Raw genomic sequence first — 57,671 nt, 5'->3', positions numbered from 1 at the left:
CTTTGCGCTTGCTCATTGGTATATGGAATCACCCATTCACTCAATACAAAGGACAATACAATCAGCAATAATGCTGAACGCATCACCCAACCGACAATCCGCCACAGACTGATGCCAACTGAACGCATGACAATCAGCTCACTATTTGAAGCCAATGCGCCCAATCCGAGTACTGAACCAATCAAAGCAGCGACAGGTAAAATTTCATATAAATAACGCGGTGCACCCCACATCACAAAAAGAAACGCTTGCCACGCATTATAGTTTGGCTTGAGTGAACCCAACTCACCCAAATAGGTGAATAGAACTTGCAGGAAAGATAACACCAGCGTTGTTCCGAGCATGGCCAGAACCGTGGTTTTTGTCACATGTTTGGCGACTATTCGACGTGCTAACATCACAACCCCACTCGCTGAATACTTTTCTTAATTTTTGGTGCCAATTTTTGTTTACGTGCAAAAATTGCAGCAGCAATGGCATAGACCAACAACACGGCGGGATAAGCCCAAAGATCCAATTCGTCTTTACTGATTCGGGTTTTAATGGCAATCATTAATACAATTAAGCTGGCAAAGATAAAAATCGCAGGAATCAGGCGGTAATAACGCCCCTGACGGGGACTCACCTCTGACAGCGCGACTGCAAGCATCAAACCGACAATAATAATAAAGGGACCAAAGATCCGCCATCCCAACTCACTACGAACCACGGAATCATCGCGTTTCTGCCATAGTTTGGACATCGACAAGGCCGCCACATCATCACTTTCAAATTTCACATCTTTATCATTTTCCAAGCGCAATCGATAAGATTGAAATTCCGCTTGGGTATAGCGCGGCTGATTCGGATAAATCTCGTAACGGCGTCCGAGTACCAAGTCCACCACATTGGCCGTATCATTGGCAACTTCAACGCGGGTGGCTTCTTTGGCCAGAATCATGACATCAGGTTTATCATCCTCAGTCGCTTTTTGATAGAAGAAAATATCTTTTAAATTCTTTCGGTCTTCGGACAGTGAACCCGCATAAATGGTATACGGCCCCGAAGAAATAAACTCCTTCGGACGAACCAAATCAAAGCCAGTACGAACTGCCTGCGTGCTGGTCAGTTTTTCAAATTCACGTAAACCCCACGGCCCCATCCACACCATTAAACCAGTTTGAACCACCAAATAGATCACCGTCATCGGTAACAACAGACGTGCCAATTGGTTACGACTTACACCACTGCCATTTAACACCGCCATTTCATGGTCAACATAGAGACGGCCAAACACCAGCATCAAGGCAATAAAAAAACCCAATGGAAGAATCAGGGTTAGAAACTCAGGCAAACGATAACCGATAATGCTAAACAAAATCCCGGCATCTAAACGACCTTGAGCTGCAACGCCAAAATACTTGATTAGACGACCACCCATCATAATCAAGGTCAATAAACCAATGACCACGAGAGATGTCGAAACCACTTGTTTGACGAGATAACGCCGAATAATCAAAGTAATACTTCCAAAAAGACCAATTGAAGGTAACGCTAGTTTACCCGAATGTTAAAAATATAAAACCTATCGCTTGTTGCTGATTGCAACCTCATATCCGAAAGTGTTTAATGGACTTATCTTTCTTTTTCGCTCACTAGGTTCTATACAAACAATGAAATTTACACTTCAAAACGCATTCCCCGCTCAGGCGTCTAGCGAATCTTTGTGGATTTTGGTTGATTCAGAACAATTACAACAGAACTTAAATACTTATCAAATCAATCATCTAGAAGAAACACTCAATGCGACCCAATTCAAAGCTGGGTTTAATGAAAACTTAGCCCTGATTGCAAATATTGCCGTTCAAGCCAATGCACAACTACTCGGACTTGGAAAAAGTGCCGAGTTGAAAGCGACAAAATTAGCAAAACTCGCACAAAGCATTATCAAATCATCACAAAATAAATTTAAACAAATTAGTATCGATCTTTCAGCACTCCCGACCGATTTACATGCCTTATTTGTACTCAGCCTGACCCAAGCGGCTTATGGCTATGACGAATTTAAATCGAAAAAGAATGAATTTTCGCTGGACACGATTCACTTAATTGCCAATCAAACAAACTTGGATGATGCACAGTTAAACCTGCTTCAAGCCGTACAATCAGGTCAAAACTATGCCCGTGATTTGGGTAACCGTCCTGGCAATATTTGTTTCCCTGAATATTTGGCTGATCAAGCACTTGCACTCGCGGCACAATATCCAGATTTGTTAAAAGTGACCGTGCTTGATGAACAGCAAATGGCCGACTTGGGCATGTATGCTTTCCTTGCCGTCAGCAAAGGCTCAGAGCGTCCAGGTCGCATTGTCACACTGGAATACAATGCCCAAATTGAGCAGGCTCCTGTGGTCCTTGTCGGTAAAGGCGTGACCTTTGATACCGGCGGTATTTCATTAAAACCGGGCTTAGGCATGGATGAAATGAAATTTGATATGTGTGGTGCTGCCTCAGTGCTCGGTACCATGCAAGCATTGTGTGAAGCTCGACTTCCAATTCATGTGGTGGGTGCAATTGCAGCTGCTGAAAATATGCCTTCAGGACATGCCACTCGCCCGGGTGATATTGTCACCAGCATGAGCGGTCAAACCATTGAGATTTTGAATACCGATGCCGAAGGTCGTTTAGTGCTGTGTGACACCTTGACCTACATTAAACGCTTTAACCCTGCACTGGTAATTGACATTGCAACCTTAACTGGGGCTTGTGTGGTTGCCTTAGGCAAAGTGGTCAGCGGTTTATTCACACCCGACGATGAGCTGGCGCAAGAATTGCAACAAGCAGGCGAACAGTCGCTTGATCGCGTATGGCGTATGCCTGTAATGGAAGAGTATCAAGAATTACTCGACTCACCTTTTGCCGATATTGCCAATATTGGCGGTCCGTATGGTGGGGCGATTACAGCTGCCTGTTTCCTAGAGCGCTTTACCCGCGATTATCGTTGGGCCCACCTTGATGTTGCAGGAACAGCATGGTTATCGGGTACAGCCAAAGGTGCAACAGGTCGTCCAGTACCATTATTGATGCAATTTTTAGCCAATCGTGTTGCAACGAAAAACTAAAACATGGCGCAAATCAGCTTTTATCTCTTTGAAAATAGTACCGAACGGCAAGTCGAAAGTGCTTGCCGTTTATGTCGAAAAATTCTGAATCAGCATCCTCATATCTGGTGGTATTGTGCAGATTCAGATTTACAAACTGAACTGGACGAGCTGCTTTGGAAATTTGATCCCGCCAGTTTTATCCCACATGGGATCGACCAAGCGACAAGTCCGGTGTGTATTTCGGCAGAACTTCCCCCATCCCATGATTGGATCGTGTTTAATTTTAACAATCATGCACTTGAACAAACTCAAGATTTTCGCCACATTATCGAGATTATTGAAAATAATGAAGCCGCGAAACAAATCGGGCGGGAAAAATTTAAAATGTATCGTCGTTTAGGCATTGAACCTCGAACCTTTAAATTATAAATCGGCAATCAAGAACATCATTTGAGGAGTGTGTTGTGGCGTTAAATGTAGGTCAGGACTTTAAAAAACGTTGGTTAAATGCACCTGAGGCTGTCCGTCAGACCTATCAGGATGATTTAGCACGTATCTGCGATCTGCTGTTACCACAAACCGCAATTCAAACGTGGACCCAGCACGAAGAAAATGCTCAGCAGCTTTCTCAGCAGCGCATTGATCAAGCCTATGCCGACTTAAAAGCGGAATTGATTGAACAAGCACGTATTCGTAAACAACTGGCTTTAGAAAAAGCATTGGAAGAGAAACGTGCTGCCGAAGCCGCCTATGCCGCACAACTACAAGCCGATGAAGCCCGTCAGTTCCAGCAACAAACCGAGAATCTACTGGCACTCCGCGGTCATATTGATCAGGAAATTGCCCAACAGACTGAGCGTTATCAAACCAATCCAGAACAGCCAAGTGTGGATTATTCACGAGGCCAAAGTATGGTGATTGATGATCAACAGATTCTGTCTGAGCTGGAAAGTGTGCGTGTCCGACTAGAACTTGAAGCTGAAGGCTTAATTGAGCAAGCAGTAACGGTGTTTAGAGCCAAACTGCATGCCCTCGCGCAAGATGAGATTGATTACATCTTGAAAAACAGTGAATTTTCAGATGAAAAATAATAAAAAAGCCCAGTTTCAACTGGGCTTTTTTATGCTTGCTGTTTTATTTTAAAAAACCGTTTTCAGCTAAAAAAGCCATACTGATATTTGATTCGGATTTTTGCTCTGCCGCCTTGTCACCTAACAATAAACGCTCGATATAACGCGCCAGTACATCCACTTCCAAATTGACTTTACTGCCGACTTGCCACGTGCCGATATTGGTACGTTCCGCAGTATGTGGAATTAAATTCAAGCTTAAAATATTGCCACGCAAATGGTTAATGGTCAGACTAATCCCATCGACTGTGACTGAGCCTTTTTCTGCCAAATATTTGGCTAACTCAGCAGGTGCAGTCACTTCAAAATAGAGTGAACGGGCATCATGGCGTACTACAGTGATTTCACCTAAACCATCGACATGACCACTGACAATATGTCCACCAAAACGTGTAGTTGGCAACATCGCTTTTTCGACATTGACCGCTTGGCCGACTTTCCACTGACCCAACGTCGTTCGGTTTAAACTCTCCCGCGAAACATCAGCTGCGTACCAATTCTCACCCCATTCAATCACGGTCAGACAGATCCCGTTGGTGGCAATCGAATCACCCAAATGTACATCAGACATATCCAAATCAGTTTGAATACGCAAACGAACGTCACCACCTACACTTTGTAGGCTCTCAACCTTACCTAAACTTTCAATAATGCCTGTAAACATGGGAGTTTCAACCTATCTTTATGCCGTATATCGCACGGTAAAGAAGATACCTTAAAGCAAAGAACTAGAGATAACAAGGCATCTACAGTGCAAACATAGCCAAATAAAAAGGGCCATCTACTGATCGCCCTTCTTAATATTGATCTGGTCTTTATTGCATTTCAGACACTTGTTTTTCAGCAGTCGCTTTGACTTCGACTTTTTGATTCAACAAGAAATGGCTAAAGAATAGTTTATAGCCGAGTACACCTAAGCAAGCGCCCACGATCGGTGCAATAATCGGGACAATAAAATATGGAATATCACGACCGCCTGTAAATGCAACAGGCCCCCAGCCAGAGAAATAAGCCACAATTTTAGGGCCAAAATCACGTGCAGGATTCATGGCAAAGCCCGTCAATGGACCAAAAGAAGCACCAATCACGGCCACCAACAAACCCACCAAGATCGGTGCCAAAGCACCGCGTGGCAAGCCATTGCTATCATCCCCAATCGCCATAATCAACCAGAGCAACAACATGGTGATAAACATTTCCACCATAAAAGCCTGCCCAATCGAGAGTAAATGATGTGGATAGGTCGAGAAAATCCCTGCTAGTTCCAGACTTTCGACACTGCCACGTACCATGTGATGAGTCTGTTCATAATCCACAAATAAATTGCTATATAACCCGTATACCAGCAATGCACCTGTTGCTGCGCCAGCCACTTGAGCAATGATATAGAACGGGACTTTACGCTTATCAAAGCCAGCAAAAAGTGCCAATGCGATAGTCACCGCAGGATTAAGATGTGCCCCTGAAATACCTGCTGATAAATAGACCGCCAATGCAACAGCCAAACCCCAGACAATGCTGATTTCCCACAAGCCTAAACTCGCCCCTGCAAGTTTAAGTGCAGCCACCACACCAATACCAAATGATAAAAAAATTGCGGTAGCAAAAAATTCAGCTACGCATTGCCCCAATAAGGTGGGTTCCGAGCGACTCATAACAACCTCTCTTGGTCATCGCTGCAAATAGGCAAGACCCTAAATTAAGCTCGGCAAACTATAGTTATTTTTAAAACCGGTCAATATTTTTTGGTAATTTTTTGAACGATTGATAAAAATAATATCAGCTTAAAATAAGAGGATTAAGACAGTAAAAAACCTTAACAAAAACAATATAAGATATTGTTAAAAATAATGATTTAAAAATTATCACACAAAAATTTATCAAGCAAATGAGATGCTACAGCATAGCTAAAAGTGTCAAAATTTGCTGTATTTTTATTATAAAAACAAATAGTTATCCTAAAAACCGATTCCCACCATCTATTTATCCGATACAAGGCGAAAACTGGATACAAAAACGCCACCTTGTTCTGCAAAGTAGCGTTTGATTTAGCTTACCAGAGTGCCAGTTGAGTACTATTCCCTGTGGTATCGACCCCACCCAATTCGGCAAAGTGATACAGTTGCCCAAGCAGCTGCCGCAATGGTGGGCCTGATTTGGCATGGGTATCAGTAATCACAATAAATTCAAGTACACGCGCACGATCTGATTGACGCTGTTTACTCACCCGATAACGCGGAACATCTTGAGTCAATAAAGTTACTTTGCCCCGCTTTAAATTGGCAGTCAGCAAGTCTTTCGGCTCAATATTTCCATCGGTTGAATAACTGGTCAAAATATAGCGCGCATTAATAGTTCCCAATAACTTTTCATAGGCTTCTTTAGCATATTTTGACGAGTTATATGGACTCGGACGTTCTTTGCGCCATGCCCGATCAATCCCGCTCTTAAAGCCTTTGGTATCAGGTGAAGGTAAATCCACCTGATCCCATAGGGTCAGTGCATTGAGTACATGATAATTACTGCTATACGCATGTTGGTTATACGGCGGGTCTAGGTAGGCCACATCGACCTCAAAACCGCTCATTTGATTGGCGAGATGCTGTGCATCCACACACCACATTTCAGCAGCAGGACGTTTAGGATCACCAATCTCACAGAAGCGACTCGGTGTCAGCCACAATAACGACTCAATCCGCTCTAAAGCCGTTTGGGTACGCCCACCCCATCCTTGATGAAAGCTTTTAAATACGCCACTGGTATTGCTGACAAAGCTTGCGGAATACAGCAGTGGCGCCAATAACGCACTCATTTCCACATCATTGATGGCGCCTTGTGCTTGCCATGTTGCTATCTGCTGACGGATTGCATCAATACGCATGCCGTTGCGGCGTTTGAAGAATAAACGGTCACGGGCAGGATCATAAACATCATCATTACGCGGACATAGGTTGTGCGTAACCCAGCCTTTCACTTCAGGCAAACGGTTCAGGTAATCAATGGCCTTTTGATAGCCACCCAATTCTTTAAAAGCAGGTGCATCGACACAAGCCAAAATGGCGTGGTTGAGTGCATGGCTATACGGTTCCCAGTCATTGGCAATCACACGATAACCATTCTGACGTGCCAAACGCGAGACGACACCACTCCCAGCAAAGAAATCCGCGAAAATCGGTGGATTCTTTTTTTTGCTGTTCAGTGTGCCTGTAATCTCAAGTGCTTCTAAAATCAGATGAAGCAGTCGACGCTTATTGCCCAGATAAGGCACTAACTGATGAAAAAGATATTCATCAGTCGTACGTGCGGCATGACGACGTTTGTGATAAACCGATGGTTCTGGATTCATATCATCTCTTGGATAGGGAGCAATCTTAGGCGAATGTCTTGCCCAAGTTGGGTTACATCGACCAACTCGAAACGCAGTTGCTCTGCCATTTGGCTAAATTCAGCATTGAACATCGCACGGGCAGATTGGCCGAGTAAAGTAGGTGCAACATAACTAATCATTTCATCAACCAGACCTTGTTGTAAAAAGGCGGTCGATAAGGTTGCACCAGCCTCAACCAATACATCATAAATTTGGTACTGTTGAGTTAGGGTCTGCAATAATTGATTTAAAGCTTGCGGTGGCAATTGTATCACGCCTATATCTGCAAGTTCTTGACGAAATGGTGTCATCACCATGACAGTTTCGGGATTTTGTAAAATCTTGGCGCTCAACGGCAGTCGTCCTTGGCGGTCCAGCACAATACGCTTAGGTTGAACCACCGTGCTCAGTTCAATTCCATCTAATGCACGTACGTTCAATTCACAATCATCGGCTAAAACCGTTTGAATTCCCGTAATGACTGCGCCTGAGATGGCACGCCAGTGCTGCACATCTTGGCGTGCTGCTGTGCCGGTAATCCATTTTGACTCACCTGATGCCATCGCGGTACGACCATCCAAGCTAGAGGCAATTTTTAAACGCACATAAGGCAGACCCGTTGACATGGCTTTTAAAAAGCCCATGTTGAGCGTTTTTGCTGTTTCAGCACAAACACTCGTTTCAACCTCTATACCTGCAGCTTGTAAAATCTGGACGCCTTTACCTGCCACCAAAGGATTTGGATCTGAACAAGCCACCACCACTTTCTTCACTTGAGCTTTGACCAACGCCTCGGCACAAGGGGGTGTTCGACCATAATGCGCACATGGTTCCAAGGTTACATACGCAGTTGCACCCTGAGCATTGTCTCCCGCTTGACGTAAAGCAAAGACTTCGGCATGCGGTTGGCCTGCTTTAGGGTGGTAGCCCTCGCCAATCAATTGTCCATCTTTGACGAGGACACAACCGACATTCGGATTCGGCTTGGTCGAATACTGCCCTCGTCGAGCCAAGGCTATCGCCTGTTGCATCCAGTACTGTTGTTCAGATAAGTGATCTTGGGTAAGTTCAGACATGGTTTCTCTAATTTAAGCTTCGTTTTCACGTTGTTGCATTTGTTCAATCTGGTGACGAAATGCTTCTACGTCTTGGAAATCTTGATAGACCGAGGCAAACCGAACATAGGCAACATGATCCAAGGCAAATAAAGCCTGCATCACGATTTCACCAATGGTTCTGGACTTGACATCACGTTCGCCCAATCGGCGAATCTGCGATTGAATATCACTGAGTACAGTTTCAATTTGTTCTTGCGTAACTGGGCGTTTTTGCAAGGCATGCATCAGAGAACGGCGCAATTTTGCCTCATCAAACGGCTCATTTTTACCGTCAGATTTAATCACTCGTGGCATCACCACATCATAACTTTCAAAGGTGGTAAAACGCTCTCCACAAATGACACACTCACGACGACGACGAATCTGACAGCCTTCGGCAGCCAAACGCGAGTCTATGACTTTACTATCAGCGGCGTTACAAAATGGACAATGCATAGTGGCGTGATTATTTACTCTCTTTGCTTAAGTGTAGCAAAGTTTCTGCAATTGCAGAACCAGTCGTCTAAAGCCATAAAAAAACAGCCCGATGGGGCTGTTTTCTAAATCGCATGTTGTGCCAATTATTCGATACGTTCGCCATGTTGACTTAAGTCAAGACCCATACGCTCATCATCAGCGCTAACACGGATACCAATCACCAAATCAATCACTTTCAGGATAATGAAGGTCACAATTGCGCTATACACGATTGTTGCTAGTACACCTTCAATTTGTACCCACAATTGTCCAGCAAAAGTCGGATCTAACGTAACATTCGCTGCTTTGATGATTTCATCGCTATAGAAGATCCCTGTTAGAATCGCACCAACAATACCACCGACTGCGTGTAAACCAAATGCATCCAAGGCATCATCCGCTTTAAGCAGGCGTTTCAGTGCAGTAATCCCCCAGAAACAGACCACACCACCGATCAGGCCCATGATTAAGGCACCGCCGACACCAACGAAACCAGCTGCTGGTGTGATTACAACCAAACCAGCGACTGCACCTGAAGCACCACCAAGTACCGATGCCTTACCACGAATTAGACGTTCTACAATCAACCAAGAGAATGCAGCAGCGGCAGCAGCAACTTGAGTCACTAAGATGGCCATACTTGCACGTGCACCCGCACCTAAAGCACTACCACCGTTAAAGCCGAACCAACCCACCCAAATCAAGCTCGCACCGATCACAGTTAAAGTCAGGTTATGCGGTGCCATCGATTCACGACCAAGACCAGTACGTTTGCCTAACATATAAGCGGCAACCAAACCTGCAACACCTGCGTTGATATGCACAACGGTACCACCAGCAAAGTCTAATGCGCCCTTTTTGAATAACCAACCATCAGCCGCCCAAACCCAGTGAGTAATTGGTGCATACACCAAGATCACCCAAACTGCGATAAATGCCATGAACGCTGAATATTTCATACGATCAGCAATCGAACCACTAATGATCGCAACAGTAATGATGGCAAAGGTCATTTGGAAAACAACAAATAAACTTTCAGGAATTGTGCCGCTCAAGGCATCAAATGCAACCCCATTCAGCAGCGCTTTGCTCAAGTCGCCGACATAAGCGCCTGTACCAGAGAAAGCCAATGAGTAACCGACAATCACCCAAATTAAACTAACCAAGATGGCCGCAGAAAGGCTGAACATCATGGTGCTGAGGACGTTTTTCTTACGAACCATACCCCCATAGAACAGTGCTAAACCAGGAATAGTCATCAACAGAACCAGTGCTGTTGAAACAAGAACCCAAGCTGTATCGCCGGTATCGACTGTCGCAGTAGCGGCTGGAGCAGCCTCTTCAGCAGCAGGTGCTTCAACGGCAACAACTTCCGTTGTCGCAGCACCTGTATCTGCAACTACAGCTACAGTTTGTTCAGTTGCCGGGGTTGATGCAGCATCTTCTGCCCAAACCACCGCTGAACCACCTAAGAGTGCGCCAGATAGACTGAGCGCCATAAGCATTTTTTTCATTCGTGTCCCCCAACCTTATTTTGTGAGCTATATCTCTTATTTCTAACTCAGCAAAGTTTGTGCCAATTTAGACAGCATCTGGCCCAGTTTCACCCGTACGAATACGGATCACTTGCTCTAAATTCGTGACAAAGATTTTTCCATCACCAATTTTGCCTGTGCTTGCGACACGAGTAATCGATTCAATGACGGCATCAACCATTTCATCACTAATTGCAATCTCAATCTTCACTTTCGGTAAGAAATCAACCACATACTCTGCACCACGATACAGTTCTGTATGCCCTTTTTGACGTCCGAAACCTTTGACTTCGGTTACGGTAATCCCTTGAACACCAATTTCAGAGAGTGCTTCACGCACATCATCCAATTTGAATGGTTTTACAATTGCAGTTACAAGCTTCATGTTTGTTTTCCTTCGGCTTATTTTCACCAGTAAGGTTTTATGTTCAATTTTCATGCCAATATTTAAAGGTTGGGGGTTTTTAAATATTGAGCACAAGCTTTCTTTATAACCTATTTAGCCTGCAAGATGTAGATAGTGCATCGAAAATATGTTTCATTTCGCGATATTGAATGAAATCAGAGAGTCACTCATCCTTCTGTCCCGAACTGTGCTAGAGGATTGCCTGCAGCAGTGATACACTGGGCAGCAAATATACATAACCTATTGAGCACTTTATGATTGAGACTCTTTTACAGGCAATTTTGCAGCAAGTTGATCAACCTAAAAAAGATTTAGAAAAAAACTTACGTGCCTTATTGAATGAAAGTATCGAAAAACTAGACCTTGTCTCTAAACAAGAACTCGACCGTCAAAGAACTGCACTCAACACAGCCAATCAGCGCCTCTCTGAACTGCAACAGCAAATGAAAATTTTAGAAGAAATCGTTCAGAACAAAAAATAAGCACCAATTCGGTGCAATCAGCACCGAAAAATGATTAAAAATAAAGCACCACAATGGAACAATAATAAGATGTCTTTTGCCAAGATTTATACACGAGGCTTATTGGGGCTACATGCCCCGCAAATCGAAGTTGAAGTCCACATCAGTTCAGGTTTGCCTTCACTCACAATTGTCGGTTTACCCGAAGCGGCAGTCCGCGAAAGTAAAGATCGTGTCCGTTCAGCCATCATTAATAGCGGTTTTCAGTTTCCAACCAAGCGCTTAACCATTAATTTAGCGCCTGCGGATTTACCTAAAGATGGTTCCAGACTCGACTTACCGATTGCACTCGGTATTCTGATTGCATCAGGTCAATTAGCCGAAAATAGCACCGAAGGTTTTGAATTTATTGGTGAACTGGCACTGGATGGACACTTGCGTCCCATTTCAGGAGCCTTAACCATTGCGATGGCCTGCCAACAGGCACAACATCACTTATTACTGCCAACTGCAAATTTGGATGAAGCCAATCAACTGCCAGAATTTGAAGTCTATGCTGCCGATCATCTACAAGCAGTTTGTGCACATTTTTCGGGCAATTCCCAGATTCAAGCTGCACCACAAAGAACAACTGCAGCCGCCTCCTCTTATCAATTTGATCTTGCCGATGTAAAAGGACAGCTCCGCCCGCGGCGTGCTTTGGAAATTGCTGCCGCAGGCGGACACTCTTTATTATTTAAAGGGCCACCGGGGACTGGAAAGACCCTGTTAGCTTCACGACTGCCCTCTATTTTGCCTCCGCTCAATGCACGTGAGAATCTTGAAGTCGCCAGTATCTACTCAGTTGCCAACGCACCGCATACTTTTGGACAGCGACCTTTCCGCGCCCCGCACCATACTGCCTCCGCAATCGCTTTGGTGGGTGGTGGTTCTCAACCCAAACCTGGCGAAATCACCTTAGCGCATTTAGGGGTGCTATTTTTGGATGAATTACCCGAATTTGATCGCAAGGTGCTTGAGGTACTGCGCCAACCACTGGAATCCAAAGAAATCGTGATTTCACGTGCGGCACGACAGATGACTTTTCCTGCAAATTTTCAATTTATTGCAGCGATGAATCCCTGCCCATGTGGTTATGCCTTTAATCAGGATAGCCGTTGCCAATGTTCGCCAGACAGCATTCAACGTTATCAAAACCGAATTTCCGGACCTTTATTAGACCGTATTGATTTGCACATTGATGTACCACCCTTACAGGCACAAGAATTACAGGATCGAAGCCCAACCGAAAACTCCGACACGGTTCGACAACGTGTCATCCATGCATATGAAAAACAGATCCAAAGACAAGATTGTTTAAATCAGGCGCTCTCTCCCAAATTATTGGAACAGCATGCCTTATTAGATGACAGCTCGACCAAAATTATTGAAATGGCACAACAGCGGCTCAACCTTTCTGCTCGTGCCTATCATCGGGTATTAAGAGTGGCTCGAACCATTGCAGATTTAGCTGAAAGTGAACTCATCAGTAGCAGTCATATCACTGAAGCCTTGTCCTATCGCAGTCAGCAAAGCTAAAAAGCGACCTTGAGGTCGCTTTTTTATGGCTCAAGCCCAGTTAGAAAGCATAACCTAAAGCTAACACCACTTTATTCTTTTGTTTGGTTTCATCACGAGTATAGCCGCCAAAAATATAATCCAGACTCCACGTTGCGCCAGTATTGCCCAATGGGTGCGATAAACCTAGCGTTGCATGACGGAAGGCAAAATCGGTTTTGGTCACATCGCCAGCTTTGGCTTGGTAAGCCAGATATTCATCGTCGTCGCCATAATAATAGGCTGCAACTTGCGCTTTAGCAGTAAAGCCCCCTGCCAGTTTTGGCGCATAGGTCGCCAAGAAATAGGTATCGCCCTTATTTCCGAAGGTGACGTTATTTAATAAAGTCTGTGCGGTAATACTAAAATCTTTATAGCTCAAACCCAAGATAGTTTCATAACCTGTCGATTCCCAACCTGGATAATAGTAATAAATCGTTCCCCCAATTTGATAGCCAAGATCTTCGGTAATTTTGCCTTTATAGCCCGCATAAAAATCGTTTTCGAAGGATTTTTTCTCTTCCTTCACATCAGTGGGCGAAGTATTAAAATCAGCATAGGCGGCGGTTAAAGTTGAAAACCAATAACCCAAATAAAATCCACTGTCATGACTATAATCCAGTCCACCTTGAACTGCGGGTGTATCACTTTCTGGTGAGTTGGTCATCCCACGTAAATTGTAGCTTGATACCACATTGACATTCCCCGTCACAGTGCCTGGAAAAGGGAGTTTGCTCTCCTCAGCCAAACTTAATGTTGATGCTGTGGTCAGCATTCCCAGTACCGCAGCCTTACATGCAAATTTCATCATATTGGTCTCCCCCTATATTTTAGATACTCAATTGATTTCTAAGCTTTAAATTGCATCACCAGCTATTTAGCAAATGCTGTGCCAAGCTCGAATAATAAATAAATAGCAATAAAATCAATAAATAAGAAAACACAAAGTGAAACTTTGAGTTTATAACGACATTTGAACTGTAAATCTTGCAACCAAAATGGGCTATTGATGCTCGACATAGCGCACAAAAAGCACTGTTTTAGCCGAGCAAAGAACTTTCATGCATTCAAACCTTTATTATCAATCTGCATAAAAAAACAACAAAACTAAGCAAGCGATGTTTTAATCATTCAGTTAGATTCTGATTTAAAACACTGAATAAAGTACATACAACAACATCATTTTTTCCTCAGATTGGCTGATTTTTATGATTGATCAAACCGCCCTATTTATTTTAGGACTCTTTGCCTTCTGTGGGGGTCTGATCGATGCCGCAGTAGGTGGTGGCGGTTTAGTCCAAATTCCGGCGCTGTTACATGCCTTGCCTCAACACAATATCGCAACCGTTTTTGGCACCAATAAATTAGCAGTTTGGGCTGGAACCACCGCCTCATTTTTTAGATATGTACATAAAATTAATTTTGTCTGGAAGCTGCTGATTCCCACCATGCTTGCGGCATTTATATGTGCATTTGCGGGTGCAATGACAACGGCCCATGTTCCAAAGCAGCTCATGAGCTATGTGGTTTTCTGTTTACTCATTCTGATGGCCATTTATACTTTTTTAAAGAAAGACTTAGGAGCGCGCAGTAGCTATGTGAAATGCGGGCATAAAGAAATCTCTCTGGGCATCTTTTTTGGCGGGTTGATTGGATTCTATGATGGTGTTTTTGGGCCAGGTAGCGGCAGCTTCCTGCTTTTTCTGTTTGTAAAGGTTTTCGGTTTTGATTTTCTCAATGCCTCTGCGTCGGCCAAAATCGTGAATATTGGCACCTTTAGTTCAGCACTTTTATTTTTTATTCCCACAGGTCATGTACTCTGGCAAATCGGTTTAATCGTTGCCTTGTGCAATGTGCTGGGTTCCTTCGCGGGTGTTTTTCTGGCATTGCGTTATGGTAGCCAATTTATCCGATGGTTTTTTCTGATCCTGCTCGTTTTTCTCATTTTAAGAATGGGATTCTCTCTCATTTAAATCGGTCATAAAGTACAGAACCCAAACGAGCCAGTTACCAAGTGTATAAAATAAAAAAGCCAGCATGGTGACTGGCCTTTTATGATGCTTTGATAGACCGAAACTTAGAAAGCTTTGGTTAAGGTAAATACTGCGCCAGTCTCAACGCCACGTTTATAAGGTTGAGTCTGCGCATCGATATTGGTACCGATTGCTGCGAGTTCAGCGGTTAAACCCGATACTGATTTGACGCTATAAGTCACACCTGCTTTCCAATCTACATAATTATCTTTCGCATCTTTTTGACCAAAAGCCTCATCAAGATCGACTTTGGTATAGCCAATGCTTGCAACACCACCGAAACCGGTATCAGCGAAAGGAACATTATATGTCGCGTTGACATACCAACCATTTTCGTCAGTGCCAGCAAAATCATTGGTATAGTTCAAACTACCCAATAGACTATCACCAGATGCCAAGACATTTTTAAAGCCTAATTTTGCATAGAGCTCTAACCAGTTCAGATCAGATGCACTTGGATAGCCGTAATACCATAAACCTACATCTAAAGTCGGTTTACTGGCAAATGGAAGTTCAGTCGCATAACCTACATATGGATCTAACTCCAAATGTGGATCTGGAGCGCCAAAGTTAACATTTGAACCCCACACACCTGCATATAAACCAGATGAATGTGTCAATGTAAAACCACCTTGCACCGCAGGATCACCCTCAGTTTGAGTAATACCGCGATAACGATAATCTGTCGTTAACGCAGCGGTTCCAGAAAAGCTAAGGCCGTATTGAGATAATGTATTTGTTTCTTCCGCCATAGCAAAAGTCGAAGTCACTGCACAAATACTCAACGCGATCGCTTTACATGCAAATTTCATCATATTGATCTCCCCCATGATGGATATTCGACTGATTTATGTTTTAAATTGCATCGCAAAGTAATTAGCAATTGCTGTGCCAACTTTAGAAAAAGTACGTCAAATCTCGATTCCGTTCCATAAAAGTGCCGATACAACAATATCAATGCCTCCGAATTGCGCTTTGTCAGGAAATCTTTTTATTTTTTGAGCGATTTCAAGGCAACAGAAATTTTAAGTACTTTTTTTGCACAAAAAAGAGGCACATCTATAAAAACAAAATCACTCGAAATGCTTAAAAGATCGGCGTTATGCCGTAAAAAGCAGCAATGTTCTATAAAGGTGCATGAACAAAAAACTTAAATCAGCCTGAAGCGCTGTAACTATTGGATTGGTCAGTCACTGTCATTCGTCGGGATGTCATTTTTTGCAAATCGACTCGATTGTTTTTTAAACAAAGGAAAAATAACTCTTTCAATAAAAAGAAAAAATACAGCAATAAATCACATATTTTCATAAAAATAAATCAAAAAATAAACAGTTTATTTTGCAACCAAAATAAAACAAATTAATCATTAAAAACATACATTTAAATTTATTTTGGTGACTTTTTAAACGAGAAACAAATCATAAAATTATATAAGTATTTTATTTAATAATAATTAAATTATTTTAATAAAAATCTATCTTTTTTACGCATAACTTATACAATTGGTCAAAATTTCGGTCTTATCCCAAATTTAATTTTTTTAATGAGGCGAGCTATGCCAAAGGCAAATAAACTTACTTTAGCGGTTTTGATTAATGCCGCGTTAATTACCTCAACATATGCAAGCGAACAAAGCGAAGCAAAAGGACTTGTTGAAGATGCCAAAGGGGATATTTTATTCCGTACTGGTTATTTAAATCGTGACAAAAAGAATGGTGTCGAAGACACAAGCTCATATGCACAAACGGCAATGGTGAAACTGGAAACTGGTTTTACTCAAGGTTTAGTTGGCTTTGGTGTGGGTGTTATTGGTGACGGCTCTTTTAAATTAGGCTCAAACAATAATGCTGGTAACGGCATGATCCCACGTGAACGCTTAAATGGTAAAGACAATACTGGCGATACCTATGATCATTGGGCACGTGGTGGCGGTTTTGTAAAAGCACGTATTTCAAATACAACCGTGACTTATGGTACCCAAATTTTAGACATCCCTGTCTTAGCCAGCAATACCACACGTTTGGTTCCTGAATACTTTGAAGGTGTTTTGGCAACTAGCCGTGAAATTGATGGTTTAGAGTTAACTGCGGGTAAATTCACCAAAGACCAATACTCAGATCAGATCAATACCGATGGCCGTCGTCTCGATCGTGCTGTGGTTTGGGGCGCAAAATACAAATTTGATGACAACTTAAATGCCGCTTACTTTGGCTTAGACAGCAAAGATAAGTTAGATCGTCATTATATCAATGTGAACTATAAGCAAGCATTAGACAAAAACAGTGGTTTGACTTATGACTTAAGCGCATACCATACCAAGTGGGATGAAAAAGGCAGTACGTATTCAAGTACAACTGATGATTTGTCTAATCGTAAAAATACCATTTGGGCGCTTTCTACAACGTATAACACAGGTCCGCACAGTGTGATGTTGGCTTACCAACAAAACAATGGCAATACCGGTTATGACTATGGTGAGAATGCTGATGGTGCACAAAGTATCTATTTGCCAAACTCTTACCTGTCTGACTTCATTGGTAACAGTGAAAAATCTGCACAGCTTCAATATAACGTCGATTTTGGTAGCTATGGCGTTCCAGGTTTAAGCTGGACCACTGCGTATGTTTACGGTTGGGACATCAAAGTTAAGAACTTGACTGACAATGCCAAAGAACGTGAATTCTTTAACCAAGTGAAATACACCGTTCAATCTGGTTTTGCTAAAGACGCAAGCTTACGTTTACGTCATTCTTACTACCGTGCAAGCGATGAATATCAAACAAATGCCTACATTGGTGACACCAACGAATGGCGTATCTGGCTTGATATTCCTGTGAAATTATTCTAATTCACCGTCGATCAAGCAATAAAAAAACTCCATTCAAATGAATGGAGTTTTTTTATGATCAGCCACTAAATGAATAGGAACTGATCACACCGACTAAAATTACTTTTTAGCCGCTTCAATCGCTTTAAGTACTTCTGCTTTCGCAACATCCGCACCTTCCCAGCCACTGATTTTTACCCATTTACCAGGCTCTAAATCTTTGTAGTGAGCAAAGAAATGCTCAACTTGGCTGATCAATAACGGTGGAAGATCCGTATATTCTTGAACATCTTTATACAGTGGAGATAATTTTTCGTGTGGAACAGCGATGAGTTTCGCGTCGATACCACCGTCATCTTCCATTTTCAATTTACCGACTGGGCGGCAACGAATCACAGAACCAGCAGCAACAGGGTGTGGAGTTACAACAAGTACGTCTAATGGGTCACCATCTTCAGACAATGTATTTGGCACATAACCGTAGTTTGCTGGGTAGAACATTGCTGTACCCATGAAACGGTCTACAAATAACGCATCTGAATCTTTATCGATTTCATATTTGATTGGCGCTGCATTTGCAGGAATTTCAATGATGACATAGATGTCGTTTGGTGCGTCTTTACCCGCAGGAATATTGCTATAGCTCATATCAACACTCGTTTAATATTGTGAAGTCAGATGTAAATCGGACAGATTATAACGTGAATACAATGAAAATGATGCTAGATATATATACAGCTGGAGAATTTTATAGCCAGTAGTATTAGGTCATTTTGATGGTAATCACGAACAGTAAAATTGGACAAAGCAGAGAGAAAAACCAGATGATGGAACGTAATGTGGCAAGATTGGCTAAATAACAGATCCCATAAATCACACGAAATACAATATAGGCCCAGCCGAGGGTCAGAATAAAGCGTTCTGGTACCACCATATATTCAGCCATCAGGATCGCAGCAATAAACAAAGGCAGGCTTTCAAAACTGTTTTGCTGTACTGCATTGGCACGTGCCGACAAGCCCGTGGTTTTGGCTAAAAACTCACGCGGATTTTGATTATCTTTTGCTTGAAAACCACCTTTTGATTTCGCAATCAAGGTAAACACATACGGCAACAAACATGCGACTATAATCATCAATATAATGCCGCTAATACCTTGCATGCTGAGATCCATCATTTGAAGTTCTTCTGATCATGCTATCATAATCTATAATTTATTGAACTTTCATTTATGCTTGTTCTACAAGCGTTTCTTTTACACCGCGTTTTTGTGTAAAAGTTGTGTTTTTTCATACAGTTTTAAGGTCAAACTATGCAACAGCAAGATCAAAAAGAAATGTTTGATGTTTTGGCACAGCAACGACAACATCAGCTTTTGGTTGATCGTGTCTTGAAAGTCGTGCTCCCAATCATGGCATTTTTACTCAGTGTGATTTGTGCCAATCTGAATTGGCAGTCAACTCTGGGGACATTTGTGATTCTAACAGTGGCCTTTTATGCTGTTGGTATTTATCGCTTAACACTCTGGCACTGGCTCGCAGTGATTGTGCTATATGCTGTTGCCGATAATTATTTTAGCTTTAATGGCATTGACCCAACCCGTTTACGCTTTCAATTGGCAACTATGGTGGTATTTGTCGGCATTGTTGGAATCGGACGTCCTTATATCGACCGTTGGTTAATGAAATCAAATAATAGTACTAAATAAATCCAAATAAAAAAGCGCCGCAATTGCGGCGCTTTTCCAGTACCTCCCTTTTTTAAAGGGAGGCTAGGTGGGATTCTTAAGCGGGTTTACGTAAATCTTTACGTAAGATTTTACCTACGTTAGATTTCGGTAATTCTTCCATAAACTCAACATAACGTGGGCACTTGTAGCCTGTTAGGTTTTGTTTTGCATAAGCAATAATTTCTTCAGTGGTTAAAGATGGATCTTTTTTCACAATGAATAATTTTGGCACTTCACCTGATTTTTCATCTGGAACGCCAATTGCAGCCACTTCCAATACTTTTGGATGCTTCGCAATCACTTCTTCAATTTCACTTGGGTAAACGTTAAAACCAGACACCAAGATCATGTCTTTCTTACGGTCAACAATCTTCACATAACCACGTGAATCCATCACACCGATATCACCCGTACGGAAGTAATTGTCAGCCGTCATCACTTTCGCAGTTTCATCTGGACGGTTCCAATAACCCTTCATCACTTGTGGGCCACGGATCGAGATTTCACCTTGTTCACCCAGTGCAACTTCGTTACCGTCATCATCCAAAATCGCAACTTCAGTTAATGGCAATGGGATACCAATCGTGCCACTGAATTCAGTTGTTGCAGGTGGATTTGCGGTTGCAACTGGAGACGTTTCAGATAAGCCATAACCTTCGATAATGGTTGTACCTGTGATCTTTTTCCATGCTGCTGCAGTCGATGGCAATACCGCCATACCACCGCCCATTGCCATCTTCAGATTGCTATGGTCAAGTTGTTTGAATTCTTCGTTATTCACCAAAGCATTAAACAAGGTGTTTACCGCTGGGAAGAATGAAGGTTGATATTTACGTAACTCGCCAACCACTGCTGGTAAATCGCGAGGATTCGGGATCAAGATATTGGCTTGACCTTTGTACATACCGTAAAGCGCACACACCATGAATGCAAAGATGTGATACAGCGGTAATGCACAAACGATGCGATCACCTTTAGCACTATCAGAAGCACCAAACTTACTTGAGAAAATCGCTTCACACTGCAGTAAGTTCGCGACAAGGTTACGATGCGTCAGTTCTGCACCTTTAGAAACACCTGTGGTACCACCCGTGTATTGGAGGACCGCAGTATCACTTAAAGTTAAGCTTGGACGTTTATAATTGCTTGGATTGGCTTTATTTAATGCAGCATTAAATTTGGTATGGCCTGGGATATTCCATGCAGGAATTTGCTTACGTACTTTACGTAAAACGAAGTTGACCAGTGTCCCTTTTAAGGTACCCAACATATCACCCACAGAAGCCACCACAACATGCTTCACAGGTGTTTTACCAATAATGCTTTGATAAACGCTGGCAAAGTTTTCAATGATCACCAACGCTTCAGCACCAGAGTCATTCAATTGATGCTCAAGCTCACGCGCTGTATACAGTGGGTTCACGTTTACAAGTACCAAACCTGCACGGAACACACCTAAAGCCACCACTGGATATTGGAAAACGTTCGGCATCATCACCGCAACACGCGTTCCTTTTGCTAAACCTAAGCTTTGTAAATAAGCAGCGAATTTACGGCTAGCGACTTCTAATTCATTAAATGTTAAAACTTTATCCATGAAGATAAAGGCATCGCGTGAACCAAATTTTTGGAAATTGCGTTCAAAAATATCAACAAGTGAGGTGTTTTCAGCAGGCAGTTCAACTGTTTCTGGAATTCCTGTCTTTTGGTATTCAGCAAACCAAATCTTTTCCATAATGCCATTATCTCCGAGTGGTAATCCTTAAAAATGTAACAACGTTACGTCCATGACAAAACATTTTTTTTAACTTTTTGAATTGCCCTGTCAATCTATTCAAACAATATGAATACATTGCCATATATAACGTATTTGTATCACAGAATACTAGCCTTATCTCTGAATGAAGAGTCTATTTGCTTTTTGATATCCACGTGGTAAAAGTTGCCCCTTTGTTGCTCTTTTTCCTAGATATTTTTGGAGATCGTCCCCTTTCAGTTTTAGATGCTGTTGTCCTGCAGCGACTTGGATTATTTCATCTAAACTCAGGGTTGTCATGGATAAAATTTGCTCTTTTTCATCAAGTTGTATCAACTTGTTACCTTTACCTTTATTCAGAACAGGAAGTTCTGCTAAATCAATAATCAGTAAACGCCCTGATGAACTGAGGATCGCAACATGGCTTGCTTGCTGGATCGGAAGCAGTGGTAAAGCTGTTCCCTTATCTGCAACCGTCAAGAATGCCTTACCGGCTTTGGCATTGGTATCCAATTGTGCAGCTTGGGTTTTAAAGCCATAACCTTTAGAACTGACCGCAAGTAATTCATTATTATCGTCATCAATAAAGACTTGGATAAATGAAACCCCACTGGCTGGAGACAGTTTAGAACTAAGCGGCTCACCTAAACCACGCGCTGACGGTAAGCTGCTAATTGGCAAGGCATAACTACGCCCAGTTTCATCCAAGAAGTACACTCGTTGATTGGTTTTACCGACTGCATGACTTAAATACTGGTCGCCAGCTCGGAAGTTAAGATTAGCAGCATCCACTTCCGCACCTTTGGCTGCGCGGACCCAACCTGCTTCCGACAACACCACGGTCACCGCTTCGGCTGGCATTAAATCTTGTTCTTTAATCTGTACCGCATCTGCACGGACCACGATTGGTGAACGGCGATCATCACCAAATTTTTTCGCATCTTCTTTTAATTCACCGATAATCAAATTTTTCAATGATTCTGGATTTGCCAATTGCTCACGAATAATGGCAGCTTTGGCTTCCAGTTCTTCTTGCTCACGGCGAATTTCCATTTCTTCAAGTTTGGCTAAATGGCGAAGCTTGAGTTCTAAAATGGCTTCAGCTTGAATTTCATCAATACCAAAATGCTGCATCAATACAGGTTTTGGCTGGTCTTCTTCACGAATAATCCGAATCACAGTATCAATATCTAGGTAGGCAATTAAAAGACCTGCCAAGATATGTAAACGCTTTTCAATTTTGGTTAAATGGTATTGCAAACGACGCGTTACCGTTTGCTTACGAATCTCAATCCACTCTAACAAGATTCGGCGAATCGATTTCACCTGTGGACGACCATCCGCCCCAATCATGTTCAGGTTCACGCGATAGCTGGATTCTAAATCCGTGGTTGCAAATAAGTGACTCATCACCGTTTCTGCATCGACACGGTTAGAACGCAGTACAATCACCAAACGGGTTGGGTTGCGATGATCAGATTCATCTCGAATATCTGCCACCAGTGGCAACTTCTTGGCAATCATTTGATCGGCAATTTGAGTCACAACTTTTGAACCAGAAACCTGATAGGGCAATTCGCTAATCACGATTTCATTTTTCTCGACCGTATACACTGCTCGAACACGATAGCTACCACGACCTGTGGTTTGAATTTTAAGTAATTCTTCAGGCGGCGTAATAATCTCGGCTTTGGTCGGTAAATCTGGTGCAGGAATATATTCTGCTAATTTTTCATCAGTGGTTTCAGGGTTACGAATCAGCGCAATCGTGCCCTTCACCACTTCACGCAAGTTATGTGGCGGGATATCGGTTGCCATCCCCACCGCAATCCCCGTGGTACCGTTCAATAAAATATTGGGAATACGTGCAGGTAAGGTGATGGGCTCTTTCATCGAACCATCAAAGTTATCCTGCCATTCGCTGGTGCCCTGTCCGAGTTCGCTCAGTAATAACTCACTATAAGCCGAAAGTTTAGCTTCGGTATAACGCATGGCCGCAAATGATTTTGGGTCATCAGGTGAACCCCAGTTGCCCTGACCTTCCACCAATGGGTAACGATAGCTAAATGGCTGTGCCATCAATACCATCGCTTCATAACAGGCTGAGTCACCATGTGGATGGTATTTACCGAGTACGTCACCGACGGTACGTGCCGACTTTTTCGGTTTACCGGTCGACTTTAAACCCAGCTCGCTCATCGCATAGACAATACGGCGCTGTACAGGCTTTAAACCATCACTGATATGGGGCAATGCACGATCCATAATCACGTACATGGCATAGTTCAAGTAAGCCTGCTCAGTGAATTCGGCTACGGAACGGTTTTCTGTTGCATGATGTGCAAGGCTGGTCATTTCAGCGAGTCATCCAAAATCATTTATTATCGTCAATGTTTTGTATGCTATGTGGATGAAGGCGTTGTGACAAGCCCTTGTTGTTGTTTAAACGTCAAATGGTGTCTTGTTGGTTAAGGCATAACTTCTTTTCTAGACATTCTGTAGTTCCACTCCTACGCCACCTTTGTATATAAAAAGTAAAAAATATTAACAAAGCCATGAACCCCAACTATTATTAAGAATAATTTAATTAATTTTTTATATTAAATTTAAAAACAAGAACAGGAATCAAAAAATGAGAGCATTTGGAGTTAATGGATCAACGACAAATCATGGTGGTTTTGTACAAGCAACACAACAAAGGAGTTCCTTCAATGGACAATTATTTTTAAGGGCTGGGGATGGCTTTTTTTGTCCACGTTGCAAATGCTGGTCAACCTTATTAAAAAGTAATGACCATGTCATCTTTGATGGTATCGCGGTTGCCTTTGTGGGTGATTTATTTTCCTGTGGCGCTTCTTTACAACCCAAACAAAGTTATGTCATTGGCGATGCAGGCGGCGCACCATGCCCATCAGCATTTCGAGCAGAATCCTCACAACGCTACTCTGGTCAATTTCAACTCATCAATGAAGATGATCAACAACCACTTGCCCATGTGAAATATGTCATTGAACTTGCAAGTGGTGAAAAAATCCAAGGGACAACCGATGCTTCAGGCCATACGCATAAATTAAATGAAAAAGAACAAGCTGAAGGAATCAGCATAAGAATAGAAGAGTCTGATGATCATGGTTACTAAAAACGAATATCGCACAACAACCAAACAAAATGCTCAAGTTGAACAGGTCAAAATGAATTTGCCTGTTCGTCTAGTTCTATATGGTGGTGCAAAATCTTTAGCTGACAATGGGGCTTTTTTCCATGCATCCAAAAATGTGGTTAAAGACTATAAAAATGATTTACCTGTTAAATCTTATTTTATCTCTCAAGGAATAAAACAGCTGATTGATACAATAAATGCGCAAAAAGAAAACTCTATCCAATCTCTAGATATTTTTGGACATGGTTCAGAAGAAGGGCTTTATACTGTAATCGGTGCATCTTTGCATAAAAGCTTAACAGAACAAGATGTTAACTCTAAAAACTTGGCCTCAAACCTATACATAAACACTATGAGAAAATTGAAAAGATGGGGGCCGACCGGTAACAACGACTGGAATAATTCATACACTATTTCAGATATTAATTTTAAAGTGTTTACTCATGAATCTAAAATAGAAATACATGGCTGCCATACTGCTTTGGATCGTCGAAGTGATACGCTCGCTGCTCTGTTATCAATTGCTTTATTTAAGGCAGATAAAAGTAAAAGCGTGGTAATTGGTCATTCCGACTTTGCCAATCCCAATCGAGGTGGAACTAAAGAAATTGCCAAGCAAGATTACCGACATGAGGAACGGGTGATCTATAATAATGGCAAAGTAATTGCAAAGACACGTATAGAGGGAAGAATATCACCCTCATTTATCAAAAAAGCCTTAGGTGAATAAATGGAAGATTATAATTATTGGATAACTGTTTATGCTGTCATCTTTACGATACTCATTGCTTCTTTAAGTTTGAACTCTATTTTTCTCATAAAAGATAAAGTGAATAAAATTCTATCCTTTTTTGTTTTCTCTGGTTTATACGCCTTAATTATAAGTTATTTTTTTGAAAAAGCTTCTATTGGCTATACTCAGCAAGAACTATTACCAATGTTTATATATAAGGGCTATAAATCACATCTTTTTTATGGAGGAATATACTTTTTATTTTCAGTAGTTATATTTATTATCCTTATTTTTAGAATAATATTAACTAAAAATAAAAAACAAAATTAATCAATAATTTATTTTTTTAAAATTTATAAATTCAGGTAAATATAAAAGTGTTGTAATTGGTCATGCATCTAAAGCAAATCCAAACATTGATGGTACAACCTCTATTAAAGAACAAGATTATCGGCATGGTATTCGAATAATTTTCCATAAGGGAAAAGCCATTAAAAAAGTGACAAGTTCAGGTAGAATATCTGCTGATATTATAAGATCAGCTTTAGGAAACTAATTTATGGAAAATATAGACCATTGGATTAATATTTATAGTATATTTTTTCTATCTCCATTCTTTCAGTTGCATTTAACCTCTCACTTTGGGTTAAAGATATTGTTAATCGAATCTTATTAACCATCACATTAACAGGATTAATAAATTTTCTATTAAATTGGTTTATATTCCCAGAATTATCAATAAGCTATAAACAGCAAGAAGAAATAGCTTCTTTCATATATCTTGGTTTTTATAACAATTTATTTTTCAACTTCATCCCAGCTACAATATCTTTATTATCTTTAATTATTATAATCATTAGAAATCTACCTAAAAATATTTTTAGTAGAAAAAAGGAGTAAGACTAAGACGCAACTAAGAAGAAGAGGAAAATTCTTTGACCTCCTTTATCAAAAAATCTTTAGGTGAATAAATGGAAGATTATAACTATTGGATTACGGTTTATTCTGTAATTTTCACTTTATTAATCGCATCATTAAGTATAAATTCCATCCTACTCATAAAGGGGAAAATTAATAAACTGCTATTCTTCTTCTTTTTTTCAGGAATATATTCCATTATTTTGAATTACTTTTTTTCTTATGCTTCTATAGGTTACATGGAACAAGATTTTTTATCTACTTTCATTTACAAAGGGTATTCATCCAATCTTTTCTTTGGAATTCTACTTCCAATAATATCTGTCACATCTACAGCAATCATTCTAATAAGAATTATCTTAAATATAAGAAATTTTTATTTGAAAAAAACTTAATCGTCACACTGTTTTCTATCATCGATAGTAATACGGCTTGCTGCACTGCTATCAATCTTTTATTTAAGACGAGTAAAAGTAAAAGCATGGCAATTGGTCATGCATCTAAAGAAAATCCAAGCATTGATGGTACAACCTCTATCAAAGAACAAGATTATCAGCATGGTATTCGAATAATTTTTCATAATGGAAAAGCCATTAAAAAAGTGACAAGTTCAGATAGAATATCTACTGATATTATAAGATCAGCTTTAAGGAACTAATATATGGAAAGTATAGAGCATTGGATTAATATTTATAGTATATTTTTCTCTATCTCCATTCTTTCAGTTGCATTTAACCTCTCACTTTGGGTTAAAGATGTTGTTAATCGAATTTTATTAACAATTACATTGACAGGAGTCATACGTTTTGCTTTGAATTGGTTTATCTTTCCTGAAGCTTCTGTAGGATATACTCAACAACAAGAAATGGCATCTTTTATCTACCTTGGTTTCGATAAAAATTTATTTTCTGGTGCTCTCCCATTCTTTCTTTCTATCTTTGCTTTAGTTGCTTTAATTTATAGAATCCTACCTAGACACAAAAAATGTTTTAGGTGAATAAATGGAAAATTATAACTATTGGATAACTGTTTACGCTGCCGTCTTTACTGTACTCATTGCTTCTTTAAGTATTAACTCTATTTTTTTCATAAAAGATAAAGTGAATAAAATTCTATTCTTCTTCGTTTTTTCTGGTCTATATTCTTTTATATTAACTTACATTTTTCAAAAAGCTTACATTGATTACACCCAGCAAGAACTTCTATCTAAATTTATTTACACTGGATACAAAAGAAATTTTTTTTATGGTTCCATATATAGTATTTTCTCAATTTTAATTTTACTTTTAATTATATTAAGAAAATTTTTAACAAAGAATACCACATTGAATTTAAAAAAAAGAAATAGGTAAGAAAATGGAAGATTATAACTATTGGATAACTATTTATGCTGTTGTCTTTACTATACTCATTGCTTCTTTAAGTTTGAACTCTCTTTTTTCATAAAAGATAAAGTGAATAAAATTTTATTTTTCTTCATTTTTTCAAGATTATATTCTTTAATTTTAAGTTATTTTTTTGAAAAAGCCTCTATTGGCTATACTCAACAAGAAGCACTACCAACTTTCATTTACAAAGGGTATCAAGCACACTTATTTCAGTACAATATCTCCGTTTTTATCGCATTTATTTCACTTATTGCTCTTATTATAAGGTTTTATACTAAGAGGAAACATAAAATTAGCAGTTCCTCTTTGTAAGAAATAAAATCCAACTAAATCTCAATGCTCATCTGTGGAAGAAGCAGATTCTGCATCATCTTCTTTATAGATAAATTTCGGCATTTCCAGACCAAAATAAATCGCAATCAAACGAAGCGTAAAGCCAAAGACCAAGGTGAAAATCACAGTAAGATCGTGTGGCAAGCCAACTTCCAAACAGACCCAATAACAAATCACGGCGACAAAGGAAATACTGGCATACAACTCACGGCGGAACACCAACGGTACGTCATTACACAAGATATCACGCAGAATACCACCCGACACTCCAGTGAGTACCCCAGCGACTGCAGACACCACAAAACCATGTCCCATCGATAACGCAATCTGACAACCAATAATGGTAAAGCCGATTAAGCCCAAAGCATCTAGAACCAAGAAGATATTGCGCAGATGGCGCATCCACTTGGCAATAATAATGGTGACAAAGGCAGCAATACAGGTCAGCACCAAATATTCAGGATGCTTCACCCATGTCAGAGGATAATGTCCGAGTAGCACATCACGTACCGAGCCACCACCCAATGCCGTGACACAGGCAATCAGTACCACACCAAACCAGTCCATACTGCGTCGACCTGCGGACAATGCGCCCGTCATCGCTTCCGCAGTAATGGCAATAATATAAATCACGGTGAGTAACATCTGCCTACATCCCTAAATCAGGCGTAAAAGTGTGCGCTATTCTAAGACAAACTTAGATGAATTGTGCACAACATTGCTTAAATTTTTTCCCCGAGCCACAAATGCAGGGTTGTTTCATGGTGATTTGCATGTCCAGAGTCGGGTCAAGGAAATACCACTGCTGTTGATGTAATACAAAATGTGAAATTTCATGATGAATATGGGCTTGCGTACCATCATGATAATGTGCCTTGAACTCAACCAGCGCATGGGTTTTGTCTAGCTTGGGCTGATGCTGCACCACGTCCAGTTTGAGCCATTGATTCGATTGGCTCCAGTCGGCAATCGCAGCTCGATCTAAAGCGCCTTGTTGCCCTAAAGCTGTCGTTTGTAAAATATAGTCGATCTGCTGCAAGGCAAAGGCACTATAACGTGAACGCATTAATTGCTCGGCAGTTTGAGCAAACTGCTGTTTTAAATGTAAAGGCTGACAGCACGCAGCATATTGCCCCTGTCCGCAAGGACAGTATTGTGACAATGTCATTTGCAACTCTCAAATAAAATAGCCCCGAACCAAACCAGTGTTAAACAAAGGTCAAACTCAGGGCTGTTCGGGAACGACTAAATTATTTCTCTACCGTTTTTTCTTTCGCAAGAATGCGCACTTTTTCAATTTTGTGCCCATCCATGGTGACCACTTCAAAGCGATAGCCATCGACTTCAATCATGTCACCATTTTCAGGTAAGCGACCTAAATGGAATAAGATATAACCTGATAACGTTGAGTACTCTTCGCTTTCATCGACCAAATCTTTGCCCAATAACAAAGACACATGACGAATATCAGTTGAACCTTCCAGCAACATCGAACCATCATCTAGACTCTCCGCAGTTGCTTCCAATTCGTCTTCATCTGGGAATTCACCTGCAATCGCTTCTAGCATATCAATCGGCGTGGCAATCCCCTCAATCGAACCATATTCGTTCAATACGATTGCCATTTGCAACGGTGCTTGGCGTAATTGTTCCATCACCATCAACACTTGCGCATTTTCATGCACAATCACGGGTTCACGTAGGTGCTTGGTAAAATCAATCGCACCTGTTTCGATGTATTCATTCAACACTTTATGGGTTAACACAATCCCTTCGATATTGTCCAACTCACCACGGGCAATGATCAAACGTGAATGAGTCATCGCCATTAAACGTTCTTTTAACTCGGCAGGATCATCATCCAAGTCTAACCACTCTAACTCTGGGCGTGGTGTCATCACCGACTTGACTGGACGCTCAGATAGGCCCAATACCCCTTGAACCAAGACACTGTGGTAAACCCCATTGTCTTCATCAAAAACTTCTTTGGCATAGGCCTGTGTTGCTAACACATCTTCAGCTTCCTTGTTCTGACTTTCATTACCATTGCTCTTATTACCAAGCATACGCAATACAGCGGAAGCGGTGCGGTAACGCAGATCAGTCGTAGTGACCAATTTCTCTTGGTTACGGCGCATGGTTTGGTTAACCATTTCCACCAACACCGAGAAACCAATCGCAGCGTATAAATAACCTTTTGGAATATGGAAACCAAAGCCTTCGACCACCAATGAGAAACCAATCATCATCAGGAAGCCAAGACACAGAATCACCACGGTTGGATGCTTATTGACGAAATCCATCAATGGACGTGAAGCTAGCAACATGATACCAATCGCAATCGTAACCGCGATCATCATCACCGAAAGCTCTTTTACCATTCCCACTGCAGTGATCACACTGTCGAGCGAGAATACCGCATCAAGAACCACGATCTGTACCACCACCATCCAGAACACGGCATGCACTGGATTTTCTTCTTTATGTGCTTGCTTGCCTTCGATGCGTTCATGCAGTTCCATGGTGCCTTTAAATAATAAGAACACACCACCAAACAGTAGAATCAGGTCTCGTCCAGAAAATGGATGATCAAAAATATGGAACAGCGGTGTGGTTAATGTCACCACCCATGCGATCGAAGCAAGTAAGATCAAACGCATTAACAGGGCCAGAATCAGACCAATTTTACGCGCAGCATTACGTTGTTCTGGTGGTAATTTCTCTGCCAAAATTGCAATAAAAACAAGGTTATCAATACCTAGTACAATTTCAAGCACCACCAGTGTGGCTAAACCAACCCATGCAGCTGGATCTGACATCCATTCCAGAATCATTGAGGTGACTCCTCTGCAAAATCAGCAATATTGTTATGAAGTTGAGATTTTAAAAGGTCGGCACAAACAGCCAAAACATTTTTTTTAGGAAATAAGAACAATACGGAGCGACAACAACCACTACTCATAGAGGGACAAAGATTAATAAAAGGATTTTCAGTATAGGCAAGATTTCAGTGAAATTCATCTTTTTTTATGTTGAGGATGTTTTCAAATTCTTTCCAGGCATGCTAAAAGCCCATTGTATGTAAAATGTGCATAAAACTGTCACAAACCTGATTTAGCCTAGACAAGCACAGTGAAAATGATAAGGTGAAAATAAACGAATGAATAGTGTATTAAGAATGACAGAGAAAAAAAGCATTAACCCGACTCCCATCACCACTCAATCTCTGATTGCCCTCTATTGCGGTTCACGTACAGGTAACAAGCCAATTTACCGAGATAAAGCCATTGAACTTGCCCAGCATATTGCCAACCAAGGTTTTGGTATTGTCTATGGCGGCGCGAGTATTGGTCTGATGGGACAAGTGGCAGATACCGTACTGGAACATAGTGGTGAAGTGGTGGGTGTGATTCCAGAATTTATGCTGGACTATGAAATTGCCCACCATAAACTGACCGAACTCCATATCGTCAACAGCATGCATGAACGTAAGGCACTGATGGCTGAACGTGCCAGTGCCTTTATTGCCTTACCGGGTGGCTTAGGAACTTTTGAAGAGATTCTGGAAATTGCCACATGGGGCCAGCTCAATCAGCACCAGAAACCGATGATCATCTATAACGTCAATCGTTTTTATGATGCCTTGATTGCACAGCTTGATCATGCGGTAGAAGAAGGCTTTTTACCGCCACAGCATCGCGCCAAAGTGATTATTTGCGAAACACTGGAACAGATTTCAAGTGTGATTAAAAACTTAAACACACCCAGCCATATCGAAGTCTAAAACATCCCCATAAAAAAGCGGATCAAGGAGATCCGCTTTTTTATATTGAGAACTTATTTTACATTCACCTGATACACCGCAGTTGAACCACTGACTTCATTCCCCACCACCAGTAAAGGCTTGCCATTTGGTGAATCTTTTGCAGCAATAAAGATCAAACCTTCAGGTCCTAAATCCCCCTGCTTGGCCGCATCGGTTTCGACAAAATTACGTGTGCTAAAATATTCAATAAACTTCGGTTTATTCGGTGTGCTAATGTCATACACCATCACTCCACTCATTCGTTCCAAACCGATAAAAGCAAAGGTTTTCTTACCAATCGTACCGATAGCAATACCCTCAGGCTCAGGGCCTTTATTATCACTACGGTCATCAAAGGCTACCGCTTCGTGGTCACTATTAAAATAGTTCGGGAACAGTTCAGCAGTTTTCTTTTCAAACTCGCTGCCAGAGTCCCAAACCAACCGACCTTGTGTATTCCAGATACTGAATGAACGCGCGCCATAAGCATAAAGCTTGTCATAAGTCAGCAAGCCATTGGCATCCAGTTTGGCTGAACCATCGGCATTGGTTTGATAACCCATGTTCCACGCAATATTGAGACGACCCAGCGCAGCATCATCACGACATGCACCCGCAGCTGTCGCAGTGGCACCACAATACGCAAAGGTTACTGGATTGAGTTTTGCCCCTTTCACCCCTGCTGCTAATTGTTGTAAATGTGCTGGATAATCACCATCTTTATTAAAGCCTTTGCTGTTAAACAAATGCTTCATGCGAATATTTTCAACAAAGCCTTTACTGGTATCGCCCGCATAATAGGCTTTGGAATCCTTCAACCATTCACGGCTATCGCCTTCATTGGCAGTGACCAGATAGGTTTGACCATTAGCTTGATAATTGACAATCGAATCAGGTTGATACATCCCGACCAAGCCGGCCCAAGTCTTGATATCAATCTTTTTGTCTTTATCACTAAGATCTAGTTCATTGCCAATTTGCCCATGATCTTTATAGCCCAGTGGGTAAATATCGGTGACTTTCTGCTGTGTAATATCAATCCGAGCAATGGCATTATTTTCTTGAAGCGTCACCCAAGCCGTTTTGCTGTCTGCAGAAATGGTTATATATTCAGGCTCTAGATCCTGAGCCACACTCGCTTTTGGCCCAAAAATACGTACCCCTTTGGCGATTAAATCCGCCTTTTGCGTATTCCATGCCTTAAAGTCCGCTACGCTGGCTTTCGGTTGTTGAATATTGCTGATATCAATAATGCTGACTGAACCTTCAGGATCAACCGAATAGTCATCGTTTGGCTCGCCTTCATTGGCCACTAAAACGGTTTTGCCATCGGGACTAAAACTCAACATATCAGGTAGTGAACCCACCGCGACCTTGCTGATAAAACTTAAATCTTTGGCATTAAAAAATACCACGATGCCCGCATCAGTTTTGTTTTCGGCTTGAACGGCGATTGCAACAATGCCATTTTTCACTGCAACACTGTTCACTTCCGAATTGGCTAAATAAGTACGGGCAGACAGTTCTGCAACATGGACAGGTTTTTCAGGTTTAGAGGCATCTAAAACATCAACTAGACCTTTCTGGGCATTGACCACAAAGAGACGTTTGCTTGCAGCATCATAAGCGGGAATTTCAGCAGCACTTTTGGCAAAGACATTGGTTTCATAACGTCCTAATAAACTTAACTTAATCGTTTCAGGGGTTGTTTCAACTACTTCTGCTGACGTGTTTGTTTTGTTATTGTCGTTGTCATCATTACACGCCACTAACCCCACCGACAATAACGCTGTCAGTAATACTGAAATCTTAAATTTCATGATCAAATTCCATACAATTTATTCTGTATGGCTAATCTAGTCGTTGGTGATGCAAATTCGATGACACTTTAATGTCAGTTTCATGACCACTCTTTGACAATTTTAGGCTTTATTTCACGCACAGTTGCATTAAACTAAAACTGCCTTTTTATCCATCATGGCTCATGACAACGACAACACATCAAGCGGTACAGCCTGAATTCCGAATGTTGGTGCTCTTGGTCTCGATTGGCTTTTTTATGCAAGCCTTGGACACCACCATCGTCAACACGGCAATTCCTGCCATGGCAGTACAACTCAATGAAAATCCCCTGCAAATGCATGGCGTCATTGTGGCCTATGTGCTGTCGGTTGCGGCCTGTATTCCGCTCAGTGGCTGGTTAGCCGATCGTTTTGGCATCCGTAATATTTATCTGAGTTCTATGGTGATTTTCAGCTTGGCCTCGCTGGGCTGTGGCTTGTCACAAAACCTAGAACAATTATTATTTTTCCGCGTCATTCAAGGTGTTGGTGGTGCCTTGCTGATGCCTGTGGGGCGCTTGGCACTGTTAAAACTGATTCCACGCTCCCAATTCCTGTCTGCCATGAGTCTGATGAGTCTTGCGGGTCTGATTGGCCCGTTGATGGGACCGACTTTAGGGGGGTGGCTGGTTGAAGTGACCACTTGGCACTGGATCTTTTTAATTAATATTCCGATGGGAATCTTGGGAATGATCATGACCTTCAAAGTCATGCCCAACCAGAAAGAACCAAGTGTCAAATCCTTCGATTTAAGTGGCTTTATCCTGTTAATGGTCGCCATGGTAGGCTTGTCTCTCGGGATTGAAAATATAGCCGCATCGCAATATTCCCGCTGGATCAGCGTGGTTTTATTGATTTCGGGACTGTTGGCAGCTGGCGCTTATGCCTACCATGCGCATACGCATCAAAACGCCCTGTTTCATGGTCGCTTATTTCGCTACAAAATCTTTTCCATCGGCGTACTGGGCAATTTCTTTGCCCGTCTCGGTAGTAATGCCATTCCCTTCATTCTACCGCTGATGCTACAAGTCGCCTTTGGCTTTGAACCTTTCTATACCGGTTTAATGATGATTCCAATGGTACTGGGTTCATTATTTTCCAAGCCCATTGTCCGTCCACTGATCCAACGGGTCGGTTATCGTCGTTTTCTACTCACCAATACGGTTTTGGTTGGTTTATGCATCGCCAGTTTTTCACTGATGACCGTCGCTACACCTTTATGGTTGAAAGTTCTGCATCTGTTTATCTTTGGTACGCTCAATTCACTGCAATTCGTGGGCATGAATACGCTGACCTTGAAAGACTTAGCACAACAGGATGCCAGTAGTGGCAATAGCTTCTTGTCGATGATTATGATGCTTTCCATGAGTATCGGGGTCGCTTTGGCAGGAACCTTAATCAATCTGTTTGGGCAACAGTTTTCCAGTGCCTCGATTAGCACCGCCTTCCACGCCACTTTGATTACGCTTGGCTGTATTAATGTCATTACCGCCTTGGTGTTCTGGCAAATCCCCAAAGAAACCACAGATTAAATTTACGGACCTAAAGTTCGTCGTCCAATAAACAGAATAAGGAAAAATAAAATGATCGTTCCACAGCATTGGGCAGAAGCTAAAACAAAAACCAAGATTGCAGGGCGACAATACACCATTAAACGCTTTGGTTGGTCAGATCAAAGCCTTGAAGCAGCGCAATCGCATGCCGAGCAACGTGTTGCCGAGGCAATTGAAAGGATCAAGGCTGGTGAAAATATTCGAAGAATCGACCATAAAGTTCCCTACAATGGTGCCGAAGGCGTACCAATCAGAGAACAGATTATTGCTCAGCATGACGATGTCATTATCACGCGAAATTCCTACGGCGCATTATGCTTAAATACCCCAGATGTGTTATTTGCAGATATCGATTTCGAATACGCACCTCGATTTAGACTGTATCTATTGGCTTTTTTATTGTTAATGCTGGTCACGAGTATTGGGGCTGTTTACTTAGGTTCATGGATGATCTTGGGAGTCGGAGTGATTGTTTCCCTCATCTTGACAGGGCTGGTTGGCAAAGGACTGTTCTATTTACAAAGCAAGTTATTTGGAACAACAGAACAGCGTGCATTTGCATCAATTCAAGATTTCTCTCAACAGCACCCTACATGGCATTTACGCGTTTATCTCACGCCAAAAGGTTATCGTGTTTTGGCAATGCATCAGACCTTTGAACCTAAAAGTGATGAAGCTCAATTATTATTCAATGCCATTCATGCGGATCCTAACTACATCCGAATGTGTAAAAATCAAAATTGTTTCCGAGCCAGAATTAGCCCAAAACCTTGGCGAATTGGTGTGAATCGCTTAGCACTCGGCGTCTGGCCAGTAAGTGAAGTACGTTTAGCGATCCGCGAAAACTGGATTCGAGACTATCAGAAACAAGCCGAGAACTATGCATCATGCAAATTTGTGGCACAATTAGGCAGTCAAGTCACCCACATGAAGGCGAAGCGAGTACAATCTCTACATGACCAATACTGTAAATCTGACACTCGCTTAGACATCGCATAATACAAATGATATGGCAAAAAAATCTGCAAAATTTCCGTCGACACAACATTATCCGACTTATGCCAGTATCGGTTTAGCGGTCATGCTGGGTGTGGTCAGCTACTTTGGCTTGTTCTATCAGCAGAAAGCCTCGGCACAGGATTATTCCATTCGCGGCTTTGATGTGTCCCATCATCAAGGCGAGATTAACTGGAAAAAAATCTCGCCAATGCAATATCAATTCGTTTATTTAAAAGCCACGGAAGGGGGCGATTTTAAAGATCGTAACTTTCAGCAAAACTGGCTCAAAGCACGTGAACGTGGCCTACATGTCGGTGCTTATCATTTTTATCGGCTGTGTCGTGATGGGGCAATCCAAGCCGAAAATTTTATTGCCACTGTTCCAAAAAAAGCCGATGCCCTGCCGCCTGTGATTGATTTGGAATATGACAGTAACTGCATCAACACCTATACCAAAGAGCAGCTCATCAAAGAAATTCAGGTGATGCATGACCAACTGCAACAGCATTATGGCAAACAACCGATTTTTTATATTTCCAAAAGCTTTTACCATATTGTGCTAATGGGGAACTTTAACAACACTCCGTTATGGGTCAGAGACTATGAGGGCAAGCCTGAACTCAAAGATGGTCGACAATGGCTGTTTTGGCAGCATAGCAGCCAAGGCAGAATCGACGGCGTTCCCAAAGCCGTGGATTTAAATGTCTATGCCGAATCCCCAAAACAATGGCGGATTTTTCTGAAAGCACAAGGCATTGAAGATGCCAAATGAGCTACGCAAAATCATCCATATCGACATGGATGCCTTTTATGCCTCAGTCGAGCTCAAAGATCGCCCAGAGCTAAAAGATTTACCTGTAGTAATTTCCTCTCATCATCCAAGAGCGGTCATTGCTGCAGCGTCTTACCCTGCCCGCGTCTTTGGACTCCGTTCTGCCATGTCGATGGGACAAGCCAAAAAACTCTGTCCACAGGTCATCGTGATCGAACCTAATTTTGAAAAATACCGCGAAGTTTCAGCGCAAATTCATCAGATTTTTCAGCAATATACCCCCTTGATTGAACCGCTGTCTTTAGATGAAGCCTATCTGGACGTGACTGAGAACTTAAAGCATATCGCCAGTGCCACCGAAGTCGCAGCACAAATCCGTGCTGATATTTTTGCAGTCACTGGACTGACTGCTTCAGCGGGCGTGGCACCAAATAAATTCTTGGCAAAAATTGCCTCGGATTGGAACAAACCCAATGGTTTATTTGTGATTAAACCGAATCAGGTGCTGCGCTTTATCCAAGATTTGGCTCTGAATAAAATTCCTGGGGTGGGCAAAGTCACTCAAGAACGCTTGCAGCAACTAAATTTACATACTTTGGGCGATCTGCAAAAAATCGACGAAAATGTGTTGATTCATCATTTTGGTAAATACGGCAAACAGCTGTATTTATATGCGCAAGGCATTGATCATCGACCAGTCCAAGCAAAACGGGAACGCCAACAGATTTCCAAGGAAATTACCTTTGATGAGGATTACACCCTTGTCCAATGCAGCCATGCATGGCAGCCATTGACCGAGCAAGTCTGGCGCAGCCTGAATAGAAAACAATTAACCGCTCGCGGTGTGACCGTCAAACTCAAACTTAAAAACTTCCAAGTCTTACAGCACAGTAAAAGTTTTAAACAAGCACTGCAATCGCAACAAGACTTGGGGCAAGTGGTATTGCAACTGCTGGATGAAATGCATATTGACCCAGAGTTCCAATTTCGCCTGGTTGGTGTCGGGGTATATCAGTTACAAGCTTTGGAAGAAGAATCACAACTTTCTTTGTGGTAGCGCTGTTTTTTTACACAAAAGCACAATCCTGACTGAAATTTATGTTTGCTTTTTATCCAGTTTTCAGTACTCTAAGCAACGCAGTAACATTATCCTTGTTATTTGCTTTGCTAAAGAAAACCTCACTTTTAGCATCTGCTCCTGTGGTTGGCGTGACGATCAAATCCGAAGATTACAGGGCACTTCAGGTCTTCTTTCGCGATCCTCTTGTTCCTATAAAAAATTCCATATTCCCACTACACACCATCATAACTTCAGTTAAACTCAGCAGATAAAACTAGAAAATTCTGTATGTACATGCCTTATGAAGCAAAAACAAATTCTTTGTGTTGAAGATGAAGCCGCCATCGTCCTGCCACTACGTTACGCACTCGAGCGTGAAGGCTGGAGCGTCAGTTGGGCCAATACTGGCACACAGGCACTGCAATTACTGACACAACAATCCTTTGATTTTATTATTTTAGATGTCGGGCTCCCTGACCTGAATGGCTTTGAAGTTTGCAAACAATTACGCCAGAAAGATCAAACCCCTTTACTGTTTTTAACAGCCCGTGATGATGAAATTGATCGAGTGGTGGGTCTCGAAATTGGAGCGGATGATTATTGCAGCAAGCCCTTTAGCGCAAGAGAAATTGTGGCCAGAATCAAAGCCATTTGGCGCAGAATGGAAGCGCAAGCTCAACCTGTTGCAGCCTCTGTAGCAACGACGAAAACTGATGTTATTGTGCAATCGGCAGCTTGGTCATGTAACCCTCAATCCTTGCAGATTCATTATCATGGACAACCACTACAACTGACTCGCTATGAATACCGCTTGTTATTTTTACTGATTCAGCATCCAGAACAGGTGTTTAGCCGCCAACAACTGATGGATCATATTTGGGAACATCCAGAGCATAGTTTGGAACGTACAGTCGATACGCATATCAAGAGTTTAAGACAGAAGCTCAAACAGATTACCCCAGATGATGACCCAATTCGCACCCATCGTGGATTTGGCTATAGTCTGGGGCAAAGTTAATTACACACTGCAATCCTGCTTATTCATTTTGATTTGAGTTGCTTCAGTATTGTCTGAATAATAGTACTGCAGCTTGACTTGAGCTCCTTTTTCTAAAAGCTCTTTCATCTTAGAATCGGCGCAAACACCCTTTATAATATTTGGTACTGCATTGGTTTCGATCCAATTTGAGGATAGATCGTCTGCTGTAAAATGAATTAATCGATAAACAAAAGTCAGCTCTTTATCTTTCGCGATTACATTTTCTAGACTTGTTTCTCTATCTAATTTAATTGGTAATTTCTTATTCATTATGTTTGCCCCTAAAGTTAGTTGCAAAGCTAAATCATCTTTAATCCCTTTTTCACAGAAATTCTTGGGTGCTTCAATAAAGTATTCCTCAGTAATATAAAGCTTATTATCAGGTTTTCTAGTGACGACCATATAATAATCTTTATCTGAGTAGCAATCTTTATTATTATATTTTGTCGCTGATATTTTTGCAGAGTTGGCATTTCTAATAATTTTCACATTAGTAAAATTGGTTTGGTATGCTATATTTTTTAAAACATCGATATTTTCATTTACCAATTCCTTTAATTTCTTGCCAGACATACTTGTCGTTCGCTCAATTCCATCAGATGAGATCTGTTTAGAATGAATTTTTGCATCGTCTGCATACATATCTAAACCTTCAGGATCAACAGCATTGGATAATTGTTCATATTTTTTCAAGAACATCATATATTCTTGATCAGGATTTACAGCATAACTCTTAGACACCACGAATAGACTTAAAATAATCATTATTCTTTTCAAAATAGCTCCCTTAATATTATGATTAATAAATTGATAATCATAATGTTCAAATTCTATTTTTTCAATTTCTACTTACTATTTTTTTGTATTGTGATTAAACTAAATCAGAACAATTAAAATTCCATTTCTGATTATGTCAATCTTTGTCCGTATCTGGTTTTTCTTTAGCTTGGTGGTGGTTCTGAGTCTGGGCTTTATCGCCTATACCCTGACTCAGCAAGTCAAGCCCAATGTCCGACAAGTGGTTGAAGATACCCTCGCTGAAAATGCCAATATCATTGCCCAATTGATTGCAGAAGATGTCTATGAACATCAGGTTGATACGCCAGAATTTGATCAAAAAATTCAGGCAGCTTTATCTCGTCAACTGAATGCCACCATTTGGCAGCATCGCAAAGAACAGATTAACCAGCAACTGTACATTACCGATCCCAAGGGCATCGTGATTTATGATTCTGAAGGGCAAGCTGTTGGGCAAGACTATTCCAGATGGAATGATGTCTACTTAACACTGCGTGGTAAATACGGCGCACGCTCAACTGCAACCAATCCCGATGATCGCAACAGCAGCATCATGCATATTGCAGCGCCGATTATTTACCAACAGCAATTGCTCGGTGTGGTCAGTATTGGTAAACCCAATCAGTCGGTACAACCCTATATCGAACGTGCTGAGCAACAACTGATTTATCAAGCCCTCTGGATTGCAGCACTCAGCCTGCTCTTGGCCAGTATGGTGGCCTATTGGCTCAGGCATAGTATTGATCGGGTTCGACGCTATGCACAGGCGTTGGCACCGGTGAATCAGGCACCTTTCTTTTATTCTGCTAAAGAACTCAATCAAGTGACTCAGGCACTGAGTGAAATGCGGGAAAAACTAGAAGATCGTGGCTATGTGGAGAACTATGTCAATACATTGACCCATGAACTCAAAAGCCCGCTCACCGCCATTCAAGCCAGTGCTGAACTATTACAAGATGATATCCCTCTAGCTGATCAGCAACAGTTTGCCCATCATATCATCCAGCAAAGCCAGCGTTTGCAATCCTTGATTGAACGAATGTTGTTATTAACACGACTCGAAAAAAATCAACATGTTTTAGAGTTTCAAAACTTAGACCTAAACGAGCTCATTCAACAATGCTTTCAGCAACAACATAGTGCTTTGCAGCTGAAACAGATCCAAACACAACTTGATCTCCCCCAACACTGTTCGATTCATGCCGATCCATTTTGGCTGAAACAAGCGCTGAATAATCTCTTAGATAACGCCAGAGATTTCTGCCCACCACTGGGAAAAATCGCAGTTCAAGTTCAGCAAGACCCAACCCATCAAAGCATCACTTTGTTGTTTTTTAATGAGGGTGAAGCCATTCCTGAGTATGCCTTAAACCGTGTATTTGAGACTTATTTTTCTCTACCGCGTCCGCATAATCAGCAACGCAGTACCGGCATTGGGCTTAGTATCGTCAAACAGATTATTCAGCAGCACCACGGTCGGATTAGTATCCAGAATATTCAGGCAAATCGCCTCGATTTCTTAGCAACACATCAATCTGGTGTACTCTTGACCCTCACACTTCACACAAACTTCACTTAAGCTTCAAAGCAAACGCATCCGAAGCGCATATGCCTTGTAGATACTGGTCAGATCATAATGACCATGGAATTTCACATGCGCCGCAATTTTATCAGTCTTAAAATCGGAGCCATTCTGTTCCTGATTCTAATCTTTTATATCGGTTTATTTTTTATTTCGGGCTTGGTCTCTGAACGTCAAAGCTACCAACAGCAAGTCCTTCATGACATCGCCAATGAACAAATTCGCCCACAACAAATCGTCGCACCTTATTTAAAATTACCTTACCAAGTGCAAACCACCTGCACCGATGAACAGAAAAAAAGTTATCCCTGTACACAAATCCTATTTGTCGCTATCGGGGCTGAAACGACCGACTGGAATGCACAATTTAAGGTTTCGGACAGCACTTATAAGCGCAATATCTATAAAGCCATTAGCTATCAAAATTCGATGTCTGGCAAAGGCCTATTTAAAGCGGTGAATAATGAAGAAAAACGTGATTATTTGTGGGAACAGGCTGAAATTATTTTTCCGATCCAAGATGCGCGAGGGCTGAATGCCAAACCAATCTTCAATATTGATGGTAAGGCCTATAAATTCGACTTTTCAGAACAAAGCCAAGGACAACGCGGTTTTGACCTGATGCATCTGACAGCGAAGCAGTACCCTGAACTGGTACAAAAATTCCAACAGGGTTTTAAGTTTGGCCTGCAGTTCGAGCTTGAAGGACTCAGTGAATTCAGCTTCATTCCGACCAGTTATGAAATGACTTATCAAGCCACGGGCAACTGGGGCGATGTTAAATATGATGGGCAAAGCCTACCCTTTAAAAAATCCAGTGAAAAACGCCAATTTCAGGCAAACTGGAAAAATATCGCACTAGGTAAACGTAATTTAGAAAATGTGTCGCTGTGCGAAAATAGCCAGTGCTTCTATCAGGTCTTAAATGCAGAAAATGCACCCGCAGAAGCCGCTTACGATAGCCGCACCCCATCCAATATTTCAGGCATTTCGACGCAATTCCTAGAGCCTGTCAATATCTATACCCAGACTGATCGTGCCATAAAATATGGCATCATGGTCATCATCATTACCTTTGGTTGCTTCTTCCTATTTGAAGTTTTAAAACAACTTAAAATCCATCCTGTGCAATATGCCTTGGTGGCGATGGCACAAGGCGTGTTCTTCGTGCTACTGCTTTCAATCAGTGAATATTATGCTTTTGCACTGGCTTATTTGGTTGCGGCCTGCGCCTGCGTCGGTCTGATTACGTGGTACTTATACTTCGTCGTGAAAGGGATTAAGCCTGCGCTGTTATTCGGGATTCTACTTGGTGTGCTCTACAGCATGATGTATCTATTATTGCAATCCAGTGGCAAGACCTTCTTATTCGGTTCGATCCTGTCCTTTATTCTGATTGCCTGTGTCATGTTCATCACCCGTCATGTCAATTGGTACCAATCCGAACAACCAAGCCAATAAAAAAATATATAAGGGTGAAGTGTAATGTCTTCGCCCCTTTTCACTACATTGATCAGGAATAAAACCATGTACCAAACGACTTATTTAGCCTTAAAGCAACTTAAACAGCTATGCCCTTTACAGAGCTCGATTGCAAGCTGTCTGAATCAATTGCGACAAGCCAAAATCCAGTTTTTAAATCTGGGAAATGTGATTATCTGCCCACAACAAGGCTGTATTTTATTTTTCCAGCAGCGTAACTTAATGGAAATAGAAAGTTTTTTAGCCTAATTTATAGAAAATTACATTGCTGTCGAATTGCATCAAGTACAATCGCTACTCTACTTTTTTCGATTAGGGAATCACTATGTCTGTGCAACGCCTTCATGTCACATCACGTTATTGCGAAGTTGCCATTGCGGGAAATCTTGTTCATTTAGCAGGTCAATTGGCTGATGATACCAGCGTTGATGTAACCGCACAGACACAGCAGACTCTAGACAATATTGACCGTTTATTGGCAGAAGCAGGCACCGACAAAACCCATATTTTATCGGTCATTATCTTTTTAAAAGACATTGAAAAAGATTATGCAGCCATGAATGCGGTATGGGATGCATGGATTGCAGCAGGTCATCCACCAGCACGAACCTGTGTCGAATCTAAACTCTATACACCGGATGTACTGGTTGAAATGACTGTCACTGCAGTTCTGCCTTAATAGGATTTCACCGCGAAATCATTATATTTCATCATGCGATCCACTTTCGGCATCGACATTGAGCTTGTAGTAGAAGCCGTTGAAACAGTCGCTGGTTCAAACAGATCTGGTACTAAATCTTCTCTGAGTTCTTGTTCAGTTGGAATGCTGCTATAACGTAGGACACGGTAGCCTGCCAATTCAAGCAGGCTGTCTTGATAGTGCTTTTGATGCAAACGATTGACATAAGATTCATCTGCAATCTCAATGACTGCAAGTACTTGATGTTGTTGATCTAAAACCACAAAATCAGCGACCAAACCTTGATACTTACGACGCGTATGGGCAAATTTGGTGGTGAGTAAGGCATCAAAAGATACATGCGCCAAAACAGTATGGCGTGGTAATACAGCTTGTAAACGCATGAGCGTAATTTGTTCTGCGATATTGAGAATACCACGACGTTTGAGTGGACTATCCTGACGCCTATTTTGTTGTAGGCGACGCAGCGCAAGCGCTGTGATCAACAGCAGCCCAACTATTGTTATAAAATAATACATTTCTAACCAATCCCTTTAGATTTTTTATAATCATTTTGGCTTTAAGCCAATTTTTTTAATCAAGAACAGCGATAGCAAAATCATTTTGCAGTGCAAACTTAAGTTTTTTAATCGTGTTTTCCTAGACGACCTAAGTCGTAAAAGCCCTCTGCTCTTTATTTATAATCATTCGCTATTCAATATTCAAGTCGTTATTGTCAGTTTATGTTTCTACACCCCATAGTTTTGCGGTGAATTTGCGACCATTCGTCATTTACATAAAAACAAGGCATGGGAGATCCCATGCCTTGTTACGGATCTCGAATTAACGATGTCCTTTGGCTTTCGGTTTTGCTTTGCCTGAAAACGGTCTTTTCTCACCCGTTTCGCGAGGCGGTAAACCATTGTGTTGGGTCAATAGCTGTCCTTTTTGTGGACGCTGTTGACCTGACGATGAACGAGATTGCCCTTGACCACGTTTGGCAGAATCCCCTGCGACAGACGAGTTCTTTTTACGTGCCGATTTATATTCACCTTCAGCGGTCCCTTGCGGCTGATAAGTCGGAATCAAATGCTGTTTTGAATTTCCGATTAAATCTACACGCCCCATCTCTTTCAAGGCTTCACGCAACAAAGGCCAGTTATTTGGATCGTGGTAACGCAAGAATGCCTTGTGCAGACGGCGACGTTTTTCACCTTTCACAATATCGACATTTTCCGTATAGCGCGCCACTTTAGACAGCGGATTCTTGCCTGAATAATACATGGTGGTCGCAGTAGCCATTGGCGATGGATAGAAGGTCTGTACCTGATCGGCACGGAAACCATTTTTCTTTAACCAGATCGCCAAGTTCATCATGTCATAATCAGTCGTGCCCGGATGCGCAGCAATAAAGTAAGGAATTAAATATTGTTCCTTCCCTGCTTCCTTACTGAAACGCTCAAACATTTGTTTAAAGCGATCATAAGTCCCGATCCCTGGTTTCATCATCTTCGATAATGGGCCATTTTCGGTATGCTCAGGCGCAATTTTCAGGTAGCCACCCACATGGTGTTGTACCAATTCTTTGACATATTCAGGGTTCAATACTGCCAAGTCATAACGCAGACCCGAACCAATCAGAATCTTCTTCACCCCTTTGATTTCACGGGCTTTCCGATAAAGCTGAACCAAAGGTGCGTGATCTGTATGTAAATTCTGACAAACACCTGGGTACACACACGATGGTTTACGACAGTTCTTTTCAATTTCAGGATCGTTACAGTGCAAACGATACATGTTCGCGGTAGGACCACCTAAGTCTGAAATAATTCCGGTGAAATTGGGTGCCGTGTCACGGATCTTTTCAATTTCACGTAAAATTGAATCTTCAGAACGGTTTTGAATAATACGGCCTTCATGTTCAGTGATCGAACAGAAAGTACAACCACCGAAACAGCCACGCATGATATTGACCGAGAATTTGATCATATCAAAGGCAGGGAAACGTGCATTCTCATAGGTCGGATGGGGCAAACGTGCATAAGGTAGATCAAACACATAATCCATTTCCTCCGTAGTCAACGGAATTGGCGGTGGGTTGATCCACACATCACGTTCACCATGACGCTGCACCAAGGCACGCGCATTACCTGGATTGGTTTCCAGATGCAAAATACGGTTAGCGTGCGCATATAACACATGATCATCAGCCACCTCTTCAAAAGAAGGCAAACGAATCACGGCCAATTCACGTGGCGGCAATTTATGTTTAATCGCTTTTGATGGCGCAGGCTTTAACTGCACAATTTGGGTATCAGGATCGAGCTGATCACCTTCACGAACGATTGGATTAGCAACCACTTCTTTTTGGAAGTTTTGATACTGTGCCAGTGAGTTGCCTTTTTCTTTTTCAACTTCACAGCCATCAATATCTTCAGTCATGACATAGGGGTTGATAATCGGATCAACTCGGCCAATGGTATCAATGTCATTACTGGCAATTTCAACGAATTTCGCTTTCGATGCTTTATTGTGTTTATTAATAATAAATGCGGTACCACGAACATCCGTAATCTCGTGGATTTTCTCACCCTTGGCTAAACGATGCATCACGTCGATAATCGCACGCTCACCATTGCCATACATCAATAAATCAGCTTTTGAGTCCATCAAAATAGAACGGCGGACTTTGTCTGACCAATAGTCATAATGTGCAATACGACGCAAGCTGCCTTCAATCCCACCAAGCAAGACTGGCACATCTGGGAAAGCCTCACGACAACGTTGACAGTAAACCGTTGCTGCACGGTCTGGGCGTTTATTCGGTTCATTGTTTGGCGAATAGGCATCATCCGAGCGAATTTTACGATCCGCCGTATAACGGTTGATCATTGAATCCATATTGCCTGCAGTCACACCCCATGCAATGGTTGGCTTACCCAGAACACGGAAGCTCTCGACATTGGTCCAGTCGGGCTGTGCAATAATCCCAACACGAAAACCTTGCGCCTCAAGTACACGTCCAATCACACCCGAGACAAAAGATGGATGGTCGATATAGGCATCACCACACACCAAAATAAAGTCACATGCATCCCAGCCGAGCAGATCCATTTCTTCTCGTGACATCGGCAAAAATGGTGCGGGTTCAAAACACGACGCCCAATATTTGTCGTAATCAAACAGCGCTTTTGGCGCGGTCTGCATGGTGTAGGCAGTAGACATGGCTTGCGAATCTCGGCTAGCAAATGGAGGAGAGACATCTATCGGGGTTGGCGGTATTTTAACCCCTAAAATGAAAGCCGATCATTTTAACATGAATTTCATTCATTTTTATAGATCAAAAAACAAACAGTGATATTTCCCCAAAAAGTATTTGTAACTGATTGAGGAAATAATGTCATAACATATTGATAATTATTATTCTTCGTTCAAAAAGCCTTCTTTGATTTCAGTAGGCAAATCTTGATGCCACCAAGTATAAATAGAAGCTTTAATTTCTTCATCTTCATCAGGATCGTTATATGGTTCGTCATCCTCACGAATGAGTTCATCACCATGAAATTTAAACCAAAACTCCCATGGATCATCATCACCACAACCCCACGCTTGCGCATGAATATCTGGCAATAAATATTTTAAAAACAATAGAATATTTTCAATATTTTCATCACCATTTGAGCCATGGGTAAAATCTAGTACAGCAAACCCATCAACATAGTGCAGTGTCTCTGGCCTAAGATCATGTTCAATCGAATCGATCAAATCAACCAGCTCTTGAGTAATCTCATCTGCTTGCGGATTAATGAGTAAAGCTGTCTGAATGAACTTTTCTTCATCTCCATGATGTGCTGTAAATAAAACTTCTAATTGCCCCATGATTGTTGAATCAGGATGTTTATAATAAACGCGACTATGTAATTCCATATTATTTTCCCCAGTTTTAATATTATCTCGACACCCAAATAGGTGCTTATTTAAGTTACTAAATCTTCACAACTTTTATCAAGTTTAGGCGACTTTATTTGTCGTTTTATTTTAGTTTTTCGGCTTCATCGACAAAGATTTCAAGCGCAATGCTAAGAAAAGCCCAAGAGCTAAAACCACCGCCACCATAAGATTTATTCCCGTCCAGCCATAGTTCTCCCAGACCAATCCTCCACTACTGCCCAATAAGCTCGAGCCCATGTAATAGCAGAATAAATACAGAGAGGAAGCCACTGCACGATACTGCACTGCTTGGACCGAGACCCAACTACTTGCAGTCGAATGTGCTGCAAAAAATGAAAAAGTAAAAATGATGAGGCCCAGTAGGATGGTCCAAAGCGATGGAATCAAGGTAATCAATAAACCGATCATCATCATCACCAGTAACACAGGCAGTACTTTATCGCGCCCATACTTAAAGCACCATTGTGCGGCTTTGGGTGAACTATAAATTCCCGCCAAATAGGCAATTGAAATCAAACCAATCCATGTTTGCGATAAATGAAATGGGGCTTCTAATAAGTGGTAACTGATATAGTTGAACACCGTCACCAGACAACCCATCAAAATAAAGCCTTGGGCAAATAAAATGCGTAGTTTCGGGTCTTTTAGATTTTGCTCAAATGCAGCTTTAAAACGTGAAAATCGGAACGGAAACGGTTTGAAATGCTGCGATTTAGGCAATAGTACATAGAATAAACAGGCAATCACCAAATTCAGAAAGCCAATAATATAGGTTGCCGATTGCCACGAAATAAAATCAACCAACACACCTGCAATCAGACGTCCCCCCATACCACCAATGGCTGTACCTGAGATATATAGCCCCATCGCAAAACCAATATCCTTCTGTGCAATCTCTTCTCCGATATAGGTCATTGCCACAGCGGCAACCCCACTGACCGCTAAGCCAATCAAAACACGGGTACCCAGAAAGATTTCCCAGATGGGAAAAGAAGCACTGATCAGTAATAAAATCGAGACCAGCAATAAGGCACATACCATAATGGGTTTACGCCCAAAACGATCTGAAATAAAACCCGTGAACAGTAAGCCAATCGCCAGTGCGATGGTGGAAAAGGATAAGGGGAAACTACTGTGGGTCGGGCTGACATGAAAGAAATGTGCAAAAATCGGCATCATTGGCTGTACACAGTACAGCGATGAAAACGACGCAAAACCTGCAAAGAACAATGACCATAAAATCGCAGTAAACGATTTTGAACCATACTCGATATGGGTTGGGCGCAGCACTGATTCAGACATGAGGACTCCTTATGCCCGACCAGTATACGCCCTCAGCCAAAATGCGGAATGATCATTTCGGCCATTTTTATCAAATGTTTAAAATAATGCTTTAGGTAAACGGATCTGAATGATCTCATTATCATCGGCAAGTTTGGCATTACGTCCCGATGAACCTGGGAAATTATTGTCATTCAATACCGTCAAAGTCGTGCCATTTTCGATAATCACATCTTCAATGGTCTCAAATGGGAAAGCAAACACCTTGCCTGTCCCTATATCCCCTTCCCGTGCTGTACCGTATAACCCATGAGGATTGGCAATCTTGATTAAATCGACCAAGTCTTCGCGTGCCACCACCTGCTTCGGTTCATTGAATTTGACCCGAATCAGTTTCTTATGCCCGCCAAGATTATTTTGGCTGACATCACGCTCAATAATAATGCCCTCTTTGTCATTAAACAGCTGGAAGTCACCAATATTGGTGGCTTTACTATCCAGTACAAACCAATAATAAACCCCCGTATAGGCTTTCTTCTGAAGATCAAACTGGGAGATCAGCAGCCGACCTGACGAGTCATTCAGCAATGGCTTTTCCAGTAGTGGATACAGATATTTGCCATCAGGTGAAATCGCCATCCCTTCAAAGCCACTACTGCGCCCAACCAACGGATCAACATAATTGATATTGGCTTTATTCAGCTGATTTTGTGGTGAACGTAATTCTTGAGCTGGATTAAATGGATTGGGCAAAGCAATCGGTGCATCGAGCAACACGCCCTCTGCAGAAAAATGCAATAAAAATGGGCCAAATTCATCACCAATCCAATAGGTACCATCTGGCGCACGCTGCATCGATTCAGGATCAAAGTCAGCCCCTGTCAATAAACGTTCTGGCGTATTGCCATTCACAATCTCAAAAGGAACCAATTTATTTGGATCACGTAGCTGGATGAAGCTTTGTACAGAAACCTGCCCTGAACCTTTACTCTTGGTTTTAAAATCAGCTTTGATTTTATAAATGCGTAATAAGAAATCAGCGGAATTATCTTGAGTACCAAAACCGTTATCCGCCATGGCCATATAACTGCCATCCTGATTTTTTAAGGCAGCAGAAAAACCCTGTACAGGTTGTCCTTTAAAAGGTGGATAAATACCATTGGCACCACTGACCGCTTTACCTGAATCTGGCCCAGCGGCATAGGTTGCGACAGGAAGCTTGGCGAATGAAATCAGTGTTGGTTCGGTGACTTTTTCAAGCGTTGTATTGTGGTCTTGATTATTGTCATCATCATTACAGGCAGTTAAACCCAAAGCGCTACAACAGAAAAGCGCCAATACAGTTTTCTTGTTCATGGTTTTATACATTTGGTAAAAAATTAGGCAAATTAAAACAAGTTTTTATGACGCTTTTACTGCAATAACATGAAGTCTTTATGGCGAAAAGATGACAATGTAACGCAATGCTTTTTTTATCTATCACTGCACTGCCATCGCTTCGATCTTAATCAAGTTTGGTCGGCTGATATTCGCCCGCAATCGCTGCTTTTAAAAACTTTTGAAAGGTTGGACACTGCATATGATTCTCTGCTGGACACACCGCGGCATGTCTCAGTCCCTCGCTAATAAAGTGCAAACGTCGGGTCATCTGCTCTAGTTGTTCTGCTTTCTGATTGAGCATGGCTCGATCCAATTCAGGCTGACCATTTTCTCCAAACATATGTGCAATTTCAGTTAAGGAAAAACCTGCCGCCCGCCCCAAAGCAATTAATGCTAGTTGATCTAACACTTGTTTACCGTATTGTCGGCGTAGTCCAGAACGGCCAATCGACTTAATCAGCCCTTTCTCTTCATAAAAACGTAAAGTCGATGTTGCAACATTTGCTCTTTTAGCAACTTCTCCAATATCCATAAATACCTCTTGACTTCAAGTTGACTTGAACTTGCACACTCTCTTTATCGCGTTTTATGCAAAAAAGATCAAGGTGAAAAAATGGGAACTGCGGAACTGCTATTTCAAATCCTGTGCTTAGGTATCGGTGCCACACTGATGATGGATATTTGGCTTTTTATCTTAAAAAAATTCAATCAGCCCATCTTAAATTTTGCTCTGCTGGGGCGCTGGATGGGCTGGATCTTTCGGGGCAAGTTCATCCATGCATCGATTGCGCAAAGTCCTACTATTCGACATGAATATGCCTTGGGTTGGCTGGCACATTACAGTGTCGGTATCCTCTTTGCCTTCAGCTTTGTTCTGATGATAGGAGAAACATGGTTATTGCAACCACAGTTCACCTCTGCCTTTATTTTCGGGGTGATCACAGTGCTCATTCCATTTTTCATCATGCAACCGGCTATGGGGGCAGGCATTGCCTCCGCTAAAACGGTACAACCTTTACGCAACTGTCTACGAAGTCTGATTAACCACGCTATTTTCGGCTGCGGTTTATATCTCAGCGCCCAATTGCTTGCATTGTTCCAATAAGGAGCCAAACCATGAAATCCATTGCCATTATTTATCATAGCCGTCAGGGCCATACCCAGTTTATTGCCCAACAAATTCAACTCGGTGCAGCTCAAGTTGAGCAGATTAAAATTGATTTATTCACCGCTGAGCAGTTAATGTCTCAACCTGAGCAACTCTGTCTCTATGATGGACTGATTTGGGGTTCACCAACCTATCTGGGTGGGGTTTCTGGCACATTCAAACAACTAATGGATAACACCGGACCTTTATGGAAGAAGCAGGCATTTAAAGGAAAATTAGCCGCAGGATTTACGGTTTCCTCACTGCCCGCAGGGGATAAACAATCCACTCTGATTTCACTTTTCACCTTTTCGATGCAACACGGTATGATATGGATCGGCAACCCGATTTTACCTGAGCAGCATCAAGGTGTTCCGTATACACAAGCCGCCAATCGTCTCGGGTCTTGGTCTGGACTGATGGCACACGCCGAACATGCCAGTGCTGCAGATGCTTTTGATGTTGGCGATATTAAAACCGCTCAGTTATTTGGACAAAACTTTGCATTCAGCTTAAATGCATATCAAGGAACATGATCAAGTGAAAGCAGCAAGTTTATTATTTCCACTCATTCTCTCCTGCATGATGTCTTTTTTAATCTCAGGCATCACCACATTGAAGGCAGTTGGCTTCATCGATCACTTCTTTTCGATGTGGATGTCAGCATGGATTGTGGCGTGGATGTTTGCCTTTCCTAGCGTATTGGTCTGTGCGCCAATTGCACAAAGGTTGGTCGGCTGGATTCTCAAAAAACGTTAATTTGCACTTTGTAAGTAAAAGCCTACAGTGACTGTAGTGATTGGCGAATATACCTGATGAGATCAATTTACTAACATATTAATCATAGAGAGACAGGATGTCTCATTCAGAACAACAAGACACACAGGACGTGGTCGTTGACAGGAGTTAACGGCAACAAACCAAATATGAGAAAGCCTCGACAGGATGTCGGGGCTTTTTTATGCAACAAAATATCTAAAACTAAACGATTTTCCCCTACAGATTGCATTGACTGCCACCGACTTGCTCCCTACCATCCGCATGTTTTATAAATGACGGTCGAATTGTTTCACGATGATAATTTACAAGAAATTTTCTTTTTCCCGCTTTCAAATCTCTTTTGCCAAATTAGGTGTCATTCTTTTCAGTACTCACCTCACCGTAGCTTGTACCAGTACCAAAGGACCGAGTATTAACCACTCGCAAAAACTTGCTTCAGGCATTCAAAGCGCTTTTTCAGTTTCTCCAACAACTGCAAATCGTGTTGCTCCCATCATTCTACAAACCGCTGAGCGCCATAATATCTCACCACATTTATTGGCTGCGCTGATCCGTCAAGAATCGAGCTATAGAACTCGTGCTCGGTCTTCAGCAGATGCGGTCGGTTTAACCCAAGTACGCCCAAAATTCTGGCAACCGTTCTGCCCTGGTGATTTATATGATGAACACGTCAACATCAATTGTGGTGCCTACATTCTAGCGAACTACTATCAATCCACAGGTGATTGGTCAAAAGCCCTCGGTTATTACAATGTTGGACCCACAGGTTATCGAAGAAGTCCTTATATGCGTCAGCAAGCTGAACGCTATGCCAACTCAGTTAAACGCCATGAACAAAGCTTAAAAGAAGCACTATAAACACTTGTTGTCAGTCAAAACCTACAGAAATTGTGGTGATTGGCGAATATCGAAGATGATATAACTCCCCTAATCTATAAATCATAAAGAGACAGGATGTCTCATTCAGAATAATAAGACACACAGGATGTGGTCGTTGACAGGAGTTGACGGCAATAAACCAAATATGAGAAAGCCTCGACAGGATGTCGAGGCTTTTTTATGACTCACTCAAGTCACATCATTACCGTAAAATAACTCCTATTGACTCACCTAAACTGAGTGCATACCATCCTTATACTTCTGTTTGGTATCGGGTTCTGATTTTGCACATCACATCAACTTCTTCTGATCAACATACGACCTTCAAACCGTTTGCCTCAACCATTATAAAGATCAGTCTTGTTGTGCTTGCAATCAGTCTATCTGCTTGTAGCAGTTTAAGCGGATCCTTTGCCAATCGCTCAAATCAACTTTCCTCAGGCTTGCAAAATGCCTATTCGGTTTCCCCAACTACAGCCAATCGCTTATCGCCAATGATCATTCAAAGTGCCGAGCGTTATGATGTCTCTCCAACTTTACTTGCCGCCCTGATCCGCCAAGAATCGAATTACAACAGCTCCGCACGTTCACCAACAGGTGCAATCGGTTTAACCCAGATTATTTCCAGCCATTGGCGTCAGTCTTGCCCTGGTAATCTTTATGATGAGAGTGTCAATATTAACTGTGGTGCACATGTGCTCTCGACCTACTATCGATCTGCTGGCAGTTGGTCTAAAGCGGTGGCTTATTACAATGTCGGACCAACAGGCTACGAACGCAGTTTCTGGACACGTCATAAAGCCAAAAAATATGCACGTTCAGTCAAACGTCATGAAAAGACCTTAAAGAAAGCGCTTTAAAATCAATAAAAAACCATGCCTCAAGCATGGTTTTTTATTGGCTGAATAACGAAATTAAACTTCGTCAAACAAACCTTCAAATAAGACTGAAGATAAATAACGCTCACCACTATCTGGCAAGATCACGACAATGGTTTTACCTGCATTTTCAGGACGTTCTGCAATTTGTGCTGCTGCTGCCAATGCCGCACCACTCGAAATACCGACTAAAATCCCTTCTTGAGTTGCACACTTTCTTGCCCACTCAATGGCATCTGCGCTATTCACGGGTAAAACTTCATCAACGAGGTCTAAGTCTAAGTTTTTAGGAATAAAATTCGCACCAATTCCCTGAATTTTGTGAGGTGCAGGTGTAATGCTTTCACCGCGTTTAGTTTGAGTAATGATTGGTGATTCTGCAGGTTCAACCGCAACTGAATAAAGTGCTTTATTCTGAACTTGTTCAAAATAACGTGAAATCCCAGTAATCGTTCCACCCGTTCCCACGCCAGCAACCAAAATATCCACTTGACCATTGGTGGCCTGCCAAATTTCAGGGCCAGTGGTGTCTGTATGAATTTGTGGATTGGCAGGATTCTCAAACTGTTGAGGTAAGAAGTATTGTTCTGGATTTTCAGTGGCCAAACGAACAGCCTCATCAACTGCACCTTTCATACCTTTGGCAGGATCGGTCAGCACAAGATCTGCACCTAAAGCTTTTAGTACTTTTCGACGCTCTAAGCTCATACTGGCTGGCATGGTTAAGGTAATCGGATAACCTTTTGCTGCTGCAACGAATGCCAAAGCAATGCCTGTATTACCACTGGTTGGCTCAACAATCTGCATGCCTGCTTTCAGTACACCACGTTTTTCCGCATCTGCAATCAACGCTGCGCCAATACGACATTTCACGGAGAATGCTGGATTACGGCTTTCTACTTTTGCCAGTACCGTTGCACCTGTTTTGATGAGACGATTGATCCGAACTAAAGGCGTGTTACCAATCGCTTCGGCATTATTTGAATACACTGCGATACCGAGGTTCGCAGGCGCTGGAAATTGTTGATCGGTTGCCATAGACATTTCCTTCAATCATTATTTATGATTAGTTTTTAAAAATATACCGACAATAACCTTACAGCGGAAACAGAAAAAAGTAAAATCATACAAGTTTTTCTCTTTGAGATCATTTATATCCATTACTCATCTCAAAAATCAACAATGTCCACATATATACCATCTTCATTAATATACTTTTCAAATATGGGTGAATATTTTTTTATTGCATTCCTATTTTCCTGAATAAAATAAAATTTAGACTCATTATTATTTTTAAATTTCACTATAATCTCATTATTACTACCATTGGAGAGCATATTATCCATAGAATACAACAATGGTTTTCCTCTATAGTCATGGCTATAAATAAGCAAACTCTTTATTTCACTACAGTCATAAACATTTTCATCAATCTTGATTTTACAAGTAGAAAAAACGATTGATCCACTACACCTCCCATGTAAATTCTGTATTTTTCCCTTTCGTCTAATTCCTCTGACCACATACCCAACAATAGCCAAAAGCACCAAAAAATTAAAAACATGAAGTAAATTGGAAGCATAGACTGACTTTATAGAAAACAAGATCCCTATAATTGTTAAACAACAAAAACCGAAAATCAGCAATACTTTATCTAATGTCATATTTTTTTCTTTATGTGGATAAAACACCTTTAAGTCAAAACACATAATTCACCTAAAATTTAGATCTCTGCGCTTAATTCTCATACCAAAAAATTAAAAACAACAATCCAACAACCAAAATAGCCATTGCTAGCCAAAAGATATTATTCATCCTCTTTTCTCTATTTAATCGATCCACATCCAGCATTAATGTCTCAGGATCAATACATAAAAGAAAGCTAAACAAAGAATCTATATGTGCCGAGGGATTCTTTTCCCTTAACTGCTGTAAAAAAACACTGAGCATGAATTCTTTATTTTTCAATGGATAGATTCTTAACATTGTGAAATCAGGTTCAAATAAATTGTATATTTTGACGTGATTACCCGTATTATTACAATTATAAAGAACAGAGAATATATAATTACCAGCCCTTGCGGGAATAATAGTTACATTGGTAACTTGATCAAATTCCAAGTATTCTTTGCTATTATCTAATAAGATAAATTCAATATAATCATCGTTTATTATGTAGTTTTTAACAGCCTTTTTTTGAGCTGCTCTGGGCTTAGAATAGAAAAATAGAATCAATAAAGGCGTGATAAAAGCGACTAAAAGCAACTTAATCCATTGATCTGCAATAAATTGATCCATATCCAGATGGCCTAGATCAATAATTTCATCTAAGAATACAAGTGCTAGAGATATGAAAATAAATAAGAGAAATAGAGCAAAAACCAACGTTAAATATTGAAAAATAGTCCTCCAAAAAGGAGCTACCTGACCATGAACAGGCAAATCATATTTAGAGCCATCTTTATTCGGAACGGTATCAATCATCTCAAACTGATTAAATTTATTGCTATTATTTGGATCGGTAGGTTTAACCTGATACTTTTTCCGCTTTTTAACTAATTTACGCATCTATACACAAATAAACTCTATTCTAAATATTCAAATGTTGCTTCATCATCATTACATATACAGCTCAAACTGCAAATATTTTTATCATTTTTAGTATTAATTCATGAACTCCATCGCCAGAAATCACTTACTCTCACTGAAGCGAAGAGTTTAGCCTATTTTTCCCTCTCATTTCTTTTTAGACCACACAAAAAATCACCCTTAACCATCAGGTGAAGGAATTTTGGTATTTTAATCCTAACGATGGCTTACGCTCATATGGCAAGTATCACATTACCATCAGTACTAAGAGCTTTCACTCCTAAGTTCAGGAATCAATCAGGTGGTTTACCCTTGTCCCCAGCAAATTGTTATAGATACTTGCTTTGATCTTACCTCAGAGCAATGCTCTTCGTACCAAAGCCTTTTCCAGATGATGATTTATTTTTAAATAAACAAACTTTCATCAATGCTCATAAATCTTCCCAAGTAGCAATTAAGTCCTTTGCTGTAATAGACCAGACATTTTTCCCAACCCATTCAATATTATGGGTGAACATTTTCTCATTATGTCCATAACCACGCCATGGATCAAAAAATAAAAACTCATCGTAGCGCCACATAAAAGGATTTACTGAGATCTCTTTTTGATAAGGAATATCCAGTTCTAGCAAACCTTGATAAATCAATCTAAGTTGAAAAGGCTTTTCTTTATAATTTCTATGATCTTTTTTTATTAACGTGAGGATAAGACGAGCTGTTGCTTTTCCAAAATCAATGATCTCAATATCCTGTAACTCACAATAATACGGAGCCTTTGAACCACTTCCACCCTGCCACTGCCCAGAGGCGATCAAGTCTAAGATGCTCGTTGGGAATTTATTTCGATTTTCCCTTAAATATTCGTTATAAGCTTCAAAAATATATTGAGAATTACCAATGTGATCTAACTGATCACTTAATTTATAAACCATATTTACTCTTTTAGTGCTATTTGTTTTATATATGAGTGAAATATACCACCACTGTGCACAACATTTTTCCTATTTTCTTTTCTGCCCGCAATAAAAAACACCCCCTCAGCGTAAGCGGAGGGGGTGTTTAGATTTAAAAGCTGGCGATGACTTACTCTCACATGGCAAGTGCCACACTACCATCAGCGCTAAGAGGTTTCACTTCTGAGTTCGGG

At 41.4% G+C, this 57,671-nt stretch carries 58 protein-coding genes and 1 rRNA gene (1 of these 59 running past the window's edge); 28 read left to right on the top strand and 31 right to left on the bottom strand.

What is annotated here, in order from left to right; genetic code table 11:
* Positions 1-398: the start of an LPS export ABC transporter permease LptG gene (gene lptG / locus V6E90_RS15415; protein ID WP_016540802.1), read on the bottom strand. 673 nt of this gene lie to the left of the window's left edge; only the first 398 of its 1,071 coding nucleotides appear in the window; its start codon is at positions 396-398; its stop codon lies beyond the left edge, outside the window.
* A complete protein-coding gene (gene lptF, locus V6E90_RS15410; RefSeq protein WP_016540801.1) occupies positions 398-1,498 on the bottom strand; it encodes an LPS export ABC transporter permease LptF in 1,101 nt (366 codons plus the stop codon). Before lptF ends, lptG begins: the two co-directional genes overlap by 1 nt.
* A 154-nt stretch (positions 1,499-1,652) precedes the next feature.
* On the opposite strand from lptF, the gene V6E90_RS15405 reads away from it, so the two are divergent.
* The 3 genes from V6E90_RS15405 to blhA are packed head-to-tail and all read left to right on the top strand — an operon-like array spanning position 1,653 to position 4,174.
* Positions 1,653-3,101, top strand: a complete 1,449-nt coding sequence (locus V6E90_RS15405; protein WP_332605846.1) for a leucyl aminopeptidase — start codon at positions 1,653-1,655, stop codon at positions 3,099-3,101.
* A 3-nt stretch (positions 3,102-3,104) separates the two neighbouring features.
* Positions 3,105-3,512 (top strand): DNA polymerase III subunit chi, encoded by a 408-nt coding sequence (locus V6E90_RS15400; RefSeq protein ID WP_332605845.1) that lies wholly within the window; start codon positions 3,105-3,107, stop codon positions 3,510-3,512.
* A 35-nt stretch (positions 3,513-3,547) separates the two neighbouring features.
* Positions 3,548-4,174, top strand: coding sequence for a cell division protein BlhA (blhA, locus tag V6E90_RS15395; protein ID WP_332605844.1), 627 nt, complete (start codon positions 3,548-3,550; stop codon positions 4,172-4,174).
* Positions 4,175-4,217: 43 nt separating this feature from the next.
* Here the strand turns inward: blhA and V6E90_RS15390 are convergent, their stop codons facing one another.
* From V6E90_RS15390 to glnK, 7 genes are all read right to left on the bottom strand, one after another.
* On the bottom strand, positions 4,218-4,877 hold the full coding sequence (locus tag V6E90_RS15390; protein ID WP_332605843.1) for a riboflavin synthase: 660 nt from the start codon (positions 4,875-4,877) through the stop codon (positions 4,218-4,220).
* Positions 4,878-5,028: 151 nt separating this feature from the next.
* Positions 5,029-5,868: an MIP/aquaporin family protein gene (locus V6E90_RS15385; protein WP_016540797.1), complete on the bottom strand. Its 840-nt coding sequence runs from the start codon at positions 5,866-5,868 to the stop codon at positions 5,029-5,031.
* A 398-nt stretch (positions 5,869-6,266) separates the two neighbouring features.
* The gene (locus tag V6E90_RS15380) at positions 6,267-7,559 is read right to left on the bottom strand and encodes a DNA adenine methylase (RefSeq protein ID WP_016540796.1); all 1,293 of its coding nucleotides are present in this window, start codon (positions 7,557-7,559) and stop codon (positions 6,267-6,269) included.
* Positions 7,556-8,656, bottom strand: coding sequence for a bifunctional diaminohydroxyphosphoribosylaminopyrimidine deaminase/5-amino-6-(5-phosphoribosylamino)uracil reductase RibD (gene ribD, locus V6E90_RS15375; protein WP_332605842.1), 1,101 nt, complete (start codon positions 8,654-8,656; stop codon positions 7,556-7,558). The genes V6E90_RS15380 and ribD overlap by 4 nt, the downstream gene beginning before the upstream one ends.
* A gap of 12 nt (positions 8,657-8,668) precedes the next feature.
* Positions 8,669-9,133: a transcriptional regulator NrdR gene (nrdR, locus tag V6E90_RS15370; protein WP_004656377.1), complete on the bottom strand. Its 465-nt coding sequence runs from the start codon at positions 9,131-9,133 to the stop codon at positions 8,669-8,671.
* A gap of 125 nt (positions 9,134-9,258) precedes the next feature.
* The gene (locus tag V6E90_RS15365) at positions 9,259-10,668 is read right to left on the bottom strand and encodes an ammonium transporter (RefSeq protein ID WP_332605841.1); all 1,410 of its coding nucleotides are present in this window, start codon (positions 10,666-10,668) and stop codon (positions 9,259-9,261) included.
* Between the two features lie 67 nt (positions 10,669-10,735).
* Positions 10,736-11,074: a P-II family nitrogen regulator gene (gene glnK / locus V6E90_RS15360; protein ID WP_004656379.1), complete on the bottom strand. Its 339-nt coding sequence runs from the start codon at positions 11,072-11,074 to the stop codon at positions 10,736-10,738.
* 275 nt (positions 11,075-11,349) lie between these two features.
* Between glnK and V6E90_RS15355 the strand changes: the two genes are divergently transcribed.
* Together V6E90_RS15355 and V6E90_RS15350 are read left to right on the top strand one after the other, a co-directional pair.
* Positions 11,350-11,577 carry an accessory factor UbiK family protein gene (locus tag V6E90_RS15355; RefSeq protein ID WP_004656380.1) on the top strand — a complete coding sequence of 76 codons (228 nt, stop codon included), beginning with the start codon at positions 11,350-11,352 and terminating at the stop codon, positions 11,575-11,577.
* Between the two features lie 69 nt (positions 11,578-11,646).
* A complete protein-coding gene (locus tag V6E90_RS15350; protein ID WP_065344222.1) occupies positions 11,647-13,134 on the top strand; it encodes a YifB family Mg chelatase-like AAA ATPase in 1,488 nt (495 codons plus the stop codon).
* Positions 13,135-13,174: 40 nt separating this feature from the next.
* Here V6E90_RS15350 and V6E90_RS15345 read toward each other — a convergent pair whose 3' ends face one another.
* Positions 13,175-13,963, bottom strand: a complete 789-nt coding sequence (locus V6E90_RS15345) for a TorF family putative porin (protein ID WP_016540792.1) — start codon at positions 13,961-13,963, stop codon at positions 13,175-13,177.
* A gap of 397 nt (positions 13,964-14,360) precedes the next feature.
* Between V6E90_RS15345 and V6E90_RS15340 the strand changes: the two genes are divergently transcribed.
* On the top strand, positions 14,361-15,125 hold the full coding sequence (locus V6E90_RS15340) for a sulfite exporter TauE/SafE family protein (RefSeq protein WP_332605840.1): 765 nt from the start codon (positions 14,361-14,363) through the stop codon (positions 15,123-15,125).
* 104 nt (positions 15,126-15,229) lie between these two features.
* Here V6E90_RS15340 and V6E90_RS15335 read toward each other — a convergent pair whose 3' ends face one another.
* Positions 15,230-16,000, bottom strand: a complete 771-nt coding sequence (locus V6E90_RS15335) for a TorF family putative porin (RefSeq protein ID WP_332605839.1) — start codon at positions 15,998-16,000, stop codon at positions 15,230-15,232.
* Positions 16,001-16,740: 740 nt separating this feature from the next.
* Here V6E90_RS15335 and V6E90_RS15330 point away from each other — a divergent pair.
* Positions 16,741-18,033: an OprD family outer membrane porin gene (locus V6E90_RS15330; protein ID WP_016540788.1), complete on the top strand. Its 1,293-nt coding sequence runs from the start codon at positions 16,741-16,743 to the stop codon at positions 18,031-18,033.
* Between the two features lie 99 nt (positions 18,034-18,132).
* On the opposite strand, the gene ppa is transcribed toward V6E90_RS15330, so the two are convergent.
* Complete coding sequence (gene ppa, locus V6E90_RS15325; RefSeq protein WP_004656389.1) at positions 18,133-18,660, bottom strand: inorganic diphosphatase; 528 nt, start codon at positions 18,658-18,660, stop codon at positions 18,133-18,135.
* Positions 18,661-18,775: 115 nt separating this feature from the next.
* Positions 18,776-19,174, bottom strand: a complete 399-nt coding sequence (locus tag V6E90_RS15320) for an MAPEG family protein (protein WP_004802081.1) — start codon at positions 19,172-19,174, stop codon at positions 18,776-18,778.
* 150 nt (positions 19,175-19,324) lie between these two features.
* On the opposite strand from V6E90_RS15320, the gene V6E90_RS15315 reads away from it, so the two are divergent.
* Complete coding sequence (locus V6E90_RS15315) at positions 19,325-19,720, top strand: hypothetical protein (RefSeq protein ID WP_016540787.1); 396 nt, start codon at positions 19,325-19,327, stop codon at positions 19,718-19,720.
* A gap of 76 nt (positions 19,721-19,796) precedes the next feature.
* Here V6E90_RS15315 and V6E90_RS15310 read toward each other — a convergent pair whose 3' ends face one another.
* Positions 19,797-21,476, bottom strand: coding sequence for a long-chain-fatty-acid--CoA ligase (locus V6E90_RS15310; protein WP_016540786.1), 1,680 nt, complete (start codon positions 21,474-21,476; stop codon positions 19,797-19,799).
* Between the two features lie 156 nt (positions 21,477-21,632).
* Entirely contained in the window at positions 21,633-23,852 is a 2,220-nt protein-coding gene (gene parC / locus V6E90_RS15305) for a DNA topoisomerase IV subunit A (protein WP_016540785.1), read from the bottom strand.
* 277 nt (positions 23,853-24,129) lie between these two features.
* Between parC and V6E90_RS15300 the strand changes: the two genes are divergently transcribed.
* From V6E90_RS15300 to V6E90_RS15280, 5 genes are all read left to right on the top strand, one after another.
* Positions 24,130-24,636 (top strand): PAAR domain-containing protein, encoded by a 507-nt coding sequence (locus tag V6E90_RS15300; RefSeq protein WP_023270961.1) that lies wholly within the window; start codon positions 24,130-24,132, stop codon positions 24,634-24,636.
* On the top strand, positions 24,626-25,387 hold the full coding sequence (locus V6E90_RS15295; protein ID WP_332605838.1) for a hypothetical protein: 762 nt from the start codon (positions 24,626-24,628) through the stop codon (positions 25,385-25,387). Before V6E90_RS15300 ends, V6E90_RS15295 begins: the two co-directional genes overlap by 11 nt.
* Positions 25,388-25,720 (top strand): hypothetical protein, encoded by a 333-nt coding sequence (locus tag V6E90_RS15290; protein WP_332605837.1) that lies wholly within the window; start codon positions 25,388-25,390, stop codon positions 25,718-25,720.
* A 1,069-nt stretch (positions 25,721-26,789) separates the two neighbouring features.
* Positions 26,790-26,966, top strand: coding sequence for a hypothetical protein (locus tag V6E90_RS15285; protein WP_332605836.1), 177 nt, complete (start codon positions 26,790-26,792; stop codon positions 26,964-26,966).
* Positions 26,967-26,969: 3 nt separating this feature from the next.
* The gene (locus V6E90_RS15280; RefSeq protein ID WP_023270964.1) at positions 26,970-27,305 is read left to right on the top strand and encodes a hypothetical protein; all 336 of its coding nucleotides are present in this window, start codon (positions 26,970-26,972) and stop codon (positions 27,303-27,305) included.
* Between the two features lie 724 nt (positions 27,306-28,029).
* Here the strand turns inward: V6E90_RS15280 and V6E90_RS15275 are convergent.
* From V6E90_RS15275 to V6E90_RS15265, 3 genes are all read right to left on the bottom strand, one after another.
* Entirely contained in the window at positions 28,030-28,674 is a 645-nt protein-coding gene (locus V6E90_RS15275) for a trimeric intracellular cation channel family protein (protein ID WP_004802075.1), read from the bottom strand.
* 52 nt (positions 28,675-28,726) lie between these two features.
* Positions 28,727-29,197, bottom strand: a complete 471-nt coding sequence (locus tag V6E90_RS15270) for a YchJ family protein (protein ID WP_332605835.1) — start codon at positions 29,195-29,197, stop codon at positions 28,727-28,729.
* A gap of 82 nt (positions 29,198-29,279) precedes the next feature.
* Complete coding sequence (locus tag V6E90_RS15265; protein ID WP_065344194.1) at positions 29,280-30,863, bottom strand: TerC family protein; 1,584 nt, start codon at positions 30,861-30,863, stop codon at positions 29,280-29,282.
* A gap of 326 nt (positions 30,864-31,189) precedes the next feature.
* Here V6E90_RS15265 and V6E90_RS15260 point away from each other — a divergent pair, with 326 nt between their 5' ends.
* The gene (locus V6E90_RS15260) at positions 31,190-31,813 is read left to right on the top strand and encodes a TIGR00730 family Rossman fold protein (RefSeq protein ID WP_004656405.1); all 624 of its coding nucleotides are present in this window, start codon (positions 31,190-31,192) and stop codon (positions 31,811-31,813) included.
* 53 nt (positions 31,814-31,866) lie between these two features.
* Here the strand turns inward: V6E90_RS15260 and V6E90_RS15255 are convergent, their stop codons facing one another.
* A complete protein-coding gene (locus V6E90_RS15255; RefSeq protein ID WP_332605834.1) occupies positions 31,867-33,654 on the bottom strand; it encodes a choice-of-anchor I family protein in 1,788 nt (595 codons plus the stop codon).
* 164 nt (positions 33,655-33,818) lie between these two features.
* Here V6E90_RS15255 and mdtD point away from each other — a divergent pair, with 164 nt between their 5' ends.
* The 5 genes from mdtD (at position 33,819) to creB (ending at position 39,077) form a co-directional block, all read left to right on the top strand.
* Positions 33,819-35,207 (top strand): multidrug transporter subunit MdtD, encoded by a 1,389-nt coding sequence (mdtD, locus tag V6E90_RS15250; protein ID WP_065344192.1) that lies wholly within the window; start codon positions 33,819-33,821, stop codon positions 35,205-35,207.
* A gap of 51 nt (positions 35,208-35,258) precedes the next feature.
* Positions 35,259-36,227 (top strand): hypothetical protein, encoded by a 969-nt coding sequence (locus V6E90_RS15245; RefSeq protein WP_332605833.1) that lies wholly within the window; start codon positions 35,259-35,261, stop codon positions 36,225-36,227.
* 10 nt (positions 36,228-36,237) lie between these two features.
* On the top strand, positions 36,238-36,999 hold the full coding sequence (locus tag V6E90_RS15240; RefSeq protein WP_332605832.1) for a glycoside hydrolase family 25 protein: 762 nt from the start codon (positions 36,238-36,240) through the stop codon (positions 36,997-36,999).
* The gene (gene dinB / locus V6E90_RS15235; protein WP_332605831.1) at positions 36,989-38,056 is read left to right on the top strand and encodes a DNA polymerase IV; all 1,068 of its coding nucleotides are present in this window, start codon (positions 36,989-36,991) and stop codon (positions 38,054-38,056) included. Before V6E90_RS15240 ends, dinB begins: the two co-directional genes overlap by 11 nt.
* Positions 38,057-38,360: 304 nt before the next feature.
* A complete protein-coding gene (gene creB, locus V6E90_RS15230; RefSeq protein ID WP_332605830.1) occupies positions 38,361-39,077 on the top strand; it encodes a two-component system response regulator CreB in 717 nt (238 codons plus the stop codon).
* Here the strand turns inward: creB and V6E90_RS15225 are convergent, their stop codons facing one another.
* A complete protein-coding gene (locus tag V6E90_RS15225; protein WP_332605829.1) occupies positions 39,078-39,863 on the bottom strand; it encodes a hypothetical protein in 786 nt (261 codons plus the stop codon). It lies immediately after the preceding gene.
* 145 nt (positions 39,864-40,008) lie between these two features.
* On the opposite strand from V6E90_RS15225, the gene creC reads away from it, so the two are divergent.
* From creC to V6E90_RS15205, 4 genes are all read left to right on the top strand, one after another.
* Positions 40,009-41,475 carry a two-component system sensor histidine kinase CreC gene (gene creC, locus V6E90_RS15220; RefSeq protein ID WP_016540773.1) on the top strand — a complete coding sequence of 489 codons (1,467 nt, stop codon included), beginning with the start codon at positions 40,009-40,011 and terminating at the stop codon, positions 41,473-41,475.
* Between the two features lie 75 nt (positions 41,476-41,550).
* A complete protein-coding gene (gene creD, locus V6E90_RS15215) occupies positions 41,551-42,939 on the top strand; it encodes a cell envelope integrity protein CreD (protein ID WP_332605828.1) in 1,389 nt (462 codons plus the stop codon).
* Positions 42,940-43,005: 66 nt separating this feature from the next.
* Positions 43,006-43,209, top strand: coding sequence for a hypothetical protein (locus V6E90_RS15210; protein WP_332605827.1), 204 nt, complete (start codon positions 43,006-43,008; stop codon positions 43,207-43,209).
* 76 nt (positions 43,210-43,285) lie between these two features.
* The gene (locus V6E90_RS15205) at positions 43,286-43,639 is read left to right on the top strand and encodes a RidA family protein (protein ID WP_016540770.1); all 354 of its coding nucleotides are present in this window, start codon (positions 43,286-43,288) and stop codon (positions 43,637-43,639) included.
* Here V6E90_RS15205 and V6E90_RS15200 read toward each other — a convergent pair.
* The 6 genes from V6E90_RS15200 to V6E90_RS15175 all read right to left on the bottom strand — a co-directional run bounded on the left by V6E90_RS15200 (position 43,636) and on the right by V6E90_RS15175 (position 50,783).
* Complete coding sequence (locus tag V6E90_RS15200; protein WP_016540769.1) at positions 43,636-44,178, bottom strand: DUF2726 domain-containing protein; 543 nt, start codon at positions 44,176-44,178, stop codon at positions 43,636-43,638. The genes V6E90_RS15205 and V6E90_RS15200 overlap by 4 nt on opposite strands.
* Before the next feature lie 304 nt (positions 44,179-44,482).
* A complete protein-coding gene (locus V6E90_RS15195; protein ID WP_016540768.1) occupies positions 44,483-46,864 on the bottom strand; it encodes a YgiQ family radical SAM protein in 2,382 nt (793 codons plus the stop codon).
* A gap of 195 nt (positions 46,865-47,059) precedes the next feature.
* Positions 47,060-47,566, bottom strand: a complete 507-nt coding sequence (locus V6E90_RS15190; RefSeq protein ID WP_332605826.1) for a hypothetical protein — start codon at positions 47,564-47,566, stop codon at positions 47,060-47,062.
* A gap of 111 nt (positions 47,567-47,677) precedes the next feature.
* Positions 47,678-48,892, bottom strand: a complete 1,215-nt coding sequence (locus V6E90_RS15185; RefSeq protein WP_332605825.1) for an MFS transporter — start codon at positions 48,890-48,892, stop codon at positions 47,678-47,680.
* 78 nt (positions 48,893-48,970) lie between these two features.
* Entirely contained in the window at positions 48,971-50,227 is a 1,257-nt protein-coding gene (locus V6E90_RS15180; protein WP_332605824.1) for an esterase-like activity of phytase family protein, read from the bottom strand.
* 148 nt (positions 50,228-50,375) lie between these two features.
* Complete coding sequence (locus V6E90_RS15175; protein ID WP_016540764.1) at positions 50,376-50,783, bottom strand: helix-turn-helix domain-containing protein; 408 nt, start codon at positions 50,781-50,783, stop codon at positions 50,376-50,378.
* Between the two features lie 81 nt (positions 50,784-50,864).
* Here V6E90_RS15175 and V6E90_RS15170 point away from each other — a divergent pair, with 81 nt between their 5' ends.
* The 5 genes from V6E90_RS15170 (at position 50,865) to V6E90_RS15150 (ending at position 53,917) form a co-directional block, all read left to right on the top strand.
* Positions 50,865-51,356, top strand: coding sequence for a DUF2938 domain-containing protein (locus V6E90_RS15170; RefSeq protein WP_332605823.1), 492 nt, complete (start codon positions 50,865-50,867; stop codon positions 51,354-51,356).
* An 11-nt stretch (positions 51,357-51,367) separates the two neighbouring features.
* Positions 51,368-51,934, top strand: coding sequence for a flavodoxin family protein (locus tag V6E90_RS15165; protein ID WP_016540762.1), 567 nt, complete (start codon positions 51,368-51,370; stop codon positions 51,932-51,934).
* 4 nt (positions 51,935-51,938) lie between these two features.
* The gene (locus V6E90_RS15160; RefSeq protein ID WP_016540761.1) at positions 51,939-52,157 is read left to right on the top strand and encodes a DUF2798 domain-containing protein; all 219 of its coding nucleotides are present in this window, start codon (positions 51,939-51,941) and stop codon (positions 52,155-52,157) included.
* 315 nt (positions 52,158-52,472) lie between these two features.
* Positions 52,473-53,036, top strand: a complete 564-nt coding sequence (locus V6E90_RS15155) for a lytic transglycosylase domain-containing protein (protein ID WP_016540760.1) — start codon at positions 52,473-52,475, stop codon at positions 53,034-53,036.
* A gap of 365 nt (positions 53,037-53,401) precedes the next feature.
* Positions 53,402-53,917 (top strand): lytic transglycosylase domain-containing protein, encoded by a 516-nt coding sequence (locus tag V6E90_RS15150; protein ID WP_141669914.1) that lies wholly within the window; start codon positions 53,402-53,404, stop codon positions 53,915-53,917.
* A 54-nt stretch (positions 53,918-53,971) separates the two neighbouring features.
* Here V6E90_RS15150 and cysK read toward each other — a convergent pair whose 3' ends face one another.
* From cysK to rrf, 5 genes are all read right to left on the bottom strand, one after another.
* Complete coding sequence (gene cysK, locus V6E90_RS15145) at positions 53,972-54,973, bottom strand: cysteine synthase A (RefSeq protein WP_278493787.1); 1,002 nt, start codon at positions 54,971-54,973, stop codon at positions 53,972-53,974.
* Between the two features lie 131 nt (positions 54,974-55,104).
* Positions 55,105-55,599 (bottom strand): hypothetical protein, encoded by a 495-nt coding sequence (locus tag V6E90_RS15140; protein ID WP_141669912.1) that lies wholly within the window; start codon positions 55,597-55,599, stop codon positions 55,105-55,107.
* Positions 55,600-55,672: 73 nt separating this feature from the next.
* Positions 55,673-56,503, bottom strand: a complete 831-nt coding sequence (locus V6E90_RS15135; protein WP_332605822.1) for a hypothetical protein — start codon at positions 56,501-56,503, stop codon at positions 55,673-55,675.
* Positions 56,504-56,955: 452 nt separating this feature from the next.
* Entirely contained in the window at positions 56,956-57,456 is a 501-nt protein-coding gene (locus V6E90_RS15130) for a hypothetical protein (protein ID WP_332605821.1), read from the bottom strand.
* A gap of 138 nt (positions 57,457-57,594) precedes the next feature.
* Positions 57,595-57,671 (bottom strand): 5S ribosomal RNA (rrf, locus tag V6E90_RS21900); the annotation flags it as partial.

Origin of the sequence: Acinetobacter sp. ESBL14, from assembly GCF_036668815.1 — a bacterium.
In the GTDB taxonomy this organism is placed as follows: Bacteria; Pseudomonadota; Gammaproteobacteria; order Pseudomonadales; family Moraxellaceae; genus Acinetobacter; species Acinetobacter gyllenbergii.
The sequence above is the reverse complement of the archived record's forward strand: the minus strand, read 5'-3'. Positions and strand labels throughout refer to the sequence as shown.

Bases quoted from the DNA above. Each gene is read 5' to 3' on its own strand.
- V6E90_RS15405 (WP_332605846.1), top strand. From the start codon at position 1,653: ATGAAATTTACACTTCAAAACGCATTCCCCGCTCAGGCGTCTAGCGAA.
- V6E90_RS15400 (WP_332605845.1), top strand. From the start codon at position 3,105: ATGGCGCAAATCAGCTTTTATCTCTTTGAAAATAGTACCGAACGGCAA.
- V6E90_RS15390 (WP_332605843.1), bottom strand. From the start codon at position 4,877: ATGTTTACAGGCATTATTGAAAGTTTAGGTAAGGTTGAGAGCCTACAA.
- V6E90_RS15385 (WP_016540797.1), bottom strand. From the start codon at position 5,868: ATGAGTCGCTCGGAACCCACCTTATTGGGGCAATGCGTAGCTGAATTT.
- V6E90_RS15380 (WP_016540796.1), bottom strand. From the start codon at position 7,559: ATGAATCCAGAACCATCGGTTTATCACAAACGTCGTCATGCCGCACGT.
- ribD (WP_332605842.1), bottom strand. From the start codon at position 8,656: ATGTCTGAACTTACCCAAGATCACTTATCTGAACAACAGTACTGGATG.
- nrdR (WP_004656377.1), bottom strand. From the start codon at position 9,133: ATGCATTGTCCATTTTGTAACGCCGCTGATAGTAAAGTCATAGACTCG.
- V6E90_RS15365 (WP_332605841.1), bottom strand. From the start codon at position 10,668: ATGAAAAAAATGCTTATGGCGCTCAGTCTATCTGGCGCACTCTTAGGT.
- glnK (WP_004656379.1), bottom strand. From the start codon at position 11,074: ATGAAGCTTGTAACTGCAATTGTAAAACCATTCAAATTGGATGATGTG.
- V6E90_RS15355 (WP_004656380.1), top strand. From the start codon at position 11,350: ATGATTGAGACTCTTTTACAGGCAATTTTGCAGCAAGTTGATCAACCT.
- V6E90_RS15350 (WP_065344222.1), top strand. From the start codon at position 11,647: ATGTCTTTTGCCAAGATTTATACACGAGGCTTATTGGGGCTACATGCC.
- V6E90_RS15345 (WP_016540792.1), bottom strand. From the start codon at position 13,963: ATGATGAAATTTGCATGTAAGGCTGCGGTACTGGGAATGCTGACCACA.
- V6E90_RS15340 (WP_332605840.1), top strand. From the start codon at position 14,361: ATGATTGATCAAACCGCCCTATTTATTTTAGGACTCTTTGCCTTCTGT.
- V6E90_RS15335 (WP_332605839.1), bottom strand. From the start codon at position 16,000: ATGATGAAATTTGCATGTAAAGCGATCGCGTTGAGTATTTGTGCAGTG.
- V6E90_RS15330 (WP_016540788.1), top strand. From the start codon at position 16,741: ATGCCAAAGGCAAATAAACTTACTTTAGCGGTTTTGATTAATGCCGCG.
- ppa (WP_004656389.1), bottom strand. From the start codon at position 18,660: ATGAGCTATAGCAATATTCCTGCGGGTAAAGACGCACCAAACGACATC.
- V6E90_RS15320 (WP_004802081.1), bottom strand. From the start codon at position 19,174: ATGCAAGGTATTAGCGGCATTATATTGATGATTATAGTCGCATGTTTG.
- V6E90_RS15315 (WP_016540787.1), top strand. From the start codon at position 19,325: ATGCAACAGCAAGATCAAAAAGAAATGTTTGATGTTTTGGCACAGCAA.
- V6E90_RS15310 (WP_016540786.1), bottom strand. From the start codon at position 21,476: ATGGAAAAGATTTGGTTTGCTGAATACCAAAAGACAGGAATTCCAGAA.
- parC (WP_016540785.1), bottom strand. From the start codon at position 23,852: ATGACCAGCCTTGCACATCATGCAACAGAAAACCGTTCCGTAGCCGAA.
- V6E90_RS15300 (WP_023270961.1), top strand. From the start codon at position 24,130: ATGAGAGCATTTGGAGTTAATGGATCAACGACAAATCATGGTGGTTTT.
- V6E90_RS15295 (WP_332605838.1), top strand. From the start codon at position 24,626: ATGGTTACTAAAAACGAATATCGCACAACAACCAAACAAAATGCTCAA.
- V6E90_RS15290 (WP_332605837.1), top strand. From the start codon at position 25,388: ATGGAAGATTATAATTATTGGATAACTGTTTATGCTGTCATCTTTACG.
- V6E90_RS15285 (WP_332605836.1), top strand. From the start codon at position 26,790: ATGGCAATTGGTCATGCATCTAAAGAAAATCCAAGCATTGATGGTACA.
- V6E90_RS15280 (WP_023270964.1), top strand. From the start codon at position 26,970: ATGGAAAGTATAGAGCATTGGATTAATATTTATAGTATATTTTTCTCT.
- V6E90_RS15275 (WP_004802075.1), bottom strand. From the start codon at position 28,674: ATGTTACTCACCGTGATTTATATTATTGCCATTACTGCGGAAGCGATG.
- V6E90_RS15270 (WP_332605835.1), bottom strand. From the start codon at position 29,197: ATGACATTGTCACAATACTGTCCTTGCGGACAGGGGCAATATGCTGCG.
- V6E90_RS15265 (WP_065344194.1), bottom strand. From the start codon at position 30,863: ATGATTCTGGAATGGATGTCAGATCCAGCTGCATGGGTTGGTTTAGCC.
- V6E90_RS15260 (WP_004656405.1), top strand. From the start codon at position 31,190: ATGAATAGTGTATTAAGAATGACAGAGAAAAAAAGCATTAACCCGACT.
- V6E90_RS15255 (WP_332605834.1), bottom strand. From the start codon at position 33,654: ATGAAATTTAAGATTTCAGTATTACTGACAGCGTTATTGTCGGTGGGG.
- mdtD (WP_065344192.1), top strand. From the start codon at position 33,819: ATGACAACGACAACACATCAAGCGGTACAGCCTGAATTCCGAATGTTG.
- V6E90_RS15245 (WP_332605833.1), top strand. From the start codon at position 35,259: ATGATCGTTCCACAGCATTGGGCAGAAGCTAAAACAAAAACCAAGATT.
- V6E90_RS15240 (WP_332605832.1), top strand. From the start codon at position 36,238: ATGGCAAAAAAATCTGCAAAATTTCCGTCGACACAACATTATCCGACT.
- dinB (WP_332605831.1), top strand. From the start codon at position 36,989: ATGCCAAATGAGCTACGCAAAATCATCCATATCGACATGGATGCCTTT.
- creB (WP_332605830.1), top strand. From the start codon at position 38,361: ATGAAGCAAAAACAAATTCTTTGTGTTGAAGATGAAGCCGCCATCGTC.
- V6E90_RS15225 (WP_332605829.1), bottom strand. From the start codon at position 39,863: ATGATTATTTTAAGTCTATTCGTGGTGTCTAAGAGTTATGCTGTAAAT.
- creC (WP_016540773.1), top strand. From the start codon at position 40,009: ATGTCAATCTTTGTCCGTATCTGGTTTTTCTTTAGCTTGGTGGTGGTT.
- creD (WP_332605828.1), top strand. From the start codon at position 41,551: ATGCGCCGCAATTTTATCAGTCTTAAAATCGGAGCCATTCTGTTCCTG.
- V6E90_RS15210 (WP_332605827.1), top strand. From the start codon at position 43,006: ATGTACCAAACGACTTATTTAGCCTTAAAGCAACTTAAACAGCTATGC.
- V6E90_RS15205 (WP_016540770.1), top strand. From the start codon at position 43,286: ATGTCTGTGCAACGCCTTCATGTCACATCACGTTATTGCGAAGTTGCC.
- V6E90_RS15200 (WP_016540769.1), bottom strand. From the start codon at position 44,178: ATGTATTATTTTATAACAATAGTTGGGCTGCTGTTGATCACAGCGCTT.
- V6E90_RS15195 (WP_016540768.1), bottom strand. From the start codon at position 46,864: ATGTCTACTGCCTACACCATGCAGACCGCGCCAAAAGCGCTGTTTGAT.
- V6E90_RS15190 (WP_332605826.1), bottom strand. From the start codon at position 47,566: ATGGAATTACATAGTCGCGTTTATTATAAACATCCTGATTCAACAATC.
- V6E90_RS15185 (WP_332605825.1), bottom strand. From the start codon at position 48,892: ATGTCTGAATCAGTGCTGCGCCCAACCCATATCGAGTATGGTTCAAAA.
- V6E90_RS15180 (WP_332605824.1), bottom strand. From the start codon at position 50,227: ATGAACAAGAAAACTGTATTGGCGCTTTTCTGTTGTAGCGCTTTGGGT.
- V6E90_RS15175 (WP_016540764.1), bottom strand. From the start codon at position 50,783: ATGGATATTGGAGAAGTTGCTAAAAGAGCAAATGTTGCAACATCGACT.
- V6E90_RS15170 (WP_332605823.1), top strand. From the start codon at position 50,865: ATGGGAACTGCGGAACTGCTATTTCAAATCCTGTGCTTAGGTATCGGT.
- V6E90_RS15165 (WP_016540762.1), top strand. From the start codon at position 51,368: ATGAAATCCATTGCCATTATTTATCATAGCCGTCAGGGCCATACCCAG.
- V6E90_RS15155 (WP_016540760.1), top strand. From the start codon at position 52,473: ATGATAATTTACAAGAAATTTTCTTTTTCCCGCTTTCAAATCTCTTTT.
- cysK (WP_278493787.1), bottom strand. From the start codon at position 54,973: ATGGCAACCGATCAACAATTTCCAGCGCCTGCGAACCTCGGTATCGCA.
- V6E90_RS15140 (WP_141669912.1), bottom strand. From the start codon at position 55,599: ATGACATTAGATAAAGTATTGCTGATTTTCGGTTTTTGTTGTTTAACA.
- V6E90_RS15135 (WP_332605822.1), bottom strand. From the start codon at position 56,503: ATGCGTAAATTAGTTAAAAAGCGGAAAAAGTATCAGGTTAAACCTACC.
- V6E90_RS15130 (WP_332605821.1), bottom strand. From the start codon at position 57,456: ATGGTTTATAAATTAAGTGATCAGTTAGATCACATTGGTAATTCTCAA.